We start from the raw sequence: 56,826 nt of genomic DNA on the forward strand, positions 1-56,826 counted from the left end.
CGGTGTTCGCGATCGACATCACCAAGGGAGACCAGACGCTGGGCCCTCTGCGGCCGGCGCTGCACCGGCTGGAGACCACCAAGGAGGGCGCCAGAGCCCTGCTGAACGAGATGCAGTCCCAGGTCAAGAAGCGCACCGACCAACTGGCCGCCAAGAGGCTGCAGAAGTGGAAGGAAGGCTGCGGCCTGACCTACTGGATTCTGTGGCTGGAGGAGTTCCCCGACATTTTCGACGCGCTCACCGACAAGGAGCAGGAGCGGTTCCTGAGCCTGGTCAAGGCGATCCGGTCGGCGGGCGGGACCGTCGTGCTGAGCCTTCAGCGCTCGGACTACACCCAGATGCCGACCATCGCCCGCGGTCAGCTCGCGAAGATGTGCTTCGGTGTCGACAGCAGCGCGGACGCGTCGTTCGGTCTGTCGGAGGCCCAGGACGACGCCGGATGCCGCCCCGAGCTCTGGAGCAACAAGCAGCCCGGCATGGCCTACCTGGACGCGCCGTCGATCCCGGATGAGCGGATCGCGATGCCGCTGCGCACCTACGCGTGGGGTATGGCCGGCGGAACCTTCGACGACGAACGGGCCAACGCCGCTTTGGCCGCGCACGCCGCCGCCTATCCGGCCGCGTACAAGAAGGTCGACGCCGGAACCGCGGCGCTGGCCCGGCTGGACGCCTCCGCTCTGGCCTCGCCTGCCCCGCTACCGGTTCTGGAGACGGCACCGGTTGATGTCGAGCTGCTCGCGCAGGCGGCCGAGTTGGTCGTCACCACGCAGCTGGGGTCGGCTTCGATGTTGCAGCGCAAGCTCCGGATTCCCTTCGCCCAGGCCCAGGAGCTGATCGCCGAACTGCGGCGACGCGATGTGCTCGGCCCGCCTCGGGAGGGTAAGGCGCCGGCGGTGCTTCGGCAGGTCGAGGAACTGAGGGAAGTGCTGGCGGCGATCCGCGACGAACACCCCTCCGAGGCCGATGGCGTGGATGACGAGGGCATGGAGGCCGTGGCGGCCGAATACCAGACCATCAGCGACCCGGACCCGACCGTCCAGGCCGGGCTTGATGACGAGATCCCTGACCTCGACGAGGGAGAGCCTCCATGGAAGTTCGCGGCGCCGGATCGCAAAATGACCGCTGAGGAGCGGGGAGCCGCGCTGATGGAGCTCCTGCACGCTCTGTGGGATGACGGCGCCCGGGACTTCTCCTCAGGCGCGCTGAAGCCGCTGTGGGAGCAGACGGACATCTCTCGCGCCTGGGTTCAGGACCGGCTCAAGCGGCTGGTCGATGCCGGGGTCTTGAGCGGCTATGACGACGAGGTGCAGCGCTACCTGATGACGGAGCGCCCGAAACTCCCGTAGATCGTCTGGCACCCCTTGGTGGCTGCCAGACGGGGGCCGGGGGGGAGTTACAGGTCAGAGCGGGTGCCAGGATTTCTGGCACCCCTCCTGGCCCCCTCTCCGGCACCTGGTCTGGCACCCCTGGCAGCAAGATCAAAAACTTTCGCGCGTGCATCCCACGCGCAGCCGTGCGCGTACCCGCGCGCCCCACGACGTCCTGATCCAACGTGCCAACGGCTCGAAGGTCATGCGCCCGTTTCGCGGCCTGCACCGTCCCACGGAGAAGAACACCAATGCCATCTGCTGATCAATCTGACCGGCTTCGCTACGCGCTGGCCGCTGCCGCCCGCAACTGGCACGTCTTTCCTGTCGCGATCGGCGACAAGGTGCCGCTGACCGGTTTCCGGTGGAAGCAGCACGCCACCGTCGATCCCGAGGTGATTCGCCGGATCTGGGCACGCCAGCCGCTCAACATCGGCATCGCCTGTGGCCCGTCGCGCCTGGTGGTGGTGGACCTCGACCTGCCCAAGCCCGGCGAACAGGTTCCCGAGCGGTGGAAGCGACCCGGCGTCAACGACGGTGCCGACGTCTTCGCTCTGCTGTGTGAGGAGGCCGGGCAGCCGGTGCCGCTGGAGACCTTCCAGGTCCGTACCCGGCGCGGTGGTCTGCACCTGTACTTCACCGCCCCCGACGACGCGGCTCTGGCCAACACCTCCGGCGACCAGGGCCTCGGGCTCGGCTGGCGGATCGACACCCGTGGCGTCGGCGGGTACGTGGTCGGCCCCGGCAGCTTCGTGGACCTGCCGGACGGTACCGGCGCCTACGAGGCGATCCACACCCCCGACGCGGCGCCGCTGCCCGGCTGGCTGGCCGAGCGGCTGCGTCCGGCGCCACTGCCGCCACCGCGGCCCGTCGTGGTCGACCTTGGCCCCGGCCGCCGCGATTCCTACCTGGACACCGCGACCCGGGCCAGCCTGGAAGCCATCGCCGCCGCCCCCGAGGGGAGCTTGAACACCACGCTCTGGGGCGCGTCGGTCGCGCTCGGGCAACTCGTCGCCGGCGGCGCCCTGGACGCCGTCATCACCGAGACCCTTCTGGCCCAAGCCGCCGTACGCGCGGGCCATCCCGAGGCGGCGGCCCGCCGAACCATCAGGTCCGGGTTTCGCAACGGCGCCAACCGGCCCCGGAGCGTGCCCGCGTGAACATCTCGACACGTGTGCAGGTCGGCTCCGGGCCTGAGACCATCCGCGTCCTCAAGGCCGCTCTGGTCGAGGAGTTGTTGCCCGACACCTACGTCTCCGGTGGTGCCCTGGTGCACATGGAGACCATCTCCGGCGGGCAGATCAGCCCCGCCGCCGACGAGGACTCGCCCCTGCCGGTCACCGCCAGCCCGCTCACGCCCGCCACGCTGGCCGGACTGCTGGCCGAGCACGCCTACGTCTACCGGATGCGCTCTCGCAAGAGCGACGGCGGAAGCGGGATGGAGCTGGTGGAGGAAGAGGTCACCCCGCCCCGGGAGATCCTCTCCTCCGTCCTGGCGGGCAAGACCTGGCCCGGGGTGTCGACGCTGCGCGGTGTGATCGGCGCTCCAGTGCTGCGCCGAGACGGCACCCTGTTGCAACGCCCCGGCTACGACCCCGCCACCGGCCTGTACCTCGCCGCGAAGGTCGCGCTACCGCCGGTGCCGGAGCGACCGACCACCGAACAGGTGCATGCCGCCCGAGACTTCCTGCTGAACCGGTTTCTCCGGGATTTCCCCTGGGCCAGCGCTGCCGACCGAACCAACTATCTGGCGCTGCTGGCCACGCCGATCCTTCGGCACTACACCCGCAGTCTCACCCCGTTCGCGCTGATCGACGCGACCATGCCCGCCAGCGGCAAGAGCATCCTCACCGGTGGCCCCGGCATGCTGTACGGCCAGCGGGTGATGCCCTGGGCCTACGCCGAGGAAGAGCTGCGCAAGAGCATCACCGCCGTGCTCGCCGAGCAGGTCGGGGTGGTGGTGTGGGACAACCTCGCCGAGGGCACCGTCATCGACTCCCCCACCCTCGCCCTGCTCGTCACGGCCGGCGTCTGGTCGGACCGCCAGCTGGGCGCCTCGCGCAACATCGCAGTCGTCAACGACCGGCTGTGGATGGCCACCGGCAACAACCTCCAGGTCGGCGGCGACATGGCCTCGCGTACGGTGCGCGTCCACCTGGACCCGAACATGCCCCGCCCCGAGCAGCGTGACCAGTCCCGGTTCGGCATCCCGCACCTGGACCAGTGGATCACCGTCCCGGCCAACCAACTCACCGTCCTGTGGCACCTGCTCATCCTGGTCCTGGACTGGACCGGCCACGGCGCCCCCCGAGCGGCCACGGTGTCGATGCGCCAGTTCACCCCCTGGGCACAGTCCCTCGGCGGATTCCTCGCCCATCACCACGTTGACGGGTTCCTGGCCAACGCCGCCGACATCCGCGACATCGACGAGGACGAGTCCCGCTGGCGGGCGTTCCTGTCCTGCTGGCACAGTCTGCACGGCTCGCAGCGCATGACCGCCGCCGAGTTGCGGCGCTCCGGTGAACCCTCCCGGATCGGCTTCGACGAGCACGACAGCTGGGACGGCCAGTTCATCACCACCGCCACCGGCCGCCTGCCCAACGCCCTCGGCCTGGGGCGGCTGCTGACCGGACAGATCGGCCGATGGCGCGGTGACTACGTGATCCGCGCGGCCAAGAACGACCGCGGCGACCGCAACGTCTTCTGGGTCGAGCACCATGCCTGAGCCGACCGCTCGGCCAGAGCGACCTGGAGAAGCGCTGAAACATCCCCGCATCTCCGCATCCCCGCGAACCGACCTTCTACCAGCACAAACTCATGCGGAGATGGCAGCGATCGGCCACCTTCCATCTCCGCATCTCCCCCGCCTCTGTGGAGATAGCCCGCGTTTCCGGAGATGGCCATCTCCGGAAACGCTCTGTCTCCGCAGCCATTCGCCCAGCTCACAGGCCCTTTTGCGGAGATGTGGAGATGCGGAGATGTTTCAGCCCTCCCCAGCGGCGGCGCACTCTCCCCGACCTCTGCCGACCCACCGACTGATCGCCCAAACCGCTAGGAGGTACGCCCATGCCCAGGGCCAACGCCAAAAAGATCACCGTTGACTACATCTGCGAGGACCTCGGCATCAACCGGTCCACCTTCTACGAGTGGAGGCAGAAGGGCCGCGCCCCCAAGTGCTTCCGCATCCCGAACGGTGACCTGCGCATCTACCTGTCCGACTACGAAAACTGGCTGGCCGCCCGAGAGGACAGCGCTTGAAGAACATCACCTACGACGTGCGCGTCTACAAAACGGAGGTCTACCGGGGTGCACGGCTCGTCACTCACACCGTGCGGTGGAAGACCGCGGACAAGCCCTGGAAAAGGCCGTTCCGGAACGCCGCTCAAGCCGACACCTTCCGCGGCGAGCTGCAGAGCGCCGCACGGAAGGGGGAAGCGTTCAGCCTCCTCACCGGCGAACCCGTCTCATGGAACCGGACGGAACGTCCCGACATGAGCTGGTACGACTTCGCCACCGGCTACGTGGACATGAAGTGGAAGCGCGCCTCGGCCGGATACCGGCGCGACATCGCACGGGCTCTCACAGCGGCGAGCCCGGTCATGCTCGCCGCCGGCCGTGGCAAGCCGTCCGACAAGGAGATCCGGAAGGCCCTCACACGTTGGGCCTTCAACACGAAGGACAGGAACAGCAGTTCCGTCGAAGACGATCCCGTCCTCGGATGGCTCAGGGGAAACACCCATCCCATTTCGATGCTCGAAGAGGCCGCGACCATGCGGAGAATGCTGGACGTCGCGACCTCCAAGCTCGACGGCAAGCCCGCCGCGGCGAGCACCGCGCGCCGGAACCGGGCGATCCTCTTCAACGCGCTGGACTACGCCGTTGAGCTGAAGCTGCTGGCCGCGAACCCGATTCAAGGGCTGAAGTGGCAGGCCCCGAAGAGCTCGCACGAGGTCAACCGCGACTGCGTCGTCAACCCCGCCCAGGCCCGAGCGCTTCTGGCCGCCGTGGCGGCGCAGAAGCGCAGCGGACCGCGGCTGGTGGCCTTCTTCGCGGTCCTCTACTTCGCGGGTCTCCGCCCCGAGGAGGCCGTGGACCTCCGGACGACGAACGTGATCCTCCCGGCACCGACAGGGAACGAGGAGACGAAGGAGCGGGAGGAGTCGCCGGACGCGTGGGGAGAGCTGCGGTTTCGTACGGCGGCTCCCGACGTCGGCAAGGAGTGGACCAATGAGGGCACCCAGCGGGAGAGCCGCCAGCTCAAGCACCGGGCCGAGGGTGAGAGCCGTACCGCCCCTTGTGCTCCCGAACTGGTCAGATTCCTTCGCTGCCACCTGGCCTCCTTTCCGCCCGGCAAGGATGGCCGCCTGTTCACCGGGGTCAAGGGCGGGGATCTGCCGACCATCACCTATCGGCGGGCGTGGGACAAGGCCCGTGCCAGTGTGCTGACCGAAGCCGAGTACGCCTCTCCGCTCGGCAAGCGCGTCTACGACCTCCGACACGCCTGCCTGTCCACCTGGCTCAACGCCGGGGTGCCTCCTACCCAGGTCGCCGCATGGGCGGGACACAGCGTCGACGTGCTGTTGAAGATCTACGCGAAGTGCATCGTCGGGCAGGACGAGACCGCCAAGCGCCGGATCTCCGAGGCGCTCGGCGAGGGCTGACGATCTTCCCTGAAACTTCGGCACGTATTCGGCACAGCCATCCGGAACCCGTCAGCGACAACCGTGGACAGCCGGACACGGAAAAAGCGCCTCTGAGTGCGAACACGCAGGTCAGAGGCGCTTTTCAGGTGGTCACGGAGGGTAGGGCGGGCGGGACTCGAACCCGCGACCCAGGGATTATGAGTCCCCTGCTCTAACCGGCTGAGCTACCGCCCCTCGCGCACGCCGTACGCGGCATTCAACCAAACGTGGCGGCTGTTCGCACATCTGCCGGGCGGGACGGGTTCAAGATGTGACCTTCGGCGGGAACGAGCACGGAACCCGGCTCCGATGGAATCGATACCCTACGGGTGAGCCGTGTTGAGGAGTGTTGGATCATGCGCGTTGTTGGGGCTTTCAGGGACTCGTACGGCATGGAGCCGGCCGGGGTGTGGCACGCTCCCGGGCGGGTCAACCTGATCGGGGAGCACACCGACTACAACGACGGGTTCGTCCTGCCGTTCGCGCTGCCGTGGGGGGTGACCGCCGCGGTGTCGCCGCGCGAGGACGGGGTGATCAGGCTGCGGTCGCTGCAGGCGGGTGAGCCGGTGACGCTGGCGACGCCCGACGAGGCCGAGGGCTGGGCACGCTACGCGGCCGGGGTGTTCTGGGCGCTCGGCGAAGCGGAGCGGAAGCAAGGACGAGGGCAGGGGCGGGAAACAGACGAGGGACAGGGGGCAGGGCAGGGGCGTCCGGTCGGCGGGGCGGATGTGGTGATCGACGGGGACGTCCCCCCGGGGGCGGGCCTGTCGTCGAGCGCGGCGCTGGAGGTGGTGATCGGTACGGCGCTGAACGAGCTGTACGGGCTCGGCCTCACCAGGATGGAGATCGCCCTGGCCGCCCAGAAGGCCGAGAACGACTTCGTGGGCATGCCGTGCGGGATCATGGACCAGGCGGCCTCCGCCCTCGGCGAGGAGGGGAAGGCGCTGTTCCTTGACTGCCGGACCCTGGGGACCAGGAGCATCCCGTTCGACCTGGCGAGTCACGGCATGCAGCTGCTGATCATCAATACCGGGGTGCATCACGAGCTCGCCGACGGGCAGTACGCCCGCCGCCGCAAGGACTGCGAGAACGCCGCCAAGCGCCTGGGGGTCGACGCGCTGCGCGATGTCACGGATCTGGCGGGCGCCCTCGCGAAGCTGAGCGGCGACGAGCGCAGGCGCACCCAGCACGTGGTGACCGAGAACCACCGGGTGGAGGCGGTGATCGGGCTGCTGCGCGCCGGGGCGGTACGGGAGATCGGTGCGCTGCTGAACGCCTCTCATCTGTCGCTGCGCGACCAGTTCGAGGTGTCCTGCGCCGAGTTGGACGTGGCCGTGGAGGCGGCGGTCAGGGGCGGGGCACGAGGGGCTCGGATGACCGGGGGCGGGTTCGGCGGCTCGGCGATCGCGCTGGTCGCCGACGACCGGGTGGAGTCGGTACGGGAGTCGGTGACCGGGGCCTACGCCGAGCGCGGCTGGACCGCACCGGACATCTACCCGGCGACCCCGGCCCAGGGTGCCCGTCGGCTGCTCTGATCCGATCCGTCTCGACGTACCGGATCACCTGTCGCGCCCGGGGTGCCGGTTCTACCCGGCTCACGGTGAGTGCCGCTCCTGCCCTCGGCGTCCGCGACCTTCATCGGTCGGGTTCGCCCCGCTCGCGGTGGGTGCCGGCCCTGCCCCGCGCCTGCGGTCCGAGGGTCAGGGCTCGGCCGACACCAGCTTGGGCACCGCGCCGAGCAGTTCGCGGGTGTAGTCGTGCCGGGGCAGGAAGAACACCTCATCCACGTGCCCCTCCTCCACGACCCGCCCGCCGCGCATGACCAGTACCCGGTCGGCGACGTGGTGGACCACCCCGAGGTCGTGGGAGATGAAGATCAGCGCGGTCCCGTCGGCGGCCTGGATCTCCGCGAGCAGGTCGAGCACCTGGGCCTGGATCGACACGTCCAGCGCGGAGACCGGCTCGTCGCAGACGAGCACGTCGGGGCGGGTGGCGAGGGCTCTCGCGATGGCCACCCGCTGGCGCTGGCCTCCGGACAGGCGCCGGGGGTGCCGGTCGGCGATGTCCGCCGGGAGGCCGACCCGGTTCAGCAGTTCGGTCACCCGGTCGAAGAGGGCCTCTCGCGAGGAGCCGTGCCGGAAAGGAACGCCGCGCGAAGGTCTGTTCTCGGTCGGAACGCCGCGCGCTGAGCCGTTCCGGGAAGAGCGACCGCGAGGAAAGCCGTCCCCGGAAGAGACACCGGGCGAGGAACCGTTCCGGAAAGGAACGGCGCGCGAGGGGCCGCGTTCGAGGAAGGCGCCGCGCAGGGGTTCCGCGACCAGGCGGCCGACCGTGTAGCGGGGGTCGAAGGAGTCGAGCGGGTTCTGGGAGATCACCTGGATGCGGGACCTGCGGGAACGCCTGGCGCGCTCGCGGATCCCCGACCAGGGCTCGCCGCCCAGCCGGACCTCCCCCGAGGCGGGTTCGAGCAGTCCGAGGACGAGCCGGGCGACCGTGGTCTTGCCCGACCCCGACTCCCCCACGATGCCGAGCGTCTCACCGGGATAGACCTCGAAGGAGACGTCGTCGACCACCGTGCGCGAGCCGTACCCGGCCGAGAGCCCGGAGACCGCCAGGATCGGCGCGGCGTGGTCGACGGTCCGCTCCGGCAGCGGGGTGCGCAACGCGATTCCCCCGGCGGCGATGGCCGACAGGCGGGTGCCTCGCGAGACCGCGGAGGGGACGGCGGCGAGCAGCAGCCTGGTGTAGTCGTGGCGGGGCTCGGACAGCACGCGTCCCGTCGCCCCCTCCTCGACGATCACGCCGTCCTTCATCACCAGTACGCGGTCGGCGACGGCGGAGACCACGGCGAGGTCGTGGCTGATCATGAGCAGCGCGGTGCCCTCGGCCTTGCGGGCGGCGAGCAGTCGCAGGATCTGGGCCTGCACGGTGACGTCGAGCGCGGTCGTCGGCTCGTCGGCGATGATCAACGGCGGGCTCGCGGCGATCGCGGAGGCGATCAGGGCGCGCTGGCGCAGCCCTCCGGACAGCTGGTGGGCGTACTGCCGGGCCCGCACCTCGGGTTCGGGGACCCCGACCGCCTCCAGCAGTTCGATCACCCTTGCCTTCCGGGCGGTGCGGGGGACGACGTCGTGGGTGGTGAGCACCTCGGCGATCTCGTCGCCGACGGTACGGAGCGGGTCGAGCGAGGTGAGCGCGTCCTGGAGCACGAGCCCCGCGAACCGGCCGCGCAGCCGTCGCCAGTCGCGGGCGCCGAAGCGGAGCGCGTCCCCGCCGTTCACCACGAACCGGGAGGCGGTGACCTCGGCGCCGGGTCCGGCCAGCCCGACCAGGGTCCTCGCCGTGACGCTCTTGCCCGAGCCGGACTCCCCGACGATCGCCACGCACTCGCCCGCCTCGATCGAGAGGCTCACCCCCCGTACGGCCTGTACTCCGGCCTTGGGGAAGCCGGCCCGCAGGTCCTCGACGTCGATGAGGCTCATCGGTTTCTCCCCTCGAAACGGCGCTGCAGGCGGCGCCCGACGAGCGTCAGGCTGATGACGGTTCCGGTGACGGCGAGGCCGGGGAAGAGCACGCTCCACCAGGCGACGCGCAGGTAGTCGCGGGCCTCGGACAGCATCGAGCCCCACTCCGGGCTGGGCGGCTGCGGGCCCATGCCGAGGAAGCTGAGCCCCGAGGTGGCGATGATGGCGGTGCCCATGCCGATCGTGGCGAGCACCGGCAGGGGGCCGAGCACGTTGGGCAGTACGTGGCGGGCGACCAGTATCGGTCTGGCCAGGCCGAAGGTGACCGCCTGTTCGACGTAGCCGGAGCGGCGCACCACGAACGTCTGGGCGCGGATCACCCGGGCGTAGTTGGGGATCTGCGCGATGCCGATCGCGAGGATCACGTTGCCGGTGCCGGGGCCGGTGATCGCGATGACCAGCAGGGCGAGCAGCAGTTCTGGGAAGGTCGCCACGACGTCGAACAGGCGGCTGAGCAGTTCGTCGACGTAGCGGGGGGACAGTCCCGCCAGGACGCCCAGCAGGGTTCCGGCCCCCGCGGCGAGCAGTACGGCGGCGGCGCCGATGCTCAGCGAGTGTCCCGCGCCGTGGACGACGCGCGACAGCACGTCGCGGCCGAGGTGGTCGGTGCCGAACCAGTGCTCGGCGCTCGGCCCGGCGAGCGCGTGCAGCGGGTCGGCGGCGAGCGGGTCGACGCCGGTGAGCAGGCTCGGCGCCACGGCGGCGACGGCGGCGACCGCCAGGAACAGCAGCGGTGCGACCGGCGGCGCGCTGAGGCCGTACCCGCGCCTGGCCGGCGCCGGGGCGGCGGTCGCGACACCCGGGACCTCCGTGACCGTCGTCATCGGCTCCTCCTCGGGTGGTACGGCGAGGGCGCCTCCCGCGGCGGGGCCACCGTCGGCTCCTGCCTCGGCAAAATCGTCGGTGGAATCGGCGGTGGAACCGTCACCGGCTCTTCGCGCGACGGGGTCGTCATCGGCTCCTCCTCAGGCGGGGGTCGATCGCGAGGTAGGCGAGGTCGACGATCGTGCTGACCGTCACGTAGGCGAGGGCGGATATCAGCACGACCGCCATCACCAGCGGCATGTCCTTGCTGTTCACCGCGCCGACGGTAACCTGGCCGAGCCCGGGTCGGCCGAACACGGCCTCCACGATGATCGCTCCGCCGAGCAGGAAGCCGACGAACCAGCCGGTGAGGGTGACGGCGGGGAGCAGCGCGTGACGCAGGGCGTGCCGGGCGACGAGCCGCCACTCGGTGATGCCGCGCGAGCGGGCGGTCACCGCGAACGGCTCCTCAAGTGCCCGTTCCAGCCCTTCGCGGAGCACCTGGCCGAGCACCCCCGCGATCGGCAGCCCGAGCGCGAGTCCTGGCAGTACCAGGGAGGCGAGTCCCCTGTCCCCGGAGACGGGGAACCAGCCGAGGGTGAAGGAGAAGACGGCGAGCAGCAGGATGCCGATGAGGAACGGCGGGACCGAGACGGTGACCAGCTCCGACAGTCCGACCAGGCCGCCGAGCCAGGGGCTGCGGCCCGCGGTGGTCAGGGCGAGCAGCAGGGCGAGGACGACCCCGAGGAGGGCTGCGGTGAGCGCGAGCCGGATCGTCGGCCCGATCTGGGAGGCGAGGATGTCGCCGACGCCGCGCTGCAGGATGTAGGAGCGGCCCAGGTCTCCCTGGAGCAGGCGGAGCAGATAGTCGCCGTACTGCTGGAGCGGGGAGCGGTCCAGCCCCCACTCGGCGATGATCTCCGCCCGCCGCTCGGGGGTGTCGATGCCGTCGCCGATGAGCACGTCGATCGTGTCGCCGGGGGCGAGCAGCAGGGCGAGGTAGGCCGCGGTGGCGGCGGCCCAGAGCACGGCGACGCCCGCTCCGAGCCGCCGGCCCACCGGGCCGAGCCACCCGGCGGCGGCCAGCCCCCGCCGCCGGGTGAGTGAAAGGGTGCTCACGTCCCTATCCGGATGTCGTAAGCACTGTTGGGGGTGCCGGAGACCGGCTCGAAGGTGATCCCGGTGACCGAGGCGCTGTAGGCGACCTGGTCGGCGGGAACGTAGAGCGGGAGCAGAATCGCCTCGTCGGTGATCACGGTCTTCTGCACCTTCGCGTAGAGCTCCTTGCGCTTGGCGACGTCGGAGGCGGCCGACGCGCCGGCGAGCAGCTCGTCCAGTTCGGCGCTCCCGAACTTCGTGCGGTTGATCGCGGCGTCCTTCGCCAGGATCAGGTTGAGCGCCGCCCCGGCGTCGGTGTCGCCGCGCGAGTTCTCGAAGATCTCGTACTCGTTGTCCTCGACGGCCTTCTGCGCGGTGCCCTGATCAACGATCTTGACCTGGAAGTCGATCCCGGCGCTCTGCTTGACGGCCGCCTGGACGGCCTGGGCGAGGACGTCGCGGCGGTCGCGGACGAACGGCGCGGCGTTGACGGTGCGCACGGTGAGTCGCTTGCCGTCCTTGACCCGGAAGCCCTCGGCGTCGCGTTCCTTCCAGCCCGCCTCGTCGAGCAGCCGGTTGGCCCGTTCGGGGTTGTTGCCGAAGGTCTTCTCCAGGGAGGGGTCGTAGAACTGCGGGCTGCCCTGGCCGATGACGCTCCAAGCCCGCTTGGCGGTGCCCTGGTAGACGGAGTTGAGCACCGCGTCCACGTCGACGGCGTCGCGGAAGGCCTCGCGGACCCGCTTGTCGTCGAACGGGGGACGGGAGACGTTGAAGTAGTAGGAGAACGCGCTTCCCGAGTTGAGGCTGGTCTCCAGTCTCAGCTCGGGGTCGCTCTTGATGAGGCCGATCTCGGTGGCGGGCACGCCCTCGATCACCTGCACCTGCCCGGAGGTGAGCGCGCCGACCCGTACCGCCGCCTCGGACAGGAAGCGGTAGGTGATCTCGGCCAGGTGCGCCGGTCCCTGGTGGGCGGCGCCGGTGGGCGGCCATTTGTAGTCGGGGTTGCGCTTGTAGTGGACCTCCTGGCCGGGGGTGAACCGGTCGAGGATGAACGGCCCGGTGCCGACCACGTCGACGCCGCCCGCCTTGAGGTCCTTCGCGTTCTTCAGCGACTTCGGGGAGACCTGGCCCGCGTACGGGGAGGAGAGGAAGTCGAGGAACAGTCCGTCGGGGGCCTTGAGCGTGACCTTCAGGGTGTACGGCGCGGTCGCCTCGGCCTTCTCGAAGTTGCGCAGCTGGATGGCGCTGAGCGCGGCGTTGTAGCCGGGTGCGACGAGCTGGTCGAGGTTCGCCTTCACCGAGGCGGCGTCGAACTTCTCGCCGTCGTGGAAGGTGACGTCGTCGCGGAGTTCGAAGGTGTAGGTCAGGCCGTCCTCCGACACCTTCCAGGACGTGGCCAGCCAGGGCAGGAACTCACCGTTCACGCCCCGGGCGATCAGTGCGTCGAACTGGTTGTGGACCAGGAGGCGGGCCTTGTTCTGGCCCCACTGGTGCGGGTTGAAGGTGATCGGCTGTGTCTCCACCGCCCACACGAGCGACCCGCCGTCGCCACTGCCGCCACCGCCGTCCGCACCGGCCTTCGCGCTCGGGGCCCCGCTCTCGGCTCCGCACGCCGCGAGCGCCAGCACTCCGGCGAGCGTCAGGGCGCCCCATCGCAACTTCACGTTCTTCTCCTTGCGCTTCTGTACGACGTGCTTCTGTATGGCGTGCTTCTCTGCGACGTGCTTCCGCACGGCGTTCTGTACGGCGTTGTTCTGTACGGCGTGTTGTGCGGCGTTGTTCGGTACGGCGCGTCCGGCCGGCTCGACGACACGCCGGGTATGGCGATCGGGGCGGTTCACGCGACGTGCCGTCTGATCTGGGTTCCGGCGGCCTCGGAGAGCACGATCCGGGCGAGGGCGTCGGCGTGGCGGAAGAGCGGGGCGTTGAGGCGGGGCCTGGCGAAGCCGGCGGTGGCCCTGCCGCCCACGACCCAGGGGCCGAGGGCGAACCTGCGGGGGTGCGGGCTGCCTGACCTGTCGAGCAGGCGGCGGTCCGCGGTCCGCACGTTCACCAGGCCCGACTCCTCGTCGAGCTCGCCCCGGTCGCGGAGCGCGCCGATGAGCGGGTCGACGGCCCGGCTCACGCTGGGCGCGGGCAGCCGGGCCTCGACGAGTGTGCCGGCCGCGACGCCACCGGGCACGGTGGGGCTCTGTGCCCGCCAGCGTCCTTCATGGTGGTCGACCTTGAGGTTCGCGCCGAGGAAGGTGACCACCCCGGCCCTGGCGAGGGCGCGCATCTCCTCCAGCCGGGATCCCGGCGGACCGCTCGCGACGTAGCTGAAGAAGCCGCCGAACCACGGGTCGGAGATGCCCAGCTCGGCGAGGACGCCGTAGACGGAGAGCAGTCCGAGGATCATGGCGTGGTCGGCGCTGTGCGCGGGGTCGGAGCGCCGTTCCAGGTCGACGGCGAGATAGCCGTGCATCCACTTCTGCAGGCCCGCGTGGTCGCCGAACCGGATGCCGTCCAGCGGCCGGTCGAGCCGGTCGAAGTCGAGCCGGTCCGGGTGCCGGGGCACGGCCTGGCGGATCAGCTTGCGCATCCCGAGGCTGCGCCACTCCTCGGCCGCGAAGCCCTCCTCGAACTCCTCCCAGCCCAGCTTGACCCGCTTGGGGTGGGCGGTGATGAGCTCGTGGTAGTACGCGAAGGCCAGCTCCTTGGCGACGAGCGGCCACACGTCCCTGCGGAAGTCCCACGGCCCCTCGCCCAGCGCCTCGCGGGTGAGGAAGCGCGGCACCGGCGGGCGGGCGCCCTTGAAGGGGTAACCGGTCTTGGAGTGGTACGGCACCCCGCGCCGCGAACCCACGTGCAGGAGGGGCTCTCGCCCGCTGGGCAGGTAGACGAGCTCCCCGTCGTACTCGCGGACGAACCGGCCGCCCCGGCCCGAGGTGAGCAGCACCATCAGGTCGACGAAGGCGAGCCCCATCCCCCGTACGATCACCGGCTCCCTCGCGGGGACGCCGTCCAGGTCGAGGTCCGCCGCGTAGCCGGTGGGCAGGTAGCGCAGCCCCGTACGTGTGGCGAGGCGGGCCAGCGTGCCCTCCTCGCTCGTCGGGGTCACGTCGCCGTGTCCCTGGGCGAGGATCACCGCGTCGACCTCGATCGTCCCGCCGTTCTCCAGCCTCACCGCCTGGCCGCCGGGGACGTCGGCGAGGTCGACGGCGCGGGTGGCGTGCACGTGCACCCGGACGCCCCGCGGCGCGGTCGCCACCGCGTGGCGGAAGACGTGGGAGAGGTAGCCGCTCTGCGCGGGGCGGGTGGCGAACCTGCCGGGGTCTCCGCCGAGCCATTCGGCCAGCGTGGGTCCCGGGCGGATCGGTCCCTCGCACCGCACCGACTCGTCGGTGAAGAGGGTCACGTCGGCCGCGGTGGAGTTCATCCAGAGCAGGTCCGGCTGGTCGCGCCGCCAGACGCGCCCGCCGCCCGGCGGGTGGGGGTCGATCACGTGGACGTCCAGCGACGGCCAGCCGAGCAGGTCGGCGGCGTTGGCGCAGATCCGCTCCACCAGGCAGGTGCCCGTCGGTCCCGCGCCGACGACCGCGATCGAGGCGCTCATACGGCGGCTCTGCGGTGCGGCTCGTCCCAGTCGGCGTACAGCGGCTCGACCGGGACACGCCAGGTGTCGGTCTCGCCGCGGAAGGGGGAGATGACGGTGAAGTCGGTGTTCTCGCGGAATGCGGGGTGGGCGTACAGGTCCCTGGCGTAGGCCCACAGGTTGGTGAAGGCGGTCAGCGGGCGCTCGCTGATCCTGGCCGCCGGGTTGTCGCTCAGGTCGAAGCGGAGCAGGGTCGGCCAGAGCCGTACGTCCGCCTCGGTGATCCCCGAGCCGAACAGGTACCTGCGGTCGGCCAGCCGGTCGTCCAGCTCGTCCAGGAAGGCGATCACCTCTGCGCGCGCCTCGGTGTACGCGGTCTCGGTGGTGGCCGACGCCACGCGGCCCGCCGCCGTGTTGACGATCTCGTAGATCCTCGTGTTGAGCTCGTCGATCTCCGGCCTGAGCTCCTCGGGGTAGAGGTCGGCCTCTGGGTCGCCGCCGAACCGGGTGGCGAGGTCGATCGTGATGTCGGGGAAGTTGTTGCTGACGATGCGGCCGCTCGTCCTGTCCCACAGGACCGGTACGGAGACGTGCCCGTCGAAGCCGGGCTCGGTCGCCTCGTACGCCTGCCGCAGGGTGGTGAAGCCGTTGACCGGGTCGGCCCCGCGCCGCTCGCGGAAGGCCCACCCGCGCCCGTCGCGCTCGTCGTCGACGTAGGAGAGCGAGACCACGTCCTGGAGTCCCCTGAGGGAGCGCACGATGGCGGCGCGCTGAGCGTACGGACAGACGGCCGCGACGTAGAGGTGGTAGCGCCCCGGCTCGGCGGGGAAGGCGGTTGTGCCGATCCGCCCCTGGAAGGGGTAGCGCAGGCCGGACCTGCCACCCGGCCGGTAGTGGCCGTGGGTGTCGAGGTCGACGGGGCTCGCGTGGTTCAGTGTGCTGCTCTTCGGCATCTGGCGCTCCCGGACATGTCGTGGTGACCCCGGTGAAGGGGTCCGCGCTTGCGGCACGCCCACCGTGCCGCCTGGTCTCCCCCGGGGGCACCCCGCCGCGGTGCGAGGGTTGCCGGTCAGTCAGCCGGGGCTTCGCACTGACACTCTTAACCTATTTAGAAGGTAGGAAATACATAGATCTCTGTCAAGCCTTAATGTCGGGGAATGTCCTATGAGAGCGTGAACGTGGTCTACCGCAAGTACGACGGGTCACTGCACTGGCACCACCGCGGCCTGCTGCTCGGCGAGGACGAGCACGGGGTGTGGACGGGCTGCGTGGCCGACTCCAGCGGCCACAAGGGCGACGGCCCCGCGGTCGCCTGGCCGCATCCGTTCGTGATGCTCTTCCCCCGCGACGCCTGGTGGACGGCCGCGTTCAACACGGCACCGCACAAGCACGAGATCTACTGCGACATCTCCACGGTGCCGCGGTGGAGCGACGGTCAGGTCACCATGATCGACCTCGACCTCGACGTGATCAGGGTCCGCGGGAACCTGCTGAAGGGCCGCCGGAGCCGGGTCTTCCTGGACGACGAGGACGAGTTCGAGGAGCACCGGATCAGGTACGCCTACCCGCCCGACGTGGTCGAGAGCGCCCGCGCCTCGGCCGCCTGGCTGATGGAGGCGGTCACCACCCGCACCGCCCCCTTCGGGGACGCGCCGCACTGGCTCACCCTGGTCAGCTGAGCGCGTCCCCTCCGGCCACCTCAGCGGGCGCGGTCGCGGAACAACCTGCCGGACAGCAGCGCCGAGACCAGCAGGAAACCGCCGCACCAGGCCAGCGCCTTCCACGGGTCGCTCCCCACGGGCCTGTCGAGCAGCAGGCCGCGCACGGACTCGATGATCGGCGTGGCCGGCTGGTTCTCCGCGAACCCGTGCAGCCACGTGGGCATGGTGTGGACCGGGACGAAGGCGCTGCTCGGGTAGGGCAGGAACATCACCGCGAAGGTGAAGCCGCCCGCGGCCTCCGGCGTCCTGGCCAGCAGGCCGACCACGGCGGAGACCGCGGAGACGGCCAGGACGAACACCACCAGGATGCCCGCCGCCGCGGCCCAGCCCGCCAGGTCCGCGTCCGCCCGGAAGCCGAGCAGGAAGGCGACGACGAACACGATGACGAGCGAGGTGAGGTTGCGCACGGTACTGGCGGCCACGTGCCCGCCCAGGAACGCCCCTCCGCCGACGTCCATCGACCTGAACCTGTCGACGATCCCCCGGCTCATGTCCTGGCTGACGGCGACCGCGGTCAGGGAGGCGCCGTAGGAGGCGCACATGACGAGGACGCCGGGGACGGCGTAGGTGACGTAGTCGGTGCCGGTCTGGATCGCGCCGCCGAACAGGTAGACGAACATCAGCATGATCATGACGGGCAACAGGAACGAGGTGATCAGCGCGTCGAGGTTGCGCAGCGACAGGCGGACGGCGCGGCCGGTCATGACCGGCCAGGCGACGAGCTCAGACACCGGCCCTCCTCCCCTCGCACCCGACGACGGGGCAGGACACTCGCCGCTCCTCGCTTGTCGAGACGTCCGTCGCCGTGAGGTCAGACACCGGCCCGCTCCCTGTCCGTCGGATTGTCCGTCAGGTTGTCCGTCAGGGCGAGGAACGCGTCGTCGAGCGTGGCGCCTCGCACGGTGAACCTCTCGACCGCGGAACGCCCGGGATCCACCTCGTCCAGCAGGGCGCGGATCTGCGCGGCGCTCCCGTCGGTGGCCGCCTCGACGGTGAGCCTGGCGGGATCGGCGTGCACGGCCCGCGCCCCGAGCAGGCGCGTCACCTCGGCGAACGAGCCGGCGTCGGCCAGGACGAGGTTCAGCCGCCAGGCGGCGACCCTCGCCTTGAGCTCGTCGGCGGTGCCCTCCGCCACCACCCGTCCGCCGTCGAGCAGCGCGATCCTGTCGGCGAGGCTGTCGGCCTCCTCCAGGTACTGGGTGGTGAGGAAGACCGTCGTCCCCGAGTCGGCGAGGCGGGTGATCACCTCCCACATCGCCTGCCTGCTCCGCACGTCGAGCCCGGTCGTCGGCTCGTCGAGAAAGATCACCGATGGTGCGCCGACGAGCCCGGCGGCCAGGTCCAGGCGTCGCCACATACCACCCGAGTACGTGCCGACCCGCCGCTTTCCCGCCTCGACCAGGTCGAACCGCTCCAGGAGCTCGGCCGCCCTGCGGCGGGCCCCCGCGCGTGACAGGCCGGACAGGCGGCCCATCATCCGGAGGTTCTCCTCGCCGGTCAGCAACTCGTCGACCGCCGCGTGCTGGCCGGTCAGGCTGATGGCGCGGCGCACCCGGCGGCGGTCGCGGACGACGTCGAACCCGGCGACCGTGGCCCGTCCCCCGTCCGGCCCGACCAGCGTCGCCAGGGTGCGTACGGTCGTCGTCTTGCCCGCCCCGTTGGAACCGAGCAGGGCGTACACGCTCCCCCTGGCGACGCGCAGGTCGACGCCCTTCAGGACGGCGACCCTGCCGTAGGACTTGGTGAGGCCGACCGCCTCTATCGCTGCTTCCACTACCCCTCCTGTGTATGGCGTACGCTCTACTGTTTATGACATACACGATATTGCGTAAGGTATACACTCGCAGAAAAGGACGGTCAAGCCCGGGAGCGCGATGGAAGTGCCGGAGAGCGTGGAGATCGCCTGGGGCCTGCGCGAGCGGCCCGGCAAGGGCCCCAAACGCAGCCTGAGCCTGGAGCACATCGTGGAGGCCGCCCTGCGGGTGGGCTCCGCGGAAGGGCTCGCCGCGGTCTCGATGAGCAAGATCGCCGCCGAGCTCGACGTCTCCACGATGGCGCTCTACCGCTACGTCTTGTCCAAGGGCGACCTGCTCATGCTCATCACGGACGCGGTGCTCGGCCCGCCTCCCCCGCTCCCCGAGCCGGGCGACGACTGGCGTCAGGGCGTCCACCGATGGGGCGCCGCCATGCGCGTCGCCCTGCAGCGGCACCCCTGGTCATTGCGCATCCCCATCACCGGGCCGGGGATCATGCCCAACCACGTCGCCTGGCTGGAGGCCGGGCTGCGCTGCCTGCGCGGCACCGGACTGGACGCGGACACGAAGCTCGCGGCGCTGCTGCTGGTCAACGGCTTCGTCAGGACCGAGGTGGCGCTCCTCGCCGACCTCCAGGACGCCCACCGCACCTCCCAGGTCACCGACGAGGAGGCGCTGTCCGGCTACGGCAGGTCACTCGCCAGGCTCACCGACGCCCAGCGCTTCCCCGAGATCCACGAGCTTCTCGAAGCCCGGGTCTTCGACAAGCCGGGCGGTGAGGACGACGAGTTCACCTTCGGCATGGAACGCATCCTCGACGGCCTCGCGGTGCTCGTCACCGAAAAGCCACCCACCTGATCGTCGGCGACCGCACACCGCCCACGCCGTGACCGACACCCCGCGCCCTCCGAGGCCGCCCACGTCACGCCCCCGTGCGCGCCGGAAACCCGGTGACGTTCCTGCCCGGTGAGCCGAATGCCGCCGGACACGCCACCGGGGCCCACGAGGCTGCCGGGCTACAGCGGCGGGAAGTCAGGGGCGCGGCGTTCGACGAAGCTGGCGACGCCCTCGACGAAGTCCGGCCTGGCGAAGGACTCGGCCATCAGGCGCTTCGCGGCCGACTCCGACGCCTCCAGGCTCTGCTGCCAGTCACCCCAGACCTGACGCTTGATCACCGCCATCGAGGCCGGGGAGCTGTGCGTCGCGAGCTCGCGGGCGTAGGCCAGCGTCTCCTCCATCAGCCTCTCCCCCGGCACCGACCGGCCGGCCAGGCCCAGCTCGTACGCCTCGGCGCCGGTGAAGGTGCGGCCGGAAAGCAGCAGGTCCATCGCCCTCGCCTGACCGGCCAGGCGGGGCAGGATCCACGACATGCCGTACTCGGCGATGAGGCCGCGCCGGGCGAAGGCGGTGGTCCACTTCGCCTCGGCGGCCGTGAAGACCAGGTCGCAGAGCAGGGCGTGGACCATGCCGAGCCCGGCGCAGGCGCCGTTGACGGCGGCGATCACCGGTTTGCGGATCGTGGTCGGGAAGGTGGTGGGACGCGGGTCGGGCCGCCCCGCGTAGGAGCCGTCCTGGAGGGCGGTGAGCGTCTGGAAGTCCGCACCGGCGCAGAATCCCCGCCCCGCGCCGGTGACCACGATCACCCGGACCTCGGGGTTCTTCTCGGCCTCGGCCAGCTGGTCGAAGTAGCGGCGGCCCATCTCGTCGGTCCAGGCGTTGAGCCGGTCCGGGCGGTTGAGGGTCAGCGTCAGCACGCCCCGCTCGATCGACGACAGCACCGGATCGACCATTGCGCATCCCCCTCGACAGCCCGCCGGGGACTCCCCGCCCGGAGAGTCACAGAATATCGTTCTACACCTTCTCCCTCTCCGGCGTCAGCATGTGCGAGCGGACCAGATCCTCGACCGTCGCGCGCAGGCCGAGGAAGGAGGAGGTGCGCTTGACGGTGAGCGCCCGGTAGGCGGGCAGGTCGATCGGCACCTCGGCGGCGACCCTGCCGGGACCGCAGGCGAAGACGAGCACCCGCTGGGCGAGCAGGACGGCCTCCTCCACGTCGTGGGTGACCATCAGCACGGTCGTGCCCGTGTCGCGCCACACCTGGCGCAGGAAGAGTTGCATGTCCTCCTTGGTCTGTACGTCCAGCGCCCCGAACGGCTCGTCGAGCAGCAGCACGGCCGGCTCGCACGCGAGTGCCCTCGCGATCGCCACCCGCTGGCGCTGCCCGCCGGACAGCTGCCGGGGCAGCGCGCCCGCCAGGGACGACAGTCCCACCTCGCCGAGATACCAGCGGACCCGCCGCTCCCGGTCCGCCCTGGAGATCGGCAGCAGTCGCAACCCGAAGGCCACGTTCTCCGCGACGGTGAGGAAGGGGAACAGCGCGCCCGACTGGAAGACCAGCCCGCGCTCGGGACCGGGACCGGTGACGGGCGCTCCGGCGAGCGAGACGGATCCCGCGCTCGCCGGGGTGAGCCCGGCGATCAGAGAAAGCAGCGTCGACTTGCCAGAGCCGCTCGCCCCGACCACGCACACGAACTCGCCCGGCTCCATCGACAGGTCGATGCCGTCCAGGACGCGCGTGGCGCCGTAGTCCTTGGCCACGCCGCGCAGTACGAGGGTCATGCCGTCCACCTCCCGAAGCGGTCGCCCAGGACTCGTGACTCCGGCCTCACGCCACCCACCTCCCGAGACGATCGCGCAGCAGGCGCAGCGCGACGTCGATCAGCAGGCCGACGATCCCGATCACGACGAGCACCGCGAAGATCTTGTCGGTCTGCAGGAACCGCTGTGCCCTCACGATCCGGTAGCCGAGCCCCGACTCGGCGGCGATGAGCTCGGCCACCACCACGAAGTTCCACGCGGCGGCGGCGTTGATCCGCGCCGCGTCCACGACCGCCGGGAGCGCGTACGGCCAGGTCACCTTCCTGAGGATCTCGCCGCGCCTGGCACCGAGGGTCGCCGCGGCCTGGCCCAGCTCACCGGGCACCCGCCGTACGGCGTCGGCGACCATCAGCGTGTTGAAGAACACCACGCCCAGCACGAGAATCGCGATCTTGGAGGGTTCGCCGAGGCCGAGCCAGATGATGAGCAGGGGGATGAACGCGGCGGCCGGCATGTATCGGAGCAGGCCGACGGCCGGTTCCAGCAGGGCCAGCGCCACGGCCGAGGTGCCCATCGCGACGCCCAGCGGCACCGAGATCAGCACCGCCAGCCCGAAACCGGTCCCGACCCTGCCGAGACTGGCGAGGGTGTCGTCGAGCAGCTGCCCGCTGCCCAGCATCTCCGCGAACGCCTCCAGGACGGCCAGCGGGGAGGGCAGGAAGGTGGGGTCGACCAGCCCCGCCGTGCTGACGGCCGCCCAGAGGGCGAGCGGGACGAGCACGGAGGCCGCCCGCAGGCCCCAGCGGGCCCGGAGAGACGGACCTCCCGCTCCGGAGCGGTTCTTGCCGATGGAGGCGCCGGAGCCGGGAGGGCGTCTTCTCAGCCGTCCGGGGCGGTCCGAGCGCCGGGGCAGCGGCTCCCAGGCCCGCCGTTCCTCGTCGGGGGGCGCGGCGGCGGGCTCGGCGGTCCGCGCGCTCATGAGGGCCTCGACCTTCCGGGTGGCGAGCAGGGCGAACTGGACCCGCCCCGGCCACAGCCGGTCGTCACCCGGCGTTGTCTCCATGTCGGTGCTCCCGCTCTGCCGGCTTCCACCGCTCTCACCGCTCTGACAACCCTCACTGCTCTCACGGTTCTCACGGCTTGAGACTTCTGACGAATTTCGGTTCGAACAGGCCGTCCAGCGACGGCTCGGTGTCGGCCAGGCCCGAGTCGACGAGGAACTTCGCGATCAGGGACGCCTGGTTGTCGAGGTGGTCGCCGGTGTCGCCGGGTTCGAAGGCGGCGAGGTTGTCCTCCAGGGAGAAGATCGTGGTCCCCGCGTCGTAGCTCGTGTAGTCGGCCTCGCTCACCCCCGCCCGCTTGGCCATGATCGCGGTGGCGTCGGCCCTGTTGGCGGCGATCCACTCCAGGGTCTCGAACCAGGTCTTCACCAGTGCCTGCACCTCCTGCGGCCGTTCGGCGACGAGCGAGGCGGCCACCACCAGGTGGTCGGGGATGGCGCCGGGGAAGTCCTTGGAGGTGGCGATGGCCGTGGAACCCGGCAGTTCCAGCGCGGTGGTGGTGAAAGGGGCGAAGACCCCGACCGCGTCCACCTGGCCGGCCTTGAAGGCCGCGGCGGCGGCATCGGTCGGCAGCGGCTTGAAGGTGACGTCCTTCTCGGTGAGCCCCGCCTTCCGCAGCGCGAGCAGCAGCAGGTAGTGGTCGACCGTTCCCTGCTCGGCCGCGACGGTCTTGCCCTTCAGGTCGGCCACCGTCGAGATGCCGGACCTGGCGATGATCTGGTCGTTGCCGGTGGAGTTGTCGTTGACCAGCACGATCGTCTGCTTCGCCCCGCCGGACACCGAGGCGATGGTGTCGTTGAGCGTCTGACTGTTGGCGTCGACGTTGCCGGTGGCGAGCGCCGTCAGGCTGTCGGTGTAGCTGTCGAAGTACTTCAGTTCGACGTCGAGGCCGTTCTTGGCGAACAGCCCCTTCTCCTGGGCGACCTGCCAGGGGAACCAGCCGGGCCAGGCGGAGAAGCCCAGTGTGAGGGTCTTCTCGCCGCCGGAGGCGGCGGGCTCGGCGGCACCGCCCGGGGTGGAGGCGCACGCCGCGCAGGCGGCGAGGAGGAAGAGAGAGACGAGCAGGCGAAGCGAGAACGGAGCGCGGGACGAACGAAACGCCCCGAGCGACCCGGTCCGGCCGGGCGGCCTGGACGAAACAGGCCGACGGAGGGTGAGAGGCGGGCGGCGGAGCATCAGGAGGCTCCCTTCCTCGTGGGCAGGTGCCCGGAACGGACCAGGCAGCCGAGGGTGTCGCAGATGACGCGGGTGGCGATCAACGAGGTGATCTCCGCGTTGTCGTAGGGCGGCGAGCACTCCACGACCTCGATCCCGGCGAGCGGCGCCGCGTCGGCGATGATCTGGATGAATTTCAGGACCTCGCGCGGCAGGAAGCCGCCGGGTTCCGGCCAGCCGGTGCCGGGGACGAACGCGGCGTCCAGGCAGTCGACGTCGAAGGAGAGCCACACGGCCTCGGCGTCCTTCCAGGCGACCTCCAGCGCGCGCTCGGCCGCCGCCTCGATGCCCATGTCCACGCAGTCGGTGACCGTCATGATCGTGGTGCCGCGCTCGCGGCCGACCTTCACCCCCGGCCGGGGCGCCTGCCAGCCGCCGATGCCGATCTGCACCAGGTTCTGCGGCGGCACGTTGGGGATGTCGGTCGCGTGGAACCACGGCGTGGTGTGCATGCGCTCGTCGAGGTCGGTCTCCTGGGTGTCCACGTGCCGGTCGAAGTGGATGATCCCGAGGTTTCCCGAGAGGTGCTCGGCCACGCCGCGCACGGTCGGGTACCCGATGGAGTGGTCGCCGCCCAGGACGACGGGGAAGGCCCCGCTGGAGTAGACGTGCGAGACGGCCTTGGAGATCTGGTCGAAGGTCTTCTCGATGTTGCCGGGGATGGTGAACACGTCCCCGAGATCGGCCATCGTGATCGACTCGCGCAGGTCCACTCCCAGCTCGAAGCTGTAGGGGCCGTACAGGGCGGAGATCTTCCTGATGCCCTGCGGTCCGAAGCGGGTGCCCGAGCGGTAGGTGGTGCCGCCGTCGAACGGCGCCCCCAGGATCGCCACGTCGTACTCCCCGCAGCGCCGCACGTCCTCGACGTACGGGGCCTTGAGGAAGGTGTTGATCCCGGCGAAGTGCGGGAGTTCTCCCCGGGAGAAGGTCGGGATGCGCCGGTCGACGATGGAGTCGGCGCCCTGCAGGCCCACCTCCAGGGCCCAGGCGACCTCGCGTTCCCAGTTGGTGGTGGGCAGTTCGGCCTCGCGGTCGACGGCGAAGCGGGCCTCGGGGCCGTACCTGTCGGGTGCCGAGGGTGCCGAGGGTGCCGAGGGTGCCGCGGACGAGGGGCCCTGGCGGGCGGGGTCGGAAGCGGACGGGTGCCAGTGCATGGAGCTCCGATCAGCTCGGAACCCGGCCGGAGGGCAGCCGGGGTCGGCCGGCCTCCCGGGCTTTTGTCCCGCCGTGGAACGGCCACGCGGCCGCCTGCACCTCTCGGACCAGTCCCGCGCCGACGCCGTACGGCCTCACGGTCGTGACATCCGGCGTCGGCGGCGGCGGAACCCTAGGTGCGCCCCACCATGAGGTGGGTCACTGCAAGTGCATCGCCGGTACGTTTCCCCCGGATTAACCCCCCGTTGCAGTCCGGTGACCGAGTGCACGCTCCAGGGAGTCCGGGTGGTGGACGAAGTTCGGTGACAGCTGCCGGTCCTCGTAGTAGCGGTGGAAGACCGGGGTGGCCGAGGCCGAGATGGGGGGCACGATCCAGGACCAGTCTGCTGGGCAGACCCGTCCTTCCTTCTCCTCGCGTTCCAGATGCATCAGGAAATGTCTGGACTCGGTGTGGTGGTCGGTCATCGTCACCCCGGCCCGTTCGAAGGAGTGCAGGACCGCCACGTTCAGCTCCACCAGCGCGTAGTCCCGCCAGAGCGAGCGGTCGCTCTCGACATCCAGGCCCATCCGCCGGGCGATGACCGGCATCAGGTCGTAGCGGTCGGCGTCGGCCAGGTTGCGGGCGCCGATCTCGGTCCCCATGTACCAGCCGTTGAACGGGGCCGCCCGGTAACAGATCCCGCCGATCTCCAGGCACATGTTCGAGATGACCGGCACGGCGTGCCAGCGCAGTCCCAGCTGCTCGAACCACGGGTAGGCGGGGTGTGAGAGCGCGACCTCCAGCACGGCGTCGCCGGGGATCGTGGACAGCAGCGGAGGCCCGTCCCCCATCGAGATCGCCAGCGGGAGGACGTCGAAGGGACTTCCCGGCCCCCCTGCCCAGCCCAGCTCGCGCAGCATCGCGGTGAAATCGGTGTAGCGGGGATCACCGACGACCGAACCGTCCTTCATCGCGTATCCGGCGTAGCGGATGAGCTGCTCGTTCCAGATCCTCGGCCCCGGAGCCCCCGGCCGATCGGGAGGGAACACCGTGATCGTCGGGCGGATCCTGCGGTTCGGCGCCGCGTCCCGCAGGTGGTTCACGCACTCGACGGCGACCCCCTCGGCCGTGGTGACGTGTCGCCGGTCGCGCACCCGCAGCGAGCGCCAGTACAGGCGCCCGATGCACCTGCCGCTGTTGCGCCAGGCCACCCTGGCGCCGAAGATCAGCTCGCCGGCAGTGTGCGTGTACGTTCCGGTCCCGGCGATCTCCTGCCGGACCTCACGCAGGCGTTCCCGCAGGGTTCCCGCCCCGGGGTTCTCGGCGTGGAAAAGCCTGAGGTAATCCTCGGCCGCCGCCACGTCGACCGGGGGCACCTCGGGAACGCCCCTGGAAACACCGTCGGGAACACCGTCGGGAACACCGCCGGAAATGCCCACGGGCCCGAGTACACCGGGGACGTCGCGCATCGAATCCGGCGTACTCCGCCGGGACCTTCGCCAGGTCAGCACAGAAAAACCACCCATTGTGGCTCACGGGCACGGCGACCGTTCCGGGCGGCGCGGTGCCCTCGACGCGGCGGCCCTTCCCCGCTGCGATCGCTGTTGTCCGCGGCAGCCGCGCACCGGTCCGCCCGCCAAGATCATGGCGGCGCCGGGCGTGGCGTTCCCTATTTTCTGGGATTCACAGTGGTTTGTCCGGCGAACTGGAACGCGGGAGGCTGACTGAATCAGGACAGAAGACGGCAAAGGCCCCGGAAGCTGGGCTTCCGGGGCCTTTCAACTGGCTCCCGCGATAGGACTCGAACCTATAACCTGCCGGTTAACAGCCGGCTGCTCTGCCGATTGAGCTACACGGGATTGCGCTTCGCGCTGGTCGGACCGGGTGTCCCCCGTTCCTTGCGGCGCAGGAATAGATTAGCGCACTCCGTGGGTGTGTGTCGCATCGATACTCCGGGGTAGGGGCGAGACGAGGCGATCCGCGAGTGATCACAGGACAGGGTCCGCGGAACATGTTTGTGGAGGTGGACATGCGTTATCGACTGATGCTCGGAGTGGGATTCGCGGTCGGCTACATCCTGGGGAGCCGCGCCGGCCGGGAACGTTACGAGCAGATCAAGCGACTGGCCCAGCGCGTCTCCGACAACCCCGCCGTGCAGGAGACGGCCGGCCTGATGGGCGCCAAGGTCTCCCAGGCGACGGATGTGGCGAGGGCCAAGGTGAGCGACGTGGCCAAGAACCGGCTGCCGTTCCTGCGCTCGGCCAACGGCTGGCACAGCGACCGGCACGACGACACGGGCACCGGCTGGCCGGAGAACCAGAAGACCAACGCACCCTACTGATCTTCCTGCCGCCGCTCCGTCGGCGGCCACGGGCCGAGCACGGCCCGTCGGTGCGAAGGGCCCCTACGGGGGCCTTTCGCGTGTCCGGAGGCCGATGTCTCAGACGCCGAAGCTTCGGCGTGTCTCCTCAAGCGCCTGCTCCGCGAGGGCACGCAGGCCGGGATCGTCCGGGTCGAGGCCGGCGTCGAAGACGAACTCCCAGATCAGCCGGTCGGCGTCGGCCTTCCTCGCCACCAGTCGCACTCCCCCGCGCGCGTCCAGCGGAACGTAGTGGTTGACCACGATCGAGGCGATCACCCGCTCCCGCACGGCCTCGGGGATCCGGCCCGGCTCGGGCAGCAGCGCCCGGTGCGAGCGCCCGTCGGTGGTGGTGACCGTCAGCCCCTCCTCGTCCCACACCCCGCGATCCACCTGGAACCAGGGCACGCGCTCGCCGCCCAGGTAGAGGGCCTTGTCCGCGGCGATCACGTAGCCGTCGGGACCCTCGGCGTAGGCGAGCACCCGGTCGCCGGGGACGGCGGCCGCGCGGACCTCGGGGGGCATGCGATTGAAGAGCTTCACCGCTCCACGGTATCCGCCAGCAGGTCGAGGGTGAGCGCCGCCGACCAGGAGAAGTCCCGGCTGCCCCGCCCGCTGCCGTCGAAGGGGTCGAAGCACTCGCGAAAACCGGCCTGCCGTACGAGGCGCAGGGTGCCCGAGCCGAGCACCCGCACCAGCCCTTCCAGGCCGTGCACGGCCGCCGCCCGGCGCAGCAGCCAGTTGGTGTTCACCCAGGACGGCCCGCGCCAGTAGCAGGACCGGTCGAACTGCGGTGCGCGGATCTCGCAGCTCGGCACCGGATATCCGGCGGCCCCCATGAAACGGGCCGACTCCAGCACGCTCACCAGATCCGCGACCCGCTCGCCGGGCATCCCCTCGTCGAGCATCGGCCCGAAGCCACCGACCGTGCACACGGGACTGAGCCGGTCGCCGCGCAGGTCGCGGGCGCGGAAGACCCCGCCGTCCCAGAGGCGTTCCAGCAGCGCCGCGCGGATCCGCTCCACCGCCTCCCGGTGCGGGCCCGCGTCCGCGCCCGCCACCGGGGCCAGCTCGGTGAGGGCCTGGCAGGAGGCGAGCCAGATCCCGTTGAACATCGGGTCCTCGACCGCGAACGGGTGCTCGTCCCGCAGATAGGCCGGGTCGTAGCCGGAGTCCCGGCAGCCCAGGGCGAGCGCCATGTAGCGGTCCTGGCGGCTGTCGGTGCGCCGCTCGGAGGGCTCCTCGCGCCGCCGGTAGGCGGGACGGACCGGGGGCAGCGCCTCCAGGGGCGCGTCCCAGGCGGGGCTGTCGTCCATTCCCGACTCCCACGGGTGCACGATCGCGGCGAGCCCTCCCCCGCCGAGGTCCCTGCGGGTGGCGAGGTAGTCGTGCTGGGCGACCAGCATCGGATAGAGCCGCCGCACCAGGGCCACGGCCGTGTCGCGGTCGGCCGCGTGCCGCCATATCCACCACAGGGCGAGCGCGTGCAGCGGTGGCTGCGTCAGCCCCGAGGTGCACACGGCGCGGGGGGAGGCCGGGTGCTCCCGGGATCGCCAGACCGAGGGGCCGGGGAAGTATCCGTCCGCGTGGACGGGGTGGAAGACGATGTGCGGCACCATTCCGGTCGCCCACTGCCCCGCCAGCAGGCTGATCAGCTCGGTCCCCGCCCTGCGGGTGTCCCAGCGGGCCAGGCCGATCGCGACGAAGGTGGAGTCCCAGTTCCACTGGTGGGGGTAGAGGCCGGGCGCGGGGACGGTCGCGGACCCCGTCCAGTTCGCGTCGAGCACGGACCACGCCTCGCGCCCGAGCGCGGCGTCGTCGACCGCCGCTCGCGACTCCATCCGCCCAGTCTGCGCCTGTATCGCCCAGGAGAACAGCCCGGCCCCCCGAACGCGCCGAACAGGAACGCCGTACGCCCCGGAAAACCGGGGCTTTTGGAGTGATCACCACGACAGGAATCCCTGGTGATCGGCGCCGGACCACCGCACCGGCACGAACCGGGGAAGCGGGGAAGCGGGGAAGCGGGGAGCCCGGATGATCCGCGCCGGACCAGCGGAAGGATTCCCTCGGCAAGGCGAGAACTCCAGGTGACCGGTACCGGACCACTGGAAAGGTCGCCCCCGGGGAACCCTCGGGGAAACAGGGACTCCAGGTGATCGGCGAGAGCGGCACCGGCCCGGAGAGAGGGCGCCCTGACGGTCACGGTGGCGAGGTCTGCCGAACGGCGCGGGCCCCGGGAACGGAGGTTCCCGGGGCCCGCGCCGTGTGGCTCCTCAGTCGAGGTAGTCGCGAAGCGTCTGCGCCCTCGTCGGGTGCCTGAGCTTGGCGAGGGTCTTCGACTCGATCTGCCGGATGCGCTCGCGCGTCACGCCGAACTCCCTGCCGACCTCCTCCAAGGTGCGGGGATGTCCGTCCGCGAGCCCGAAGCGCAGCTGGATGATGCGCTGCTCACGATCGGAGAGGGTCGCGAGGATGTCGTCGAGCTGGTCCTGCAGCATGATGAAGGCCGCGGCCTCCATCGGCACGACCGCGTCGGCGTCCTCGATGAAGTCTCCGAGGTCGGAGTCCTCCTCGCCGATCGGCGACTGGAGCGAGACCGGCTCCTGGGCGATCCGCTGGATCTCGATCACCCGGTCGATCGGCAGGTCCATCTCCAGGGCGATCTCCTCGGGCGCGGGCTCGCGGCCGAGATCCTGGTGGAGCTGGCGCTGGACCCGTACCAGCTTGTTGATCGTCTCGACCATGTGCACCGGAATCCGAATGGTGCGCGCCTGGTCCGCGATGGCCCTGGTGATCGCCTGGCGAATCCACCAGGTGGCGTATGTGGAGAACTTGTAGCCCTTGGTGTAGTCGAATTTCTCGACCGCCCGGATGAGCCCGAGGTTGCCCTCCTGGATGAGATCCAGGAACAGCATCCCGCGTCCCACATATCTTTTGGCGATTGACACGACCAGCCGCAGATTGGCCTCGATCAGCCGCTGCTTGGCCCGCGTGCCCTGCCAGGCGAGCTCCTTGAACTCCGGGAAGACCATGCGTGAGACGACGCTGGTCAGCTTGTCCTCGGCGAACAGGCCCGCCTCGATGGACTTGGCGAGCTCCACCTCCTCCTCTGCCGTGAGCAGGGGGACGCGACCGATCTCCCGCAGGTATATGCGGACAAGATCGCTGGTCGGGGCCCTTTTTCCGACGTCCTCCTCATCGGCCCGGGCGGGCTCCTCATCGCCCTGGGGCTCAAGAACCTCCACTCCGTTCTCGGCGAGCATCCGGACGACGCGTTCGAGCGCGTCGGACGGCAACTCGGACTTGTCGAGAGCGGCGGCCACGTCATCGACCGTGACGCTTCCGCGCTCTCTTCCCTTCGTGACGAGGTCGGCCACCTGGTCTACCGATGGCGGCCCACTTGGCAGCACCGATGCACCCACGGGAGACAGTCTGCTGTATTGGGTCCCCTAAATGGCAGACCTATTTTTGTCACCGAAGGTAAGGCGACGATCATTATCGGATCGAGACCTTATTCGGGTTTGGTGTAATCAGTGCGCGGATATTAATGCCATTTATGCCGTCAGCTCCCGGCCGTCAGCTCCCGGCCGTCAGCTCCCGGCCGCGCGCTCCCTGAGCACGCGCCGCTGGTGCTCCAGCGCGACCAGCTCTCCGAACAGCCGGTTGTACTCCTGCTGCTCGTCGACCGGGTTCGTCCGCTCCATCCTCGACTTGAGCCGCTCGATGGCCCGCGTCACCGAGACGAGCTCCAGGGCCGCCAGCATCGCCGAGGCGTAGCGCTCCTCGCTCGCCAGGTCGGCCCGCAGCTCCTCGACGGCGAACCGGGTGACGACCCCGCGCAGGGAGTCTTCGGCCCCGCGCAGCAACAGGTCGACCCACTCGCGTCCGCCCTGCCCCGCGGCGGCGGTGCCGCCGGAGTCGACGATCAGCCGGTAGAGGGCCGTGTGCTCGGCGAGTGTGAACGCCTCCGCTCCCAGCGCCTCGAAGCCGGGGCCGAGCAGCGCGGGACGCTGCACGGCCAGCCGCAGCACCTCCGCCTCGGTCCGCACCCCGGGGTCGGTGAGGTCGGCGACCTTGCGGGGTCCCGCGGGGCGCTGGGCGCGCGGCTGGGCCGCCGCGGAGACCTCGGCGATCCGGTCGAGGACGAACTGCTCGTTGTTGAAGCCCAGCCACCGGTCGAGGTCGACGGCGTACAGCCGGCGCAGCGACCTGTCCTTGATGCCGGCCACGATCGGGGCGGCGGCGTCGAGGGCGGAGAGCCGCCCCTCGTTGGTGCTCCCGTCGTAGCGGGAGATCACGCTGCGGATGGCGAAGGCGAACAGCGGCTCGCGCCCGGCGATCAGGTCGCGCACGGCCGCGTCGCCCTGCCTGACACGCAGGTCGCACGGGTCGAGGCCGTCGGCCTGCACGGCGACGAAGGTCTGGGTGACGAACTTCTGCTCGTCGGCGAAGGCGCGCAGGGCCGCCTTCTGGCCGGCCGCGTCGCCGTCGAAAGTGAAGATCACCTCACCCCGCGACCCCGACTGGTCGAGCAGCAGCCGCCGGAGCACCTTGATGTGCTCCTCGCCGAACGCGGTGCCGCAGGTGGCCACCGCCGTCGGCACGCCCGACAGGTGACAGGCCATCACGTCGGTGTAGCCCTCGACGATCACGGCCTGGGAGCGCTTGGAGATCTCGCGCTTGGCCAGGTCGACCCCGTAGAGGACCTCGCTCTTCTTGTAAAGCGGGCTTTCCGGGGTGTTCAGGTATTTCGGCCCGTCTTCGGCATCGTTCAATTTCCGTGCGCCAAAACCGATGACGTCTCCGGTTATGTCGCGGATAGGCCAGACCAGCCGTCCCCTGAAACGGTCGATCGGGCCACGCCGCCCCTCCTTCGCCAGCCCGCCCTTGATCAGCTCCGCGGTGGTGAAGCCCTTCGCCATCAGGTGCCGTGAGAGGGCCTCCCACTCGGCGGGGGCGTATCCGACGCCGAAACGCTCGGCGTCGACCCGCTCGAACCCGCGCTCCGACAGGAACCTGCGCCCGATCGCGGCGTCGGGGGCCGAGAGCTTGGAGGCGTAGAACTCGGCCGCCGCCCGGTGCGCCTCGATCAGGCGGATGCGCTCGCCCTGCTCGCGCCCGGGGACGTAGCCGCCCTGCTCGTAGCGGAGCTGGACGCCCGCCCGGTTGGCGAGCCGCTCGACCGCCTCGCCGAACGACAGGTGCTCCAGACGCCGGACGAAGGTGATGACGTCACCGCCCTCGGCGCAACCGAAGCAGTACCAGTAACCCCGGGTGGGGGTCACGTTGAAGGACGGGCTCTTCTCCTCGTGAAAGGGACAGAGCCCCTTCAGGTTGCCGCCGCCGGCGTTGCGGAGCTGGATGTGCTCACCCACGATGTCGGCGATCGGCGAGCGCTCCCGTACGAGCGCGATGTCCTCATCACTGATCCGGCTTGCCACGCCGCGAGTCTAGTCCGGCCTCCCGACAGATCGGGGCGGGGAGCCGGGCCCGCCCCCGCTCCGATCTTCCGGCAGGCCAGGGGGACCACCGGGACGGAAGGGACAGGAGGAACGATGACTTTCCCGAATTGGTCCTGACCAACCAGGACGTCGGTTACAAAGGTAAAGGCGGATTCTCGATAATGTACGCGGGTGGAGATCATGCGATCGGGGCATATAGCACGATTGGCCGCCGTGACCGGCGCGGCGCTCGTCACCGCGGCCTGTGCGCCGCCGGGCGGGGTGGCGGGCATCGGTACGGCGGCCCCGACCCCCGGAGCGGAGTCCGCGGCCGGAGCGCCGGCCTCGTCGGTCACCGCGACCATGCCCCAGGCGACTCCCACCTCCGCTCCCCCTCCCACGGCCGTCGACCGCCCCAAGGCCGACTCCCCGGTGCAGGTACCGCCACCGAAGGTCTCCGAGCACACCTACGTCTTCCCGGTGAAGGGCTGCTCGGTCACCTACGAGAGCAGGCTCCTGGTTCTGCCCAAGACCACGATCTGGGCGGGCAAGGGCTGCTCGTTCGTCTCCCCGGTGAACGGCGTGGTCGACGAGGTCAACACCAAGAACCGGTGGAAACCCTCCACCGATCGCGGCGCCGACCGTGAGGGCCGGTTCGTCACGGTGATCGGCGACGACGGCGTCCGCTACCTCGGCGGCCACCTGGACAAGATCGCCCTGGGGGTACGGCCGGGACTGCGCGTCAGAGCCGGTCAGGTCCTGGGCCAGGTCGGCAACTCGGGCAACGCCCGCTCGACCGCGAGCAACCTCTACTTCGCGATCTCCTGGAAGACCTCGCCCTCGATGTGGTGGGTACGCCGGGGCATGGTCAAGCCCTGGGACTACCTGGACGCCTGGCTGAAGGGCAATCCCACACTCTCCCCCAGGGAGGAGATGCTCGCCGTGATGAAGCAGACCGGGGCGGCTCCCCGCTGCTTCACCCTGTGCGCGTCGAAACCGCAGCCCACGCCGACGAAGAAGCCCACCAAGAGGAGGTCGGAGCCGTCGCAGGAGCCGGTGCAGATCCCGCTGAACGGCGGCACCTGACACCGGGAACGTGACAGGGCGGGCTCGCCCGTCCACCGGTCGGCCCCTGGCAGTCGGCCACCGACGAAGGAGGGTCGTCCCCGTCGCCGGAAGGCGCGCCGGGAACGCGACAGTGCCCGGTCAGCGGCCGGCGAGGGCGCGGTGCCAGGCGACCGCGGAGGTGTCGGTGAGCGAGGCGATCTGGTCGACGACCACGCGAAGCCGGCCGGCGTCGCCGGCGGCCCTGGTGAAGGCGGGTCTGAAGGCGGGCTCCAGGGTCCCCGGGGCGCCCAGCATGATGTGGTGGGCCAGGTCGTGGATCAGCTCGCGCTGCCTGACCTGGTTGGCGCTGTGCGCGTCACTGCTCATCACGTAGTGGGCCGTGACCCCCTTGAGCAGCGCGCACTCCAGACGGGTGGCCCTGGGCACGATCAGGTCGGCGCTGTAGCGTCCGGCCGCCGGTCCGTACGCCTCGCGGGTGGCGACCTCGGCGGACCTGCAGAAGCGGCCGATGAGCGAGCTGGTGAGCCCCTTGATCGCGGCGAGGTCGGCGAACGAGCTGTCGAAGTGACGGGGCCAGAGCGGCTGGGTGATGAGACGGTGGAAGAGGTCCTCCAGCTCGCCCGGCTCGGCGTCGGGGGCGTACCACTCGCGGGTGGTCGCGCAGACCTCGCGGCGCTCCGCCGGATCGCGCATCGCCTCCAGCAGCACGCCGCCGGAGTGCAGGGCGTCCTCCAGGTCGTGCACGGAGTAGGCGACGTCGTCGGCCCAGTCCATGATCTGCGCCTCGAAACTCACCTGCCCCTCCGGAGCGCCCTCCCTGATCCATTCGAAGACCGGCATGTCGTCGTCGTAGACGCAGTACTTGGCGCTTCTCTCGCGGGTCCACGGGTATTTGACGGCGGCGTCCAGGGAGGCCCTGGTGAGGTTGAGCCCGGCGCTGCGGCCGTCCTCGGTGACGACCTTCGCCTCCAACCGGGTCAGCAGGCGCAGGCTCTGCGCGTTGCCCTCGAAGCCGCCGCACCCCGCGGCGAGGTCGTTGAGCGCCGTCTCCCCGTTGTGGCCGAACGGCGGGTGGCCGAGGTCGTGGGCGAGGCACGCGGTCTCCACCAGGTCCGGGTCGCGGCCGAGGGTCTCCCCCATCTCACGGCCGATCTGCGCGCACTCCAGGGAGTGGGTCAGCCGGGTGCGGGGGATGTGCTGGCCGCTGCCGAAGGTCTCTCCCGGGCCGACGACCTGGGTCTTGGCGGCCAGCCGCCGAAGCCCGGCGCTGTGCAGCACCCGCGCCCGATCGCGCTCGAACGGGCTTCTTTCCGGGTTGCCGGGTGGTTCCGGCACCCACCTGACCTGATCGTGCTCGTCATAACCATGCATAAGTGCACTGATTTTATCCGCGAAAGGCACCTGCTATGCGGAACGGCGAGAAAACACCAGGTTATCGGGTATGCGGCGCCGTTCCCCGCCCGTTCGCGTGCTCTTACGGGAGCGCTACCGAGGGAGCGCGCCCCGCGTACCGGCCCGCGGCCACCGTTCCCGCCCGCCGGGAGCGCGGGCGTCGCGGGCGAGGTGTACCGGTCCCCGCGGCCGCCCCGGGTGAGGGTGGGACGGGCCGCGGGGACCGGCTCCGCGGAGAGTCGCCCCGGCGGCGCCGGAGGCGACTTCCCGCGAAGTCGGGGTGCCGACCACGAGGGTCAGCGGGTGTCAGCGAGTGTCCGAGCCCTCGCACACCAGGGTGGCGCGGGCGGCCTCCAGGCGGGCGACCGGGATGCGGAACGGCGAGCAGGACACGTAGTCGAGACCGGCCTGGTGGCAGAAGTGGATCGAGTCCGGGTCACCGCCGTGCTCGCCGCAGATGCCCAGCTTCAGGTCGGGCCGGGTCGCGCGGCCCTGCTCGACGGCGATCTCCACGAGCCTGCCGACGCCGTCGCGGTCCAGGGTCTCGAACGGGGAGACCCCGAAGACGCCCAGCTCCAGATACTTGGAGAAGAAGGCGGCCTCGACGTCGTCCCGGGAGAAGCCCCACGTCATCTGGGTCAGGTCGTTGGTGCCGAACGAGAAGAACTCGGCGGCCTCGGCGATCTGCCCGGCGGTGAGCGCCGCGCGGGGCACCTCGATCATCGTGCCGATCAGCGCCTCGACCCCGGCCTCCGCGAGGATCCGCCGCGCCTCGTCCCGCACGTGTTCCAGCTCCTGGACGGCGGCCACCAGCGGGATCATGATCTCCGGGCGGCTGCCCGGCACGGCCTTGGCCGCCGCCGCGATCGCCCGGACCTGCATGGCGAACACGCCGGGGATGACCAGGCCGAGCCGCACGCCGCGCAGGCCCAGCATCGGGTTCTCCTCGTGGAGCCGCTTGAGCGCGGCGAGGAGCTTACGGTCCTTCTCCTCCGCCGAGTCACCGGCGAGGGCGACCCGCACCGACAGTTCGGTGTAGTCGGGCAGGAACTCGTGCAGCGGCGGGTCGATCAGGCGGATCGTGACGGGCATGCCCTCCATCGCCTGGAAGATCTCCGTGAAGTCCGCCCGCTGCAGCGGCTCCAGCGCGGCCAGCGCCCGCTCGCGCTCCTCGTCGGAGACGGCCAGCACCAGGTCCTCGACCAGGGCTCGACGGTCGCCGAGGAACATGTGCTCGGTGCGGCAGAGGCCGATGCCCTGGGCGCCGAACCTGCGAGCCCTCGCGGAGTCCTCGCCGGTGTCGGCGTTGGCGCGTACGGCCATCCTGCGTACCTCGTCGGCGTGGGACATGATCCGGTGCACGGCGCGGACGAGCTCGTCGCCCCGGTCGCCCGAGCCCTCGAAGTACTCCACGACCGGGGAGGGGACCACGGGCACCTCGCCGAGGTAGACGGCCCCGCTGGTGCCGTCGATGGAGATCACCTCTCCCTCGGAGACCACGAGGCCGGAGGCCGTGGTGAACGTGCGGTCCCTGGCGGAGACCTCCAGCTCCTCGGCGCCGCAGACGCAGGTCCTGCCCATGCCCCTCGCGACCACGGCGGCGTGCGAGGTCTTGCCCCCGCGGCTCGTCAGCACGCCCTGGGCGGCGATCATCCCGGCGAGGTCGTCGGGGTTGGTCTCGCGGCGGACCAGGATGACGGCCTCTCCGCGCCCGGCGAGCTCGACGGCCCTGGCCGTGGAGAAGACGGCCTTGCCGACCGCCGCGCCCGGCGAGGCGTTCATCCCCCTCGCGATCATCTTGGTGCCGGCGTCGTCGGCGAAGCGGGGGAACATGAGCTGGGCGAGCTGGTCGCCGGACACGCGGGTCACGGCCTCGTCCAGGTCGATGACGCCCTGGTCGACGAGCTGGACGGCGATGCGGAACGCGGCGCCCGGGGTCCGCTTGCCCACGCGGGTCTGGAGCATCCAGAGCTTGCCGCGCTCGACCGTGAACTCGATGTCGCACAGGTCGCGGTAGTGGTTCTCCAGCGTCTCCATGGTCCGCATGAGCTCGTCGTAGACGGGCTTGTCGAGGCTCTCCAGCTCCTGCAGCCGCATGGTGTTGCGGATGCCCGCGACCACGTCCTCGCCCTGGGCGTTCTGCAGGTAGTCGCCGTAGACGCCCTGCTGGCCGCTGCCGGGGTCGCGGGTGAAGGCCACCCCGGTGCCCGAGTCCATGCCGCAGTTGCCGAAGACCATCGAGCAGACGCTGACCGCGGTGCCCAGGTCGGCGGGGATGCGTTCCTGGCGGCGGTACAGCACCGCGCGGGGGGCGTTCCACGACGCGAACACGGCCTCCACCGCCATGCGCATCTGCCGGTGGGGGTCGGCGGGGAAGTCCTCGCCGGTCTTGGCGTAGACGATCTCCTTGTACGTCGCGACCAGGCGCCTGAAGTCGGCCGCCTCCAGCTCCAGGTCGTCGCGGCCGTCCTTGAGCTCCTCCAGGGCGCCGTCGAAGAGCTCGCCGTCGATGCCCTGGACGGTCTTGCCGAACATCTGGATGAGGCGCCGGTAGGAGTCCCAGGCGAAGCGCTCGTTGCCGCCCGCCTGCTTGACCAGTCCGTGAACCGAGTCGTCGTTGAGCCCGATGTTGAGAACGGTCTCCATCATGCCGGGCATGGAGAAGGCGGCCCCCGAGCGCACGCTCACCAGGAGCGGGTCGTCGGCCTGGCCGAGGCGGCGGCCCATCGCGGCCTCCAGGGCGGCCAGGTGCGCGGAGACCTCCTCCTGCATCCCCTCGGGCAGGGTCCCGTTCGCGAGGAAGCTCCGGCACGCCTCGGTGGTGATGGTGAAGCCGGGGGGAACCGGCAGCCCGAGGTTGGTCATCTCGGCGAGGTTCGCTCCCTTACCGCCGAGCAGATCCCTTAGATCTTTGTTGCCCTCGGTGAAGTCGTAAACGTACTTCGGCACGGTTGCTCCTTCTGCGACTTCAGAACGATGTCTGGTTCCGCCTCCATCCGGACTCTACCGACGAACAAGGCAACGAAACGGCACCCACCACGTGAAACAGCATTATCACAGCTCAGAGCACGTGCACCGGTCTAATCCAATTCAAATCACGGCCAAATGCGTAAGGATATCGATCACTCGGAGAATTGGTTTACACCAATTGGTATAAACCAATTTTTCCGGCATTCAACCCCGTTCACGGCCGGTTCAGCGACCCGTCAGGCCCACTTCCGCGAGAGGGTTCAGGTCGGGGACATCGCCTTCCGCGGGCCCCTCTCCCGACGGGAGCCACAGCACGAACACGCTCCCCTCGCCCAGCCGGGAGAACAGCCGCACGTGCCCGCCGTGCGACTCCACGATCTGGCGGACGATCGCCAGGCCCAGCCCGCTGTGCCGGTCGCGGCGGCTGGTCTGGCCGCGCCAGAAACGGTCGAACACCCGCGTCTGGTCGTCCTCGGGCACCCCCGGGCCGGCGTCGCGCACCGCGACCCAGATCCAGCCCCCGCTGCGCCCCCCGGTGCGACCTGCGGCCACGACGACCTCGCTCCCGCCCGGCGCGAGCCGTACCGCGTTGGAGAGCAGGTTGCCCACCGCCCGGCGCAGGGCGTCGTGGTCCCCCACCCCGCGCAGTCCTGCGGGCAGCGCCTTGCGGATCGACAGCCCGCGCCCCGCGGCGAGCGCGGTGAACTCCTCGGCCGCCTCGGCGGCGAGCGCGCCCACGTCCACCTCGGCGTCGGCGAGCGCGGGCGCGGACCGGCGCGCGGTCGCGAGCAGATCCTCGACCAGGCGGGTCATCCGGGTGGTGGCCCGGTCCACGATGGCCACCGCCCGCATCCGCTCCTCCTCGGTGCTGTCGGGCGAGGCGAGGACGGCGTCCACGTTCGCCCGGATGATGGCCAGCGGGCTGCGCAGTTCGTGGGAGGCGTCGTCGATCAGCCGCCGCTGCGCCAGGAAGGCGCCCTCAAGGCGGCCGAGCATGGTGTCGACGGTGTCGGCGAGGTCGCGGAGCTCGTCCTTCGGACCGGTGAGCAGGATCCGCCGCGACAGGTCGGTGCCCTGGATCTCGGCGGCGGCCCTGGTGATCGAGCGCACCGGACGCAACACCCGGCCCGACAGCACCCAGCCGATGCCGAAGCTCACCAGGAAGAGCCCGCCCAGGGTGAGGAACGAGTAGTCGCGCAGGGTCCGCAGGGTGAGCAGGTTGACCGCGTTCTCCACCTCGGCGAGTTCGACGACGGGGGCCTTGCCCACGTAGCGCTCGGTGTCGACGCTGTAGAGCTTGGCCTGCTGGACGGTGTAGGGCCGCTCCTCCGCGCTCCTGGCCACGGCGACGTACAGCACGCCGATGACCAGGGCGCAGAGCAGGAACAGCAGGCTGGAGTAGAGCACGGTGAGCCGGAAGCGGATCGTCTGCACGAAGGAGAACCTCACGTGTCCTCCCTCAGCCGGTAGCCCTTGCTGACCACGGTCTCGATCACGGCGTCGGCTCCGAGCTTGCGCCGCAGGTTTCCCACCGTCACCCGTACGGTGTTGGTGAACGGGTCGGTGTGCTCGTCCCAGACGTGTTCCAGGAGCTCCTCGGCGGAGACGACGTGCCCGGGACGGGTCATCAGATAGTGCAGGACACCGAACTCCTTGGGGGTGAGTCCCAGCTCGCGTCCGGCCGAGTGAGCCTCCACCCGGGAGGTGTCCAGCCGCAGCGAGCCCACCTGCAGGATCGCCGTCCCGCCGCCGGGCTCCCTGCGCAGCAGCGCGCGGACGCGGGCCAGGAGTTCGGGGAAGGCGAACGGCTTGACCAGGTAGTCGTCGGCGCCCTCGTCCAGCCCTCTGACCCGGTCGTCCAGCCGGTCCCGCGCGGTCACCATGATGATCCGCACGGCCTGGCCCTGGTCGGTGCCGCGCAGCGCCCTGCACACCTCGAAGCCGTCCCCTCCGGGCAGGTTGAGGTCGAGAAGGACCAGGTCGTACGAGTTGACCTGGAGCTTCTCCCGCGCCTGGGCCACGTCGTAGGCGACGTCGACCGCGTATCCGGCCCGGACGAGCCCCACCCGCAGGGCGTCGACCAGATCTTCCTCATCTTCGACAACGAGCAGTCGCATGGTACGAACCTAGGTCGTGCGCGGCCGGAAACGCGGATGCCACCGCCATACCGCGCTTCTCTTCCCTCGCATTCCCTTCCCTTCGCTTTCGTCCGCCTCTGTTCGCCCCGTCGCCCCGTCACCCCGTCGCCCCGTCACCCCGTCACCCCGTCACCCCGTCACCCCCGGATGATCCGCTCGGCGACGGGGGCCGCCCGGTCGATCGGGATGGCGAAACCGATGCCGATCGACCCGCTCCCCCGCCGCGAGAGCGTCGCGATCGCGGTGTTGATCCCGATCACCTCGCCCCTGGCGTTGACCAGCGGGCCTCCGGAGTTGCCGGGATTGATGGAGGCGTCGGTCTGCAGAGCGGTCTGCCCGCCCCCGCTCCCGTTCCCGCCCAGCCTCACCTGGCGGTCGAGAGCGCTGACGATGCCGCCGGTGACCGTACCCGCCAGGCCCAGCGGGGAGCCGATGGCCAGCACCTGGTCGCCCACCGCGACGTCCGCGGACCTCCCCAGCTCCGCCGGGACCAGAGCGCGGGTGTCGTTCACCCTGAGCACCGCCAGGTCGTACGCCGCGTCGGTGCCCACGACGGTGGCGGGCAGGCGCCGCCCGTCGTTGAGCACCACGGTGACGCCCGCGCCACCGGTGAGGACGTGCGCGTTGGTGAGCAGGTGCCCCGAGCCGTCGATCACGAAGCCCGATCCCGAGCCCCGCCCCGACTCGACCGACACGACGCTCGGCAACACCTTGGCCGCCGTACCGCTGAGGCCGCCCGCGGCCCCCGCGGGGCCGGACGAGCCGACCGGGCCCGCGGTGGACCGGGGCAGCGCCGCCGGGGCCGCCTGCCCGTCTCCCGCCAGCCGGGCCCCCGCGACGCCCGCCGCGCCGCCGGTGACCGCGGCGACGAGCGCCGCGGCGACCAGGACGCGTGCGGCCCCCGCCTTCCGCGCGGTGGCCGCCGGACCGGGGCGCGGCCCCGGCTCCTCCGGTGGCGCGGCCAGGGGCGGGTCCCCCGGTGTGAAACCCGGTCCGCGAGGCCGTCCGAGTCCCGAGAGCCGATCGTGCGATGTCACCATGGCCGACTCCTCACAGGATCCTTGAGAACCAGAACAGGGAGGTTCCGGCCGCCACGACCGCCCCCAGCAGGGCCACCCCGACGAACCACGGCCAGATCTCCTGCCTCTCGGTCCGGTAGCCCACCGAGCTGCCGATGTCGTCGTAGACCGCCCGCAACTCGTCACCGGAGGCCGCCTCGTAGAAACCCCCGCCGGTGCCTTCCGCCAGCTCGCGCAGCGCGGGGCCGTCCACCGGCACCAGGGTCTCCCTGCCGCCCAGCTGGATCGTGCCCTCGGAGGTGCCGTACGCGATGGTCGAGACCGGCACGCCCCTGGAGGTCGCCTCCTGTGCCGCCAGCTCCGGTGACCGCCCCATGGTGCTCGACCCGTCGGACATCAGCACGATGTGGGCGGGCGGCCGTTCCTGGGCCTCCAGGGCGTCGATCGCGTCCAGGGACGAGAACACCGCCTCGCCGATCGCCGTACCGGCGTCCGTGGTGAGCCGGTCGATCGCGGACAGCACCGCCGCCCTGTCGTCGGTGGGCGGCACGCTCACCGAGGCCGAGGACGAGAAGGTGACCAGGCCGAGGTTGAACCGGGAGGGCAGGTCCTCGACGAACCGCCGCGCGGCCTCCCGCGCCGCGGTGAACCGGTCGGGCGCCACATCGGTGGCCTGCATCGACGCCGAGACGTCGAACGCCACGACGATCGTCGCCTCCTCTCTCGGGACCCGCACCTCGGCCGTCGGCCGCGCGAACCCGACGACGAGGAGCACCAGCATCGCCATGAACGCCGTGGCGGGCACGTGCCTGCGCCACCCGGGCCTCCTGGGCGCCAGCTTGTCCAGCAGGTCCAGATTCGTGAACCGCAGGGCGTAGCGGCTGCGTCGCAGATACATGACCACGTAGAGAACCGCGATCATCAACGCGGGCACCAGCAGCCACAACCAGACAGGGGACAGAAAGGTCATGCCGCACCACCTCTCGCACCGTTCGCACCACTCGCCCCACGGGCCCGCGCCAGGCGGCGCTGGAGCACGACATGACGGACCAGGTCGCGGACCCAGTCCCGATCGGTGTCCAGCCGCAGGTGCGCGGCCCCCGACCGGCGCAGCGCGGTCGCGATCGCCGCCCGCTGACTCGCGGCGGCCTCGGCGTAGCGCTCGCGCAGACGACCACCGGCCGTGGAGACCTCCCTGCGGCGGCCGGTCTCCGGGTCGACGAGGGTGAGCATCCCCACGTCGGGCAGCGTCAGCTCCCTGGGATCCACGACCTCCACCGCGAGGAGCTGGTGGCGCAGCGCGAGATGGCGCAACGCCCTCTCCCAGGTCTCCGGAGGGTCGAGGAAGTCCGAGACGACGACCACGAGCCCGCGGCGGCGCACCACGCGGCGGAGATCGTCGGCGGCCGGTCCGAGGCGCGGCGCCGGGATGCCCGGCTCGGTGCGCGGCAGCGAGAACACGGCGCCGAGCAGCGCCATGAGATGCGGGCGTCCGCTCCTGGCGGGGAACCGCCGCACCTCGCCGCCGTGCAGGATGTGCGCCCCGACGCGGTTGCCCGTCCGCTCGGTGAGGAAACCGATCGCCGCGAGGGCGGCGAGCGCGAGTTCCCGTTTCTCCATCAGCGCGGTGCCGAAGTCCATGCTGGCGCTGGCGTCGAGCAACACCCAGGTCTCCAGCTCACGGTCGGCGATCATGTCGCGTACGTGCGGCTCCGCCGTGCGGGCGGTGACGTTCCAGTCCATCCGGCGCACGTCGTCACCCGGCGCGTACGCTCTCGCCTCGGCGAGATCGCCACCGGGTCCGAGGGTGAGCCCCCGGTGATCTCCCTGGAGCAGCCCGTCGAGACGCCTGACGACCGTCAGCTCCAGCCGCCTGAGCACCCGCTCGGACAGCAGGTGCCGCATCAGGCCGCCTCTCCCTGCCCGGGGGCGATCCTGGGCATCGGGATCGCCGTGACCACCCGGTCCACGATCCGGCGCGGGGGGACGTCGTCGGCCAGCGCGTCGAACGACGGCACCAGCCGATGCGCGATCACGTCGCCGGCCAGGTCCGCGACGTCCTCGGGCAGGACGTAGTCACGGCCGCGCAGCAGCGCCAGCGCGCGGGCCGCGGCCACCAGGCCGAGCGTCGCCCGAGGGCTCGCGCCGTAGGCCAGCAGCGGTGCGACGTCCGCCAGCCCGAACCGCGCGGGCTCCCGGGTCGCGTACACCAGCCGGACCGCGTACTCGGCGACGGCGTGGTGGACGAAGACGTCGTCCACGGCCCTCTGGAGCTCAAGCAGTCGCTCCGAGTCGAGCACCTGCCGGGAGACCGGCCGGCCGATGCTCATCCGGTAGAGGATCGCGAGTTCCTCCGACTCGCTCGGGTATCCCACGTCGATCTTCATCAGGAAGCGGTCCCGCTGGGCTTCCGGCAGGTGGTAGACACCCTCGGACTCGATCGGGTTCTGGGTCGCCAGGACCAGGAACGGGGCGGGCACCGGGTGGGTGCGACCGCCGATGCTCACCTGGCGCTCGGCCATCACCTCGAGCAACGCCGACTGGACCTTGGCCGGAGCCCTGTTGATCTCGTCGGCGAGCACGAAGTTGGCCATCACGGGGCCCAGCTCGGTGTCGAAGCTCTCCGTGGACGGCCGGTAGATACGGGTGCCGACGATGTCGGCGGGCACCAGGTCGGGAGTGAACTGGATCCGGGCGAACGAGCCGCCCACGACGCCCGCGAGCGTCTCGGCCGCCAGCGTCTTGGCGATGCCGGGAACCCCCTCCAGCAGGCAGTGCCCCCTGGCGAGGACCGCGACGAGCAGGCGCTCGACCATCCGGTCCTGTCCGACGATCACCCGCTTGACCTCGAACAACGCCCGTCCGAGCACGGTGCTCTCCGGCGCCCTTTCCGCTCCGCCGTCCATGCCGGACGGGATCTCCCGCACGTGCTCCGCGTACCCGGTCACCGGGCGGTCGCGGAGGTCGAGGCGGGACAGTCGTCGACGAGCAGCCGCAGCTCGACCGCGTCGTGCGTGGGTCGTGGGTCGGCGTGAGCGGCACTTCCGGTGAGCAGGAAGACGACCCCGGCGAGGGCCACGACCCCGGGAACGGCTTTCCAGGGTGATACGTGCGCCATCGTTCTCCCCCTTCATTGAACGAACGATCACCCTGATGTCATCAAAAAGACCCGAAAACCGCCGTAAGCCCGCTTTTTATCTCGTCTTTCGCCCGGCTCACCCTGGGGAAAAGCCCCTGCCGGGAGCCACCGGGGCGGAGGCGAGGGGGAGGCGGGCCGTTCGGAGACGAGTGGGAGGAGAGCTCGGAGACGAGTGGGAGGAGAAAGGGCGGGAGGAGAGCCGCACCGGGAAGCCTCGCGGGGAGAACCGCGCCGCGCGGGAACGACGACGGCCGGCGACCCCGCGAACGGGGTCGCCGGCCGTGACCGGTCGGGTGGGCCTTAGTCGTTGAGGTGCTGACGAAGGTAGGAGTCGACCTGGTCGAGAGCCACGCGCTCCTGGGCCATCGAGTCGCGCTCGCGGATGGTCACCGCCTGGTCGTCGAGGGTGTCGAAGTCGACGGTGATGCAGAACGGCGTGCCGATCTCGTCCTGGCGGCGGTAGCGGCGGCCGATCGCCCCCGCGTCGTCGAACTCGACGTTCCACCGGCGGCGGAGCTGGGCCGCCAGATCCTTGGCCTTGGGCGACAGGTCGGCGTTGCGCGACAGCGGGAGCACCGCGACCTTGACCGGCGCGAGCCGGTGGTCGAGGCGCATGACCGTGCGCTTCTCCATCACGCCCTTGGCGTTGGGCGCCTCGTCCTCGGTGTAGGCGTCGATCAGGAAGGTGAGCGTGGCGCGGTCGACACCGGCGGCCGGCTCGATCACGTACGGGACGTAGCGCTCACCGGTGTCCTGCTCGAAGAAGCTGAGGTCGGTGCCGGAGGCCTTGCTGTGCGCGGTCAGGTCGAAGTCGGTGCGGTTGGCGATGCCCTCGAGCTCGCCCCACTCGGTGCCGGTGAAGTTGAAGCGGTACTCGATGTCGACGGTCCGCTTGGAGTAGTGGGAGAGCTTCTCCTGCGGGTGCTCGTAGATGCGCAGGTTGTCCTTGTTGATGCCCAGGTCGGTGTACCAGCGGAAGCGCTCGTCGATCCAGTACTGGTGCCACTCCTCGTCGCTGCCCGGCTTGACGAAGAACTCCATCTCCATCTGCTCGAACTCGCGGGTGCGGAAGATGAAGTTGCCCGGGGTGATCTCGTTGCGGAACGACTTGCCGATCTGGCCGATGCCGAACGGGATCTTCCTGCGCGCCGACTGCTGCACGTTGAGGTAGTTGATGAAGATGCCCTGGGCGGTCTCGGGACGCAGGTAGGCGAGGCCCGACTCGTCCTCGACCGCGCCGAGGTAGGTCTTCAGCAGGCCGCTGAACTGCTTCGGCGAGGTGAAGGCGCCCTTGGTGCCGCAGTTGGGGCAGGCGATGTCGGCCAGGCCGTTGACGGGGTGCTTCCCGTGTTTTTCGGTGTACGCCTCTTCGAGGTGGTCGGCCCGGTAGCGCTTGTGACACGACTGGCACTCGGTCAACGGATCCGTGAAGGTCTCCACGTGACCACTGGCCTGCCACACCTCTCGGGCGAGGATCACCGAGGAGTCGAGGCCGACCACGTCGTCACGCCCCTGCACCACGGTCTTCCACCACTGCCGCTTCACGTTGTTCTTGAGCTCCACGCCCAGCGGACCATAGTCCCACGACGCGCGCAGGCCGCCGTAGATCTCGCTGGAGGGATACACAAGACCACGCCGTTTGGCGAGGCTGACGATGGTGTCCATGATGTCCGTGCGGCGTGCCATAAGGGAGAATCTCCATCCGGCTGGAGGTCGGCGAGGAATTGATTGAGCCTCCAGCTTAGGGGAGACGGGCTCACGGAACGTGCGGATGAACCACGCCGCCCGCTTCACCCCCGGCAAAGCCTCACCTGGACGCCGGGCGAAAGGTCAGGGACGCTCGACGTCCTCGAACGCGCTCGGCTCGTTGATCATGAGTGTCATCAGCGGATACATCGCCATCCGCGCCGCGCCCAGCGCCCTGCGGTAGAAGCCCGCGCCCTCCCACTCGCTGACCAGCGCCCACAGCTCCGGCTCGTCCACCGACCTCGACACCCGGCCGCTCACGTAGCCCGGCTGCCCGGCCAGGGTGTCGACGATCTCGTGGGCCCGGAGCGTGAACTCCTCGGTCTGGCCGGGTGGCACCGAGTAGCGGATGAGAGCAAGCACCCGCCCAGCATGCCAGAGCCGGCTCCCGGCCCGGCGGACGCCTCCCGGGGCCGCGCACGGTGGGCGGGTCCGGAACCCGAGATCCGTCCGGGGTTCGAGAGGCGAGCACGGCCGGCGGGCCCGAGGTCCGAGCATGGTGAGCGGGTCCGAGAGCGGGGGCAGAGGTCGGGGGCGGGGCATGTCATGGCGGGCGTGGTGGCGTTAGGCTCGACCCGTGGCAGAAAAGCGTGAGGAACGGCCCGCACACCCGCTGGCACAGCCCCGCCCCAGGCAGGGCAGGCGCCCGCTGCCCCCGGGTGAGCAGTTCTTCACGCCGGGGGCGACCGGGCTGAGGCGGAGGGTCGAGCGGCACAGCGCGGCCCCGCTGGTCTTCCTGTTCCAGCTCCCCCGCTGGATCGTCCCCGTGGTCCTGGTGGCCCTCCTGCTGGCCGGTTTCGCGGTGCCGTCCTTCTGGGGCGGCCTCGCCGTGCTTCCGGTGATCGGGTTCGTCGGCTGGCTCGCCTACATGTCGTGGCCGTCCCTGGGGGCCGGGGGGCGTCTCCTGCGCGTCGCGCTGCTCACCTTCCTGATCCTGCTCGCCGCCGACCGCTTCGGCGCCTTCTGACGCCGCCTTCGCCTCCTCCGGAACCCTTACCAACTCTTCGGTCTCCAGGGTCCTCGCAGGGTCCTCGCAGGGTCCTCGGTCTCCAGGGTCTTCGCAGGGGGCTACGGCGGGACGCGTACAGGACGGCCTGGCCGGCACCTCGCCGAGGCCGTCACCCGTTCCCCGCCCCCTCTCCCCGGTTACCGCCGCGACGTACGGCATCGTTGTCCGGTGCCGGACACGCGGGGGCATCCGAAACGAGCCGGGCAACGCCGGGCAGCGGAGTCCTTCCCTGCCGGAGGTGGCCCTCTCGGCCGTCGCGTGGCGACTCCCCCGGGACATGTGCCGACTCCTTCCGCGAACTCCTTCGCGCTCGATTTTGACAATCGTTTTCATTTGCGCGCATACTAGATGGCATGATGTCCGAGTCCTCCCGACGTATCCGCATACGTAATGTCAGCCTGGCTGCCTCCGCCGTCCTCCTCGCCGCCACCGCCGCCTGCGGCACGGAAGCCGGTCCGGCCAGCGGCTCACCCGGGGGGGCCTCAAGTGATTCCGCGGACGGGAAACCCACCGTCACCGCGGCCATGTATCCCCTGCAGTGGCTCGCCGAGCGGGTGGGCGGCCCCGACGCGGCCGTCACGGGCCTGACCAAACCCGGCGTCGAGCCGCACGACCTGGAGCTGTCCCCGGTGCAGGTGGGCGGGCTGGAGAAGACGGGACTCGTCGTCTACATCAAGGGGATCCAGCCCGCGGTGGACGAGGCCGTCGAGCAGCACGCCGCCGACCGGGCCTTCGACGCGGCCACCGCGATCACCCCCCTTCCCGCGGTCGCGGAGGAGGAACACCACGACGAGGAGGGACACGAGCACGGGGATGTCGGCCACGACCCCCATCTCTGGCTCGACCCGGCCCGCTTCGCGACGGTCGCCACCAAGCTCGGCGAGAGGCTGGCCGCCGCCGACCCCGCGCACGCGCAGGGCTACCGGGACCGCGCCGCCGCCACCGCCGGCGAACTCACCGCCCTGGACCAGGAGCTGGCCAAGGGCCTGGCGACCTGTTCCTCGGACGCGATCGTCACCGCCCACGCCGCGTTCAGCTATCTCGCCGATCGCTACAAGCTGCACCAGATCGGCATCAGCGGCCTCGATCCCGATGCCGAGCCCTCTCCCGCCCGCCTCGCCGAAGTGGCAAAAGTGGCCAAGCAGGAGAAAGTAACTACGATTTTCACCGAAACCCTCGTCAGCCCGAAGGTCGCGGAGATCCTCGCCCAGGAGGTCGGTGCGAAGACCGCGGTCCTCGACCCCGTGGAAAGCCAGCCGGCGAACGGCGACTACCTGTCCGCCATGCGCCAGAACCTCTCCACACTCCAGGAAGCACTCAGCTGCTCGTAAAGGTCACACGTGACATCCACTAAAACGGTCTTCACCATGAACGGCGGCCAGGTCAACCTGGACCGCCGTCCGGTGCTTCGCGGCATCGACCTGTCCGTCGAGCCAGGTGAGGCGGTGGCGGTGCTCGGTGCGAACGGATCGGGGAAGTCCACCCTCATCCGCGCCCTGCTCGGCCTCGTCCCCCTGTCCGGCGGCGAGACCTTCCTCTACGACAAAACCCCCGCCCGGTTCCGCGACTGGTGGCGGATCGGCTACGTGCCCCAGCGGCTCTCGGTGGGCGGGGGCGTGCCGACCACGATCCGCGAGGTCGTCGCCTCCGGCAGGATCGCGAGGCAGCGACGCCTGCGTCCGACCGGCGCGGCCGACCGCGAGGCGACCGGCAGGGCCCTGGCGGCCGTCGGAATGGCCCACCGCGCCTCCGACCCGGTGCAGGCGCTGTCCGGCGGGCAGCAGCAGCGGGTGCTGATCGCCCGTGCCCTCGCCGGGGAGCCGGACACCTTCGTCATGGACGAGCCCACCGCGGGCGTCGACGCCGAGAGCCAGCGGCTCCTCGCGGAGACCCTGTCCACGCTCGTCGACCAGGGCAAGACGGTCCTGCTGGTCGCGCACGAGCTGGGCCCGCTGGAACCCCTGATCACCCGCGCGGTGGTCCTCAGGGACGGGTACGTGTGCCACGACGGCCCGCCGCCCCGGGCGGTCGGCACGCACGCGCTGCCCGGCCACGACCATGTGCATCCGCACGGCGAGGAGGAGCCCGTGAGCCCGCTCGACTGGAGGCCGATCCCGTGATCGAGCTTCTGCGGTTCGACTTCATGCAGCGGGCACTGATCGCCGCCCTCCTGGTCGGCCTGGCCGCCCCCGCCATCGGCACGTTCATGGTGCAGCGCCGCCTCGCCCTGCTGGGTGACGGCATCGGGCACGTCGCGCTGACCGGGGTGGCGCTGGGCTTCCTGACCGGAACCGCCCCGGTGCTGACGGCCGTGGTGGTCTCGATCCTGGGCGCCGTGGCGATCGAGCTGGTTCGCGCGCGCGGCAGGACCAGCGGGGACGTGGCGCTCGCGCTGCTGTTCTACGGCGGTATCGCCGGAGGCGTGCTGCTCATCTCACTGGCTCCCGGTGGCAGCAACGCCACACTGATGTCCTACCTGTTCGGCTCGATCAGCAGCGTCACCGTCGAGGACGTGTGGGTGATCGGCCTGCTGGCGGTGGCGGTGCTCGGTGTGGTGACCGTCTTCGGGCGGGAGCTCTACGTGCTGTGCCAGGACGAGGAGGTCGCCAAGGCCGGTGGCCTGCCGGTCCGCTTCCTCAGCCTGCTGATCGCGGTGACCGCCGCGCTCACCGTGGTCATCGCCATGCGCGTCGTAGGATTGCTTCTGGTGAGCGCGTTGATGGTGGTGCCGGTGGCGACCAGTCAGCAGCTCACCCGGGGGTTCGTGAGCACGATGCTTCTTTCCATGCTGTTCGGAATGATCTCCACGGTCGGTGGTCTGACCTCCTCCTTCTACGTCGAGGTCCCACCGGGCGCGATCATCGTCGTCGTCGCTCTCGCGGGGTTCGTCCTCGCCCTCGGGCTCGGTAGATTCGTACGTCGAAGCCGATCTCAGGAGTTCAGTCATGAGCAACAGGCGTGATGCCGTCCACGCGATCCTCCGGCAGAGCGAGGGTTTCCGCAGCGCGCAGGACGTCTACGCGGAGATGCGCGCGGAAGGCGCCAAGATCGGACTGACCACCGTCTACCGGGCGCTCCAGGCGCTCTCCGACACCGGCCACGTCGACGTGCTGAGAACCGACGACGGCGAGTCGGTGTACCGGGCGTGCGCCAGCGGCGACCACCACCACCACCTGGTCTGCCGCAGGTGCGGCCGTACGGTGGAGGTGGCCGGGCCCGCGGTGGAGCGGTGGGCCGAGGCCATCGGCTCCGAGCACGGTTTCACCGAGATCACCCACACGGTGGAGGTCTTCGGCACCTGCGCCTCCTGCTCCACCGCCGCCAAACCGCTGCGCACGCCGAGCCGCGCCTGAGCGGACGGCCCGGGAGGCCGCGCGTGCGAGGAAAGCGATTCTTAACCCATCGGACATATCATGCAATAGCAGGACATAATTGCATAGAATGCCTTATAACACAGGGCACGCCGCCGCGACGGGCGTGCGCGAGAGGGCACCGGAGGTTCACCGGAGAGATACGCTTCCGACACGGCGAGCCGCCGTACGCGCCCTCACGCTGCAATCGCTTATACGGGAGTCAACATGCCATTCGGACATGACATGGTGCACTCACTCGCCACCGCGGTCGACCTGGTCAACACCTCCCCCTCCACCGGAGGCGAAGACACCCTGACCGACCTGCGGAAACTCAGCGACTTCGTGGCACGCTGGGAGGTCAGCGGGATCGGCGAGCTGAACGCCGCCGACCTGGCCCAGGTGCGCGCGCTGCGCGAGTCCTTCCACAAGGTCTTCACCGCCCCCGACCAGCCCACCGCGGTCATCCGGCTGAACACCCTGCTGAGCGGGACCCGCATCACCCCGCGCCTGACCGAGCACGACGGCCACCCCCTGCACGTCCACTACTTCGCGCCGGACGCCTCGCTCCACGACCACCTCGCGGCCGACATCGGGGTCGCGCTCGCCCACCTGCTCGTCGAGGACGAGTGGGAGCGCCTGCGCACCTGCTCGGCCCCCGACTGCGACCACGTCTTCGTGGACGAGTCACGCAACCGCTCGCGGGTCTACTGCGACAGCCGCACCTGTGGAAACCGGATGCACGTCGCCGCCTACCGCGCACGACGCCGAGCCTGACGACCGGGGTGCCGGCCCCGCGAGGTCCGAGGCCCGGCCAGGTGACACCCTGAGCCGGGCCGCGCGGGCCGGTACCCGCCTCATCCCGCGGCGCCGCCCGAGGCGTCCCGTGCGGGCGCGACCACGTTCGGCACCGCTCCCCCGTATCTCCTGTCGCGCTTGGCGTACGTCTCGCAGGCCTCCCACAGATCGCGGCGGTCGAAGTCGGGCCAGAGGCGGTTGAGGAAGACCATCTCGGCGTACGCCGTCTGCCAGATCAGGAAGTTGGAGATGCGCTGCTCCCCCGAGGACCGCACGAACAGATCGACGTCGGGAATCTGCGGCTCGTCCAGATAGCGGGCGAAGGTCTCCTCCTTCACCCGGCCCGGCTTGACCCGTCCGTCGGCGATGTCCTGCGCGAGACGCAGGGCGGCGTCCACGATCTCGGCCCGGCCTCCGTAGTTGACGCAGAACTGCAGGGTCAGCGTGGAGTTGTCCTTGGTCATCTCCTCGGCGTCGCGCAACTCCTGGATGACGCTCCTCCACAGCCGTCCCGGACGACCGGCCCAGCGGACCCGCACGCCCATCGCGTGAAGCTGGTCCCTGCGGCGGCGGATGACGTCGCGGTTGAAACCCATCAGGAAGCGGACCTCGTCGGGGGAGCGCTTCCAGTTCTCCGTGGAGAAGGCGTAGGCCGACAGGTAGGGGACGCCGAGCTCGATCGCGCCCTCGATCACGTCGAAGAGCGACGCCTCACCCGCCTTGTGGCCCTCGGTGCGGGGCAGGCCGCGCTGCTTGGCCCACCGTCCGTTGCCGTCCATCACGATCGCCACGTGCCGGGGCACGAGGTCGCGCGGGATCGGGGGCGGGGTGGCACCGGAGGGATGCGGGACGGGTGGGCGGACGTTCACGTGGCGTGCTCCCTTTCTACGTGTCGAAGAGAGCGTATGCCGTGTTCGAGGTGCCACTGGAGATACGCGGCGACCAGGCCGCTGCACTCGGCGCGGTGCCGGGCGACGGAGGCGTCCGCGGTGGACCAGTCGCCCTTGAGCAGCGCCACCATCAGGGCGAGCGTCTCTCCCTCGGGCACCGCCGCTCCCGCGGGGCGGCAGGCGCCGCACACGACGCCACCGGCCACGATGGCGAAGGCCCGCACCGAGACGGCCTTGCAGCGGGCGCATGCCTCCAGGGCGGGGGCGTAACCGGCCACCGCGAGGGAGCGCAGGAAGTAGGCGTCCAGGACGAGCCTGGCCTCGTGATCACCTGAGCCGAGCGTGCGCAGACCGCCGACGAGCAGCAGGAACTGGCGCAGCGCCGGCTCTTTCTCCCCCATGACCAGGCGGTCGGCGGTCTCCAGCATCGCGGTGCCCGCCGTGTAGCGCGGGTAGTCGGAGACGAGCGACTCGCCGTACGGCCTGATGGTCTCGGCCTGGGTGATCATGTCGAGCGTACGGCCGGTGTGGAGCTGGAGATCGACGTGGGTGAACGGCTCCAGCCGTCCGCCAAATCGTGATGTTGTCCGCCGGACCCCCTTGGCGACGCCCCGGATCTTGCCCATCCGGCGGGTCAGCACGGTGACGATACGGTCGGCCTCTCCCAGCTTGTGGGTGCGCAGCACGATGCCGTCGTCACGGTACAGACTCACCCGCACAGTGTAGTGGGACGGTCCACTTGGCAGAGGTGGAACCATGATCAAACGACACGGATAGATCACTGGTGCGTGTTGTTCACCTAAAACTCACTAAACTTTGGCCCCTGGCGAAATGCCGCCCCCGGTTACACCGCCTCACACCGTCTCCGCACGAAAGGGTGCCATGCCCCGCGTGGTCCTGCTGGGCTCATCGCCCGGCCCCGATGCCGCTCCCGGCCAGGTGACGCCCGCCGCGTTGCCCCTGCCCGCGCTTCCCGGCTGCCCCACGGTGATCGGCAAGCTGCACGGCCAGCTCGCCTCACTCGACTCCGAGCCGGTGACCATCGTCCGCTCGGGCGACGCCGCCGCCCACCGGGGCTTCCCCGGCAGCCTTGTCGAGACCTCCGACCTCGCCGGTGACCTGCGCGCCGTGGCCGACGCGGTCGAGTACGCCACCGAGAACCTGCTTCTCCTTCCGGCCAACTCGCTGATCCACGACGAGCTGATCTACCAGATCACCAAGTCGAAGCGCGGAGCCCTCGCGCTGATCGCCAAGGAGCCGCGCGAGGAGGACGAGAACGGCGACGTCGTCGTCCCGGACGTCCCGATCGAGGAGGCGCTGCCGGAGATCGGCGAGCGGACGCTGGAGGGCCTGCCCGTCAGGGTGCGCGCCCGCAGGTCCCGGGTCATCTCGGTGGGCTCGGCCTTCCACGGGGTGACCAGGCCCAACTCGGTCCTTCTCGGCCCGCTGCACCTGCACCACAAGCACGCGCCCGTCCTCGCGGAGGCCGCCCGCGAGCTGGCCGACATGGCCCACCTGCTGGGGCCCGAGGACGACCTGGTCCAGCTGCTGGTGCTGGGTCTGGTGCGCAAGGGCGTCTCCGTCGGCATCCGCGGCCGCCGGGACCTGTTCTTCCGCCGGGTGTCCACTCCCGAGCAGGCCGCGGAGGCGCTGGCCGAGATGTCCACGTTCAACGAGGACAGGGCGCGGCTGGACAACGCGGTGAAGGGCGCCGACGGCTTCTTCACCACGTACTTCGTCAGCACCTACTCCCGGTTCATCGCCCGATGGGCGGCGAGGCGGGGTCTCACCCCCAACCAGGTCACGTTGATCTCCATCGCGCTGGGCGTGGCGGCGGCGCTGTGCTTCGCCACCGGTGAGCGGACCGGGATGGTCGCGGGCGGGGTGCTGATCTACTTCGCGTTCGTGTTCGACTGCGTGGACGGCCAGGTCGCACGATACGCCCGTAAGTTCGGCGTGCTCGGGGCGTGGCTGGACGCCACGTTCGACCGGTTCAAGGAATACGTGGTCTTCGCGGGCCTGGCGGTCGGCGCGGCGGTCTCCGGGGTGGGCGACGTCTGGACGCTCGCGCTGATCGCGCTCGGCGTGCAGTCCATCAGGCACCTCCTCGACTTCTCCTACGGCGCGGCGAACCGGCGCAAGCCCCCGTCGCCGCTGCCGTCGGTCCCGCTCACGGTGAGCGCCGACACCGGGCTGCGCCAGGCGCTGGAGGAGCGCAAGAACGCGGTGACCGGCGGGATCCGCAGCCTGCTGAAGATGTGGGGCAGGGCCGGCAGATACCGCGCCGTGCACTGGGCCCGCAAGATGATCGTGTTCCCCATCGGCGAGCGTTTCGCCGCCATCGCGATCGTCAGCGCCCTGTTCGACGCCAGGATCACCTTCCTCACCCTGATCATCTGGGGCGGCATCGGTGCCGCCTACTCGCTCACCGGACGCCTGATGAGGTCTCTCGCATGATCACCCAGCCGCAGACCACCCCCGTTCCGGATCCGTACGAGGAGCGGTTGCGCGTGCAGACCGCGCGGCTGCTCGCCTACCGCGACGACGGCCCGCTGGTGACGCTGCTCCGCGACAAGGTGGGGCCGGGGCTGCCCCCGGTTCCCGCCACGCTCGCCGCGCTGCTGGCGATCATCGCGATGGCCGTGACCGGGCTACTGGTGGAGGGGCCGATCCTGCTCGTCCCGGCACTGGTCATGATCGTCCTGGTGCTGCCCACCGCGGCCCGCGACCACCTCGGCAAGCTCGACTGGCTCGCGCCGCCGCTGATCCGGGGGACCGAGTTCCTCACGATCATCCTCGTCGGCCTCGCGGTCGACGCGCCCAAGTGGCTGCTCTACGTGCTGATCTACGTGATCGGCTACCACACCTACGACACGGTGTACCGGACGCGGCAGAGCATCTGGCCCGCCCCCTGGGTGTTCAGGGCGGGGCTCGGCTGGGAGCTCCGGCTGCTGATCATCAGCGTCGGCGCCGTGCTGGGCGTGATGACGTGGGTGCTGGCCGCGCTCACGCTCTATCTCGGCGTGTTGTTCGCGGTGGAGAGCGTGACGAGCTGGGTCGGCCTGGACAAGCAGACGGCGAACGCCGCGCAGGCGAGCGACGACCTGGAGACCTCCCCCGAGGAGGCCCAGGAGCAGGCCACCGGCGAGGCCGACCAGACCTGAGCGGCTCCGGCCCGGCCTGACCTGACCGGGCTCGATCAAGATCGATCGGTGCTGGTCAGGGCTGGTCAGGGCTTCACGAACGGCGAACGCCGCCGGACGGATCATCCGTCCGGCGGCGTTCGTGTCTTCCGGGCGCGGGCCGCCGGCGCCCGTCGCGAACCCGCGCCCGTCCGAAGCGGTATACAGGTCTTCGTGGAACTGGACAGGCTGGATCGCGACATCATCGGGGCGCTCGTCGAGGACGCCCGCGCCACGTACGCGGAGATCGGACAGCGGGTCGGCCTGTCGGCGTCGGCGGTGAAACGCCGGGTGGACCGGCTGCGCGAGACCGGCGCCATCACCGGGTTCACCGCCCGGGTGGAGCCCGCGGCGCTCGGCTGGACCACCGAGGCCTACGTGGAGTTGTTCTGCGCGGGCAAGACCTCGCCGTCGGAGATCGGGGTGGCCATCGGCCGCCATCCGGAGGTGGTCTCGGCGTGCACCATCACCGGTGAGGCCGACGCGCTGCTGCACATCAGGGCCACCGATGTGCGGCACGTGGAGAGGGTGATCGAGCGGATCGCCTCCGAGTCGTTCGTGGTGCGGACCAAGAGCTCCATCGTGCTCTCCCGGCTGATCGAGGCACCCCTGGTGACCTCGCGCAGCGAGCCCTTCATCGCCCCGCACAACGAATCGACGTTTCTGACCTGAAGCACGCGGGAAACCCGCGCCGACGCGCAAAAGCAGGCTCTTGGCCTGCGAGAACGCGCTTCCTAGGCTGATGACGCCGCCATCGGGACCGTGATGGGCGGCTGTCACCACGACCTTTCACACGCGGGGGTTATCCATGACCAGGCACTACCTCATGTGTCGGCCCGACCACTTCGCGGTCGAGTACGCGATCAACCCGTGGATGCACCCCGAGGCCGGGGCCGACCGCGAGGTGGCGATCCGCCAGTGGGAGGCGCTCAAGAGCGTCTACGAGGAGCTCGGGCACCGCGTCAGCCTCATCGACCCGGTGGAGGGCCTACCGGACATGGTCTTCGCCGCCAACGGCGCGCTGGTCGTGGACGGCCGCGTGTACGGTGCGCGGTTCACCCACCCGCAGCGCGCGGCCGAGGGACCCGCGTACCTGCGCTGGTTCGTCGACAACGGCTACCGGCGGGTCCGTGAGGCGGCCTTCACCAACGAGGGCGAGGGGGACTTCCTCACGCTCGACCACCTGGTGCTGGCCGGGACCGGGTTCCGTACCGACATCACCGCGCACAAGGAGGCCCAGGAGTTCCTCGGCCGCCCGGTGGTGACGCTGCAGCTGGTGGACCCCCGGTTCTACCACCTGGACACCGCGCTCTTCCCGCTTAACGGACATAACGTGGCATACTTCCCGGAGGCTTTCTCTCCTGGAAGCCAGGAGGTGCTCCGCACCCTCTTCCCCGAGGCCGTCATCGCGAACGAGGACGACGCGGCCGTGCTGGGCCTCAACGCCGTCAGCGACGGCGTCAACGTGGTGATCAACGCCGAGGCCTCCGACCTGCAGCTCGAACTCAAGCGCCGGGGTTTCGAGGTCATCGCGGTGGACCTGTCGGAGCTTCGCAAGGCGGGCGGCGGCCCCAAGTGCTGCACGCTGGAGATCCGGGGACAGGGCGGGGCATGACAACCACAGACCAGACGTACCGGGCGGACCGGGCATATCGGGGAGGGGCGGATCATCGGATGACCGGCACCGACGAGTTCATCGAGCTGAGCGAGCGCCGCAGCGCGCACAACTACCACCCCCTGCCCATCGTGATCCACGAGGCGCGGGGCGCCTGGGTCGTCGACGTGGAGGGCA

The 56,826-nt window shown here is 70.5% G+C and carries 52 protein-coding genes, 2 tRNA genes and 1 riboswitch (2 of these 55 running past the window's edge); of the genes, 21 read left to right on the forward strand and 33 right to left on the reverse strand.

Annotated features, from left to right (window positions below):
• From AB0B90_RS03445 to AB0B90_RS03465, 5 genes are all read left to right on the forward strand, one after another.
• Positions 1-1,346, forward strand: partial view of a DNA translocase FtsK gene (locus AB0B90_RS03445; protein ID WP_362920558.1) — the 3' portion only. Its footprint begins 919 nt before the window's first position; the window shows 1,346 of its 2,265 coding nt (coding positions 920-2,265); its start codon lies beyond the left edge, outside the window; its stop codon occupies positions 1,344-1,346.
• 272 nt (positions 1,347-1,618) lie between these two features.
• Positions 1,619-2,527 carry a bifunctional DNA primase/polymerase gene (locus tag AB0B90_RS03450; RefSeq protein ID WP_362920560.1) on the forward strand — a complete coding sequence of 303 codons (909 nt, stop codon included), beginning with the start codon at positions 1,619-1,621 and terminating at the stop codon, positions 2,525-2,527.
• Complete coding sequence (locus AB0B90_RS03455; protein WP_362920562.1) at positions 2,524-4,092, forward strand: hypothetical protein; 1,569 nt, start codon at positions 2,524-2,526, stop codon at positions 4,090-4,092. The genes AB0B90_RS03450 and AB0B90_RS03455 overlap by 4 nt, the downstream gene beginning before the upstream one ends.
• Before the next feature lie 341 nt (positions 4,093-4,433).
• On the forward strand, positions 4,434-4,625 hold the full coding sequence (locus AB0B90_RS03460) for a helix-turn-helix domain-containing protein (protein ID WP_362920564.1): 192 nt from the start codon (positions 4,434-4,436) through the stop codon (positions 4,623-4,625).
• Positions 4,622-6,028 carry a tyrosine-type recombinase/integrase gene (locus AB0B90_RS03465; protein WP_362920566.1) on the forward strand — a complete coding sequence of 469 codons (1,407 nt, stop codon included), beginning with the start codon at positions 4,622-4,624 and terminating at the stop codon, positions 6,026-6,028. Before AB0B90_RS03460 ends, AB0B90_RS03465 begins: the two co-directional genes overlap by 4 nt.
• Before the next feature lie 142 nt (positions 6,029-6,170).
• Here AB0B90_RS03465 and AB0B90_RS03470 read toward each other — a convergent pair.
• A tRNA-Ile gene (locus AB0B90_RS03470) sits at positions 6,171-6,244 on the reverse strand.
• 161 nt (positions 6,245-6,405) lie between these two features.
• On the opposite strand from AB0B90_RS03470, the gene galK reads away from it, so the two are divergent.
• On the forward strand, positions 6,406-7,584 hold the full coding sequence (gene galK / locus AB0B90_RS03475; RefSeq protein ID WP_362920568.1) for a galactokinase: 1,179 nt from the start codon (positions 6,406-6,408) through the stop codon (positions 7,582-7,584).
• Between the two features lie 165 nt (positions 7,585-7,749).
• Here galK and AB0B90_RS03480 read toward each other — a convergent pair whose 3' ends face one another.
• The 6 genes from AB0B90_RS03480 to AB0B90_RS03505 all read right to left on the reverse strand — a co-directional run bounded on the left by AB0B90_RS03480 (position 7,750) and on the right by AB0B90_RS03505 (position 16,002).
• A complete protein-coding gene (locus AB0B90_RS03480) occupies positions 7,750-9,531 on the reverse strand; it encodes an ABC transporter ATP-binding protein (protein ID WP_362920570.1) in 1,782 nt (593 codons plus the stop codon).
• Positions 9,528-10,397 (reverse strand): ABC transporter permease, encoded by an 870-nt coding sequence (locus tag AB0B90_RS03485; RefSeq protein WP_350944434.1) that lies wholly within the window; start codon positions 10,395-10,397, stop codon positions 9,528-9,530. The genes AB0B90_RS03480 and AB0B90_RS03485 overlap by 4 nt, the downstream gene beginning before the upstream one ends.
• A 127-nt stretch (positions 10,398-10,524) precedes the next feature.
• A complete protein-coding gene (locus AB0B90_RS03490) occupies positions 10,525-11,496 on the reverse strand; it encodes an ABC transporter permease (RefSeq protein ID WP_362920573.1) in 972 nt (323 codons plus the stop codon).
• On the reverse strand, positions 11,493-13,316 hold the full coding sequence (locus AB0B90_RS03495) for an ABC transporter substrate-binding protein (protein WP_362920575.1): 1,824 nt from the start codon (positions 13,314-13,316) through the stop codon (positions 11,493-11,495). Before AB0B90_RS03495 ends, AB0B90_RS03490 begins: the two co-directional genes overlap by 4 nt.
• Positions 13,313-15,070: an FAD/NAD(P)-binding protein gene (locus tag AB0B90_RS03500; RefSeq protein ID WP_350944438.1), complete on the reverse strand. Its 1,758-nt coding sequence runs from the start codon at positions 15,068-15,070 to the stop codon at positions 13,313-13,315. Before AB0B90_RS03500 ends, AB0B90_RS03495 begins: the two co-directional genes overlap by 4 nt.
• Positions 15,067-16,002 (reverse strand): glutathione S-transferase C-terminal domain-containing protein, encoded by a 936-nt coding sequence (locus tag AB0B90_RS03505; protein WP_362920578.1) that lies wholly within the window; start codon positions 16,000-16,002, stop codon positions 15,067-15,069. Before AB0B90_RS03505 ends, AB0B90_RS03500 begins: the two co-directional genes overlap by 4 nt.
• Before the next feature lie 39 nt (positions 16,003-16,041).
• A riboswitch (SAM riboswitch) is annotated at positions 16,042-16,154 on the reverse strand.
• 52 nt (positions 16,155-16,206) lie between these two features.
• On the opposite strand from AB0B90_RS03505, the gene AB0B90_RS03510 reads away from it, so the two are divergent.
• Positions 16,207-16,728: a DUF402 domain-containing protein gene (locus AB0B90_RS03510; protein ID WP_350944440.1), complete on the forward strand. Its 522-nt coding sequence runs from the start codon at positions 16,207-16,209 to the stop codon at positions 16,726-16,728.
• A gap of 20 nt (positions 16,729-16,748) precedes the next feature.
• On the opposite strand, the gene AB0B90_RS03515 is transcribed toward AB0B90_RS03510, so the two are convergent.
• Both AB0B90_RS03515 and AB0B90_RS03520 read right to left on the reverse strand, forming a co-directional pair.
• A complete protein-coding gene (locus tag AB0B90_RS03515) occupies positions 16,749-17,501 on the reverse strand; it encodes an ABC transporter permease (RefSeq protein ID WP_350944442.1) in 753 nt (250 codons plus the stop codon).
• Between the two features lie 80 nt (positions 17,502-17,581).
• Entirely contained in the window at positions 17,582-18,544 is a 963-nt protein-coding gene (locus AB0B90_RS03520; RefSeq protein WP_362920580.1) for an ATP-binding cassette domain-containing protein, read from the reverse strand.
• 100 nt (positions 18,545-18,644) lie between these two features.
• Here AB0B90_RS03520 and AB0B90_RS03525 point away from each other — a divergent pair, with 100 nt between their 5' ends.
• Positions 18,645-19,382, forward strand: coding sequence for a TetR/AcrR family transcriptional regulator (locus AB0B90_RS03525; RefSeq protein ID WP_362920582.1), 738 nt, complete (start codon positions 18,645-18,647; stop codon positions 19,380-19,382).
• 158 nt (positions 19,383-19,540) lie between these two features.
• Here AB0B90_RS03525 and AB0B90_RS03530 read toward each other — a convergent pair whose 3' ends face one another.
• The 7 genes from AB0B90_RS03530 to AB0B90_RS03560 form a co-directional block, all read right to left on the reverse strand.
• A complete protein-coding gene (locus tag AB0B90_RS03530) occupies positions 19,541-20,314 on the reverse strand; it encodes an enoyl-CoA hydratase-related protein (protein ID WP_362920584.1) in 774 nt (257 codons plus the stop codon).
• A gap of 61 nt (positions 20,315-20,375) precedes the next feature.
• Positions 20,376-21,143 carry an ABC transporter ATP-binding protein gene (locus AB0B90_RS03535; RefSeq protein WP_350944465.1) on the reverse strand — a complete coding sequence of 256 codons (768 nt, stop codon included), beginning with the start codon at positions 21,141-21,143 and terminating at the stop codon, positions 20,376-20,378.
• Positions 21,144-21,189: 46 nt separating this feature from the next.
• Positions 21,190-22,185: an ABC transporter permease gene (locus tag AB0B90_RS03540; RefSeq protein ID WP_350944466.1), complete on the reverse strand. Its 996-nt coding sequence runs from the start codon at positions 22,183-22,185 to the stop codon at positions 21,190-21,192.
• 70 nt (positions 22,186-22,255) lie between these two features.
• Entirely contained in the window at positions 22,256-23,359 is a 1,104-nt protein-coding gene (locus AB0B90_RS03545) for an ABC transporter substrate-binding protein (protein ID WP_350944467.1), read from the reverse strand.
• On the reverse strand, positions 23,359-24,552 hold the full coding sequence (locus AB0B90_RS03550) for an agmatinase family protein (protein ID WP_362920587.1): 1,194 nt from the start codon (positions 24,550-24,552) through the stop codon (positions 23,359-23,361). Before AB0B90_RS03550 ends, AB0B90_RS03545 begins: the two co-directional genes overlap by 1 nt.
• Positions 24,553-24,787: 235 nt before the next feature.
• Positions 24,788-25,972 carry a nitric oxide synthase oxygenase gene (locus tag AB0B90_RS03555; protein ID WP_362920589.1) on the reverse strand — a complete coding sequence of 395 codons (1,185 nt, stop codon included), beginning with the start codon at positions 25,970-25,972 and terminating at the stop codon, positions 24,788-24,790.
• 344 nt (positions 25,973-26,316) lie between these two features.
• A tRNA-Asn gene (locus AB0B90_RS03560) sits at positions 26,317-26,392 on the reverse strand.
• A gap of 170 nt (positions 26,393-26,562) precedes the next feature.
• On the opposite strand from AB0B90_RS03560, the gene AB0B90_RS03565 reads away from it, so the two are divergent.
• On the forward strand, positions 26,563-26,874 hold the full coding sequence (locus AB0B90_RS03565) for a YtxH domain-containing protein (RefSeq protein WP_350944470.1): 312 nt from the start codon (positions 26,563-26,565) through the stop codon (positions 26,872-26,874).
• Between the two features lie 99 nt (positions 26,875-26,973).
• Here the strand turns inward: AB0B90_RS03565 and AB0B90_RS03570 are convergent, their stop codons facing one another.
• The 4 genes from AB0B90_RS03570 to dnaG all read right to left on the reverse strand — a co-directional run bounded on the left by AB0B90_RS03570 (position 26,974) and on the right by dnaG (position 32,333).
• Complete coding sequence (locus tag AB0B90_RS03570) at positions 26,974-27,435, reverse strand: hypothetical protein (RefSeq protein ID WP_350944471.1); 462 nt, start codon at positions 27,433-27,435, stop codon at positions 26,974-26,976.
• On the reverse strand, positions 27,432-28,733 hold the full coding sequence (locus AB0B90_RS03575) for a hypothetical protein (RefSeq protein WP_362920592.1): 1,302 nt from the start codon (positions 28,731-28,733) through the stop codon (positions 27,432-27,434). Before AB0B90_RS03575 ends, AB0B90_RS03570 begins: the two co-directional genes overlap by 4 nt.
• 432 nt (positions 28,734-29,165) lie before the next feature.
• Positions 29,166-30,302, reverse strand: coding sequence for an RNA polymerase sigma factor RpoD (rpoD, locus tag AB0B90_RS03580; RefSeq protein ID WP_350944834.1), 1,137 nt, complete (start codon positions 30,300-30,302; stop codon positions 29,166-29,168).
• A gap of 180 nt (positions 30,303-30,482) precedes the next feature.
• A complete protein-coding gene (dnaG, locus tag AB0B90_RS03585; protein WP_350944474.1) occupies positions 30,483-32,333 on the reverse strand; it encodes a DNA primase in 1,851 nt (616 codons plus the stop codon).
• 201 nt (positions 32,334-32,534) lie between these two features.
• Between dnaG and AB0B90_RS03590 the strand changes: the two genes are divergently transcribed.
• Positions 32,535-33,419, forward strand: coding sequence for a peptidoglycan DD-metalloendopeptidase family protein (locus tag AB0B90_RS03590; protein ID WP_350944836.1), 885 nt, complete (start codon positions 32,535-32,537; stop codon positions 33,417-33,419).
• Between the two features lie 120 nt (positions 33,420-33,539).
• On the opposite strand, the gene AB0B90_RS03595 is transcribed toward AB0B90_RS03590, so the two are convergent.
• From AB0B90_RS03595 to AB0B90_RS03645, 11 genes are all read right to left on the reverse strand, one after another.
• Positions 33,540-34,772: a deoxyguanosinetriphosphate triphosphohydrolase gene (locus AB0B90_RS03595; protein ID WP_350944476.1), complete on the reverse strand. Its 1,233-nt coding sequence runs from the start codon at positions 34,770-34,772 to the stop codon at positions 33,540-33,542.
• Positions 34,773-35,099: 327 nt separating this feature from the next.
• Positions 35,100-37,742 carry a pyruvate, phosphate dikinase gene (ppdK, locus tag AB0B90_RS03600; RefSeq protein ID WP_362920594.1) on the reverse strand — a complete coding sequence of 881 codons (2,643 nt, stop codon included), beginning with the start codon at positions 37,740-37,742 and terminating at the stop codon, positions 35,100-35,102.
• 246 nt (positions 37,743-37,988) lie between these two features.
• Positions 37,989-39,212, reverse strand: coding sequence for a HAMP domain-containing sensor histidine kinase (locus tag AB0B90_RS03605; protein WP_362920596.1), 1,224 nt, complete (start codon positions 39,210-39,212; stop codon positions 37,989-37,991).
• Positions 39,209-39,880 (reverse strand): response regulator transcription factor, encoded by a 672-nt coding sequence (locus AB0B90_RS03610; protein ID WP_350944480.1) that lies wholly within the window; start codon positions 39,878-39,880, stop codon positions 39,209-39,211. The genes AB0B90_RS03605 and AB0B90_RS03610 overlap by 4 nt, the downstream gene beginning before the upstream one ends.
• 158 nt (positions 39,881-40,038) lie before the next feature.
• On the reverse strand, positions 40,039-40,941 hold the full coding sequence (locus tag AB0B90_RS03615; protein WP_350944482.1) for a trypsin-like peptidase domain-containing protein: 903 nt from the start codon (positions 40,939-40,941) through the stop codon (positions 40,039-40,041).
• Between the two features lie 10 nt (positions 40,942-40,951).
• On the reverse strand, positions 40,952-41,890 hold the full coding sequence (locus tag AB0B90_RS03620; RefSeq protein WP_362898359.1) for a VWA domain-containing protein: 939 nt from the start codon (positions 41,888-41,890) through the stop codon (positions 40,952-40,954).
• On the reverse strand, positions 41,887-42,825 hold the full coding sequence (locus tag AB0B90_RS03625; protein WP_362920598.1) for a DUF58 domain-containing protein: 939 nt from the start codon (positions 42,823-42,825) through the stop codon (positions 41,887-41,889). Before AB0B90_RS03625 ends, AB0B90_RS03620 begins: the two co-directional genes overlap by 4 nt.
• Positions 42,825-43,826 carry an AAA family ATPase gene (locus tag AB0B90_RS03630; RefSeq protein WP_362920872.1) on the reverse strand — a complete coding sequence of 334 codons (1,002 nt, stop codon included), beginning with the start codon at positions 43,824-43,826 and terminating at the stop codon, positions 42,825-42,827. The genes AB0B90_RS03625 and AB0B90_RS03630 overlap by 1 nt, the downstream gene beginning before the upstream one ends.
• Positions 43,827-43,864: 38 nt before the next feature.
• Entirely contained in the window at positions 43,865-44,038 is a 174-nt protein-coding gene (locus tag AB0B90_RS03635) for a hypothetical protein (RefSeq protein WP_350944488.1), read from the reverse strand.
• Between the two features lie 321 nt (positions 44,039-44,359).
• Positions 44,360-45,745, reverse strand: a complete 1,386-nt coding sequence (locus AB0B90_RS03640) for a glycine--tRNA ligase (RefSeq protein ID WP_350944490.1) — start codon at positions 45,743-45,745, stop codon at positions 44,360-44,362.
• A gap of 144 nt (positions 45,746-45,889) precedes the next feature.
• Complete coding sequence (locus tag AB0B90_RS03645) at positions 45,890-46,168, reverse strand: antibiotic biosynthesis monooxygenase family protein (RefSeq protein WP_350944492.1); 279 nt, start codon at positions 46,166-46,168, stop codon at positions 45,890-45,892.
• Positions 46,169-46,382: 214 nt separating this feature from the next.
• Here AB0B90_RS03645 and AB0B90_RS03650 point away from each other — a divergent pair, with 214 nt between their 5' ends.
• The 6 genes from AB0B90_RS03650 to AB0B90_RS03675 all read left to right on the forward strand — a co-directional run bounded on the left by AB0B90_RS03650 (position 46,383) and on the right by AB0B90_RS03675 (position 50,941).
• The gene (locus tag AB0B90_RS03650; protein ID WP_362920600.1) at positions 46,383-46,772 is read left to right on the forward strand and encodes a DUF6703 family protein; all 390 of its coding nucleotides are present in this window, start codon (positions 46,383-46,385) and stop codon (positions 46,770-46,772) included.
• Positions 46,773-47,338: 566 nt separating this feature from the next.
• Complete coding sequence (locus AB0B90_RS03655) at positions 47,339-48,145, forward strand: metal ABC transporter substrate-binding protein (protein ID WP_350944496.1); 807 nt, start codon at positions 47,339-47,341, stop codon at positions 48,143-48,145.
• A 36-nt stretch (positions 48,146-48,181) separates the two neighbouring features.
• A complete protein-coding gene (locus AB0B90_RS03660; RefSeq protein ID WP_350944839.1) occupies positions 48,182-48,934 on the forward strand; it encodes a metal ABC transporter ATP-binding protein in 753 nt (250 codons plus the stop codon).
• Positions 48,931-49,776: a metal ABC transporter permease gene (locus AB0B90_RS03665; protein ID WP_350944498.1), complete on the forward strand. Its 846-nt coding sequence runs from the start codon at positions 48,931-48,933 to the stop codon at positions 49,774-49,776. Before AB0B90_RS03660 ends, AB0B90_RS03665 begins: the two co-directional genes overlap by 4 nt.
• Positions 49,760-50,167 (forward strand): transcriptional repressor, encoded by a 408-nt coding sequence (locus tag AB0B90_RS03670; RefSeq protein ID WP_350944500.1) that lies wholly within the window; start codon positions 49,760-49,762, stop codon positions 50,165-50,167. The genes AB0B90_RS03665 and AB0B90_RS03670 overlap by 17 nt, the downstream gene beginning before the upstream one ends.
• Positions 50,168-50,392: 225 nt before the next feature.
• Positions 50,393-50,941, forward strand: a complete 549-nt coding sequence (locus tag AB0B90_RS03675; RefSeq protein ID WP_350944502.1) for a CGNR zinc finger domain-containing protein — start codon at positions 50,393-50,395, stop codon at positions 50,939-50,941.
• Between the two features lie 80 nt (positions 50,942-51,021).
• On the opposite strand, the gene AB0B90_RS03680 is transcribed toward AB0B90_RS03675, so the two are convergent.
• Together AB0B90_RS03680 and recO are read right to left on the reverse strand one after the other, a co-directional pair.
• A complete protein-coding gene (locus tag AB0B90_RS03680; protein WP_350944504.1) occupies positions 51,022-51,831 on the reverse strand; it encodes an isoprenyl transferase in 810 nt (269 codons plus the stop codon).
• Positions 51,828-52,565 (reverse strand): DNA repair protein RecO, encoded by a 738-nt coding sequence (gene recO / locus AB0B90_RS03685; protein WP_350944506.1) that lies wholly within the window; start codon positions 52,563-52,565, stop codon positions 51,828-51,830. The genes AB0B90_RS03680 and recO overlap by 4 nt, the downstream gene beginning before the upstream one ends.
• A 169-nt stretch (positions 52,566-52,734) precedes the next feature.
• Here recO and AB0B90_RS03690 point away from each other — a divergent pair, with 169 nt between their 5' ends.
• From AB0B90_RS03690 to rocD, 5 genes are all read left to right on the forward strand, one after another.
• On the forward strand, positions 52,735-54,309 hold the full coding sequence (locus tag AB0B90_RS03690) for a CDP-alcohol phosphatidyltransferase family protein (protein WP_362920603.1): 1,575 nt from the start codon (positions 52,735-52,737) through the stop codon (positions 54,307-54,309).
• Positions 54,306-55,016: a DUF5941 domain-containing protein gene (locus AB0B90_RS03695; RefSeq protein WP_350944509.1), complete on the forward strand. Its 711-nt coding sequence runs from the start codon at positions 54,306-54,308 to the stop codon at positions 55,014-55,016. The genes AB0B90_RS03690 and AB0B90_RS03695 overlap by 4 nt, the downstream gene beginning before the upstream one ends.
• Before the next feature lie 192 nt (positions 55,017-55,208).
• On the forward strand, positions 55,209-55,706 hold the full coding sequence (locus AB0B90_RS03700) for an Lrp/AsnC family transcriptional regulator (protein ID WP_350944510.1): 498 nt from the start codon (positions 55,209-55,211) through the stop codon (positions 55,704-55,706).
• A 136-nt stretch (positions 55,707-55,842) separates the two neighbouring features.
• Positions 55,843-56,649 carry a dimethylargininase gene (gene ddaH, locus AB0B90_RS03705; protein WP_350944511.1) on the forward strand — a complete coding sequence of 269 codons (807 nt, stop codon included), beginning with the start codon at positions 55,843-55,845 and terminating at the stop codon, positions 56,647-56,649.
• A gap of 59 nt (positions 56,650-56,708) precedes the next feature.
• On the forward strand, positions 56,709-56,826 hold the start of the coding sequence (gene rocD, locus AB0B90_RS03710; RefSeq protein WP_350944512.1) for an ornithine--oxo-acid transaminase. 1,094 nt of this gene lie beyond the right edge of the window; the window shows 118 of its 1,212 coding nt (coding positions 1-118); it begins with the start codon at positions 56,709-56,711; the stop codon falls past the right edge of the window.

The organism is Streptosporangium sp. NPDC049078 (genome assembly GCF_040648855.1).
Taxonomy (GTDB): Bacteria; Actinomycetota; Actinomycetes; order Streptosporangiales; family Streptosporangiaceae; genus Streptosporangium.

Coding starts and splice junctions, on each gene's coding strand:
- ddaH (WP_350944511.1), top strand. CDS start 55,843: ATGACCAGGCACTACCTCATGTGTCGGCCCGACCACTTCGCGGTCGAG.
- AB0B90_RS03670 (WP_350944500.1), top strand. CDS start 49,760: ATGAGCAACAGGCGTGATGCCGTCCACGCGATCCTCCGGCAGAGCGAG.
- AB0B90_RS03635 (WP_350944488.1), bottom strand. CDS start 44,038: ATGGCGCACGTATCACCCTGGAAAGCCGTTCCCGGGGTCGTGGCCCTC.
- AB0B90_RS03550 (WP_362920587.1), bottom strand. CDS start 24,552: ATGCACTGGCACCCGTCCGCTTCCGACCCCGCCCGCCAGGGCCCCTCG.
- AB0B90_RS03505 (WP_362920578.1), bottom strand. CDS start 16,002: ATGCCGAAGAGCAGCACACTGAACCACGCGAGCCCCGTCGACCTCGAC.
- AB0B90_RS03610 (WP_350944480.1), bottom strand. CDS start 39,880: ATGCGACTGCTCGTTGTCGAAGATGAGGAAGATCTGGTCGACGCCCTG.
- AB0B90_RS03620 (WP_362898359.1), bottom strand. CDS start 41,890: ATGACCTTTCTGTCCCCTGTCTGGTTGTGGCTGCTGGTGCCCGCGTTG.
- AB0B90_RS03450 (WP_362920560.1), top strand. CDS start 1,619: ATGCCATCTGCTGATCAATCTGACCGGCTTCGCTACGCGCTGGCCGCT.
- AB0B90_RS03630 (WP_362920872.1), bottom strand. CDS start 43,826: ATGGACGGCGGAGCGGAAAGGGCGCCGGAGAGCACCGTGCTCGGACGG.
- AB0B90_RS03590 (WP_350944836.1), top strand. CDS start 32,535: ATGCGATCGGGGCATATAGCACGATTGGCCGCCGTGACCGGCGCGGCG.
- AB0B90_RS03480 (WP_362920570.1), bottom strand. CDS start 9,531: ATGAGCCTCATCGACGTCGAGGACCTGCGGGCCGGCTTCCCCAAGGCC.
- AB0B90_RS03625 (WP_362920598.1), bottom strand. CDS start 42,825: ATGCGGCACCTGCTGTCCGAGCGGGTGCTCAGGCGGCTGGAGCTGACG.
- AB0B90_RS03575 (WP_362920592.1), bottom strand. CDS start 28,733: ATGGAGTCGCGAGCGGCGGTCGACGACGCCGCGCTCGGGCGCGAGGCG.
- AB0B90_RS03530 (WP_362920584.1), bottom strand. CDS start 20,314: ATGGTCGATCCGGTGCTGTCGTCGATCGAGCGGGGCGTGCTGACGCTG.
- AB0B90_RS03525 (WP_362920582.1), top strand. CDS start 18,645: ATGGAAGTGCCGGAGAGCGTGGAGATCGCCTGGGGCCTGCGCGAGCGG.
- galK (WP_362920568.1), top strand. CDS start 6,406: ATGCGCGTTGTTGGGGCTTTCAGGGACTCGTACGGCATGGAGCCGGCC.
- AB0B90_RS03540 (WP_350944466.1), bottom strand. CDS start 22,185: ATGGAGACAACGCCGGGTGACGACCGGCTGTGGCCGGGGCGGGTCCAG.
- AB0B90_RS03655 (WP_350944496.1), top strand. CDS start 47,339: ATGTATCCCCTGCAGTGGCTCGCCGAGCGGGTGGGCGGCCCCGACGCG.
- AB0B90_RS03500 (WP_350944438.1), bottom strand. CDS start 15,070: ATGAGCGCCTCGATCGCGGTCGTCGGCGCGGGACCGACGGGCACCTGC.
- AB0B90_RS03675 (WP_350944502.1), top strand. CDS start 50,393: ATGCCATTCGGACATGACATGGTGCACTCACTCGCCACCGCGGTCGAC.
- AB0B90_RS03695 (WP_350944509.1), top strand. CDS start 54,306: ATGATCACCCAGCCGCAGACCACCCCCGTTCCGGATCCGTACGAGGAG.
- AB0B90_RS03510 (WP_350944440.1), top strand. CDS start 16,207: ATGTCCTATGAGAGCGTGAACGTGGTCTACCGCAAGTACGACGGGTCA.
- AB0B90_RS03640 (WP_350944490.1), bottom strand. CDS start 45,745: ATGGCACGCCGCACGGACATCATGGACACCATCGTCAGCCTCGCCAAA.
- AB0B90_RS03535 (WP_350944465.1), bottom strand. CDS start 21,143: ATGACCCTCGTACTGCGCGGCGTGGCCAAGGACTACGGCGCCACGCGC.
- AB0B90_RS03485 (WP_350944434.1), bottom strand. CDS start 10,397: ATGACGACGGTCACGGAGGTCCCGGGTGTCGCGACCGCCGCCCCGGCG.
- AB0B90_RS03460 (WP_362920564.1), top strand. CDS start 4,434: ATGCCCAGGGCCAACGCCAAAAAGATCACCGTTGACTACATCTGCGAG.
- AB0B90_RS03690 (WP_362920603.1), top strand. CDS start 52,735: ATGCCCCGCGTGGTCCTGCTGGGCTCATCGCCCGGCCCCGATGCCGCT.
- AB0B90_RS03595 (WP_350944476.1), bottom strand. CDS start 34,772: ATGCATGGTTATGACGAGCACGATCAGGTCAGGTGGGTGCCGGAACCA.
- AB0B90_RS03615 (WP_350944482.1), bottom strand. CDS start 40,941: ATGGTGACATCGCACGATCGGCTCTCGGGACTCGGACGGCCTCGCGGA.
- AB0B90_RS03545 (WP_350944467.1), bottom strand. CDS start 23,359: ATGCTCCGCCGCCCGCCTCTCACCCTCCGTCGGCCTGTTTCGTCCAGG.
- AB0B90_RS03660 (WP_350944839.1), top strand. CDS start 48,182: ATGAACGGCGGCCAGGTCAACCTGGACCGCCGTCCGGTGCTTCGCGGC.
- AB0B90_RS03565 (WP_350944470.1), top strand. CDS start 26,563: ATGCGTTATCGACTGATGCTCGGAGTGGGATTCGCGGTCGGCTACATC.